Consider the following 48,716-nt stretch of genomic DNA (forward strand, 5'->3'; position numbering starts at 1 on the left):
GCAACCCGTGGTCCATCAGCTCCAGGAAGAAATTCCCCGCGCCGAAAATGTCCTTGTAATCCGACGCCGCCTGGACCGCCGCCTCCCGCTGGCCCAGCCGCAACCGCGTCTGCACCTCGCCCGACGGACAACCCGTCGTCGCGATGATCCCCGACGCGTTCTCCGCGATCAGCTCCCGATCCATCCGCGGCTTCCGGTAATACCCCTGGATCGACGCCAGCGACGACAGCTTGAACAAATTCCGCAACCCGGTCGCGTTCCCCGCCAGCATCGTCATGTGCGTATACGCACCCGCACCCGACACATCCCCGCCCTCGCCCAGCTCGTCCGCACCCCGCTGGTTCGACTGCCCCCAGAACACCGGCTTCTTGTGAAACCGCGACTCCGGCGCCACATACGCCTCAATGCCGATGATCGGCTTGATCCCGTGCTTCTTCGACGTCTGAAAAAACTCGTCCCCGCCGTACATGTTCCCGTGATCAGTCATCCCCACCGCGGGCATGCCCAACCGGGCCGCCTCCGCGAAAAGGGGACCGATCTTCGCCGCACCGTCCAGCATCGAATACTCGGTGTGGACGTGCAGGTGGACGAAAGAATCGTTCGACACCAGCGAAAACCTCCCCTAGGCAGACGGCTTCCCGGCTCCGGTCGACGCGGCGGGCCCGGGCTGCCCACCCTAGTCCGCCGCGAGTTCGGAGAGCGCCCCGGCATCCTCCCTCCGAACCGCCGGGCGCGGGCCCCGACGCGCCGGGCGGCGCGCCGGACGCGTTCCCGGTGGTGATCACCGGTGCGCTCTCCCGTACCCGGACACAGTCGCACCCGGCACCGACAAAACCGGACCCGCCGGGAGCCGGTCCGCCGAATGTCACTCGGGAGCGTGAACCAAGCCACAACCGCCGAGAAAGGGGCCGGTGCACCGCTTGACAGCGGCCGGGCCGGAACCGACGATCCGACGCGTGAACCTGTCTGACAGCCGGGCAGCCGGACCGCTCCCCCGGCGCGTCAGCGCGATGGAGGCCGTGCTCGGCTACCTGCGCGAGGCGATCGAACGCGGGGAGTACGCGGTCGGCGACCAGCTGCCGTCGGAAGCCGCGCTGGGCAGGCAGTTCGAGGTCAGCCGCTCGGTCGTGCGCGAGGCGCTGCGCGGGCTGCAGGCGCTCGGGCTGACTGTGTCGCGCACCGGCCGCGGCACGTTCGTCACCGCGAGCGGGCCGCCGGAGAACCCTACGTTCGGCGATTACTCGGCCCGCGACCTGGTCGAGGTGCGCCGCCACGTCGAGGTCCCGGTGGCCGGATACGCCGCGCGCCGCCGAGACGCGGACCAGCTCGCGCGCCTCGCCGATCTCGTCGACCGGATGGACGCCGAGACCTCGGACACCGCGTGGGTGGCGCTCGACTCACAGTTTCACGTCACGATCGCACGGGCATCAGGCAATCCGGTGTTCGCGAAGGTGATCGAAGAGATCCGCGACGCGCTGGCCCGCCAGTCGGCGTTCCTGAACCAGCTCGGCGGACGGCGGACGCAGTCGAACGTCGAGCACCGGCGCATCGTCACTGCGATCGCCGAAGGCGAAGAAGATGCGGCCGCGGCCGCGATGACCGAGCATCTCGATCACGTCGAGAAGACCCTGACCACGATCGTCCGGCCGACCCGCGCCGGCGAAGCAGAAACAGGTACCACCGCGTGACTGAAGAAACCCTGCCCGCGACTTCCGAGGCGGACACCGCCGACGCGGGCGACGCCGGATACCGCAAGGCGCTGAAATCCCGGCACATCAACATGATCGCCATCGGCGGCGCGATCGGCACCGGCCTGTTCCTCGGCGCGGGCGGACGGCTCGCACAGGCCGGTCCGGCGCTCGCGATCGTGTACGCGGTCTGCGGGCTCTTCGCGTTCTTCGTGGTGCGCTCGCTGGGCGAGCTGATCCTGCACCGCCCGTCGTCCGGCGCGTTCGTGTCCTATGCGCGCGAGTTCATGGGCGAGAAGGGCGCGTACATCGCGGGCTGGATGCACTTCCTCAACTGGTCGACCACCGGCATCGCGGACATCACCGCCATCGCCCTGTACGCGCATTTCTGGTCGTTCTTCACGCCGATCCCGCAGTGGGTGCTGGCGCTGATCGCGCTGGCGGTCGTGCTGTCGCTGAACCTCGTCTCGGTGAAGCTCTTCGGCGAGATGGAATTCTGGTTCTCGATCGTCAAGGTCGCCGCGCTCGTGCTGTTCCTGCTCGTCGGCATCTTCCTGCTGGTGACGCAGCACCCGATCGACGGCCACGCGCCCGGCCCGCAGCTGATCGCCGACCACGGCGGCGTTTTCCCGGCGGGCATCGTGCCGATGATCCTGATCGTGCAGGGCGTCGTGTTCGCCTACGCGTCGTGCGAGCTGGTCGGCGTCGCGGCGGGCGAGACGGAGAACCCGAAGGCGGTCGTGCCCAAGGCGATCAACTCGATCATGTGGCGGATCGCGGTGTTCTACGTCGGTTCGGTCGTGCTGCTGGCGATGCTGCTGCCGTGGAACGCCTACTCGGCCGATCAAAGCCCGTTCGTCACGGTGCTGGCGAAGCTGGGCGTGCCCTATGCGGACAGCATCATGAACCTGGTCGTCCTGACCGCCGCGCTGTCGAGCCTCAACTCGGGTCTGTACTCGACCGGGCGAATCCTGCGCTCGATGTCGCTGGCCGGGTCCGCGCCGAAGTTCACCGGCGTGATGAACCGCAACCAGGTGCCTTACGGCGGGATCCTGCTCACGTCTTCGGTGTGCGTGATCGGCGTCGGGCTGAACTACGTGGTGCCGAAGGACGCGTTCGAAATCGTGCTGAACTTCGCCGCCGTCGGCATCCTCGGCACCTGGGCGATCATCGTGCTCAGCCACCTGCTGTTCGTGCGAAAAGCCAAGCGCGGCGAGGTCACCCGTCCCCGCTTCCGGCTGCCGTTCTCGCCCTACACCGAGATCGCGACGCTCGTGTTCCTCGCCGCGGTCGTCGTGCTGATGGGCTTCGACAAGACCGGCCGGATCACCCTGATGGCGCTGCCGGTGATCGTCGTCGCGCTCGTGGTCGGCTGGTTCGTCGTGCGCAAGCGGATCGACATGAGCGCGTTCGACAAGGCAGAAGCGTCGTGATCCCCCAGGAACGCGACCCGCGGCACGTCCCTTTGGTCCACCTTCTGCGCGACGGCATGGTCGAAGGCGTACACCACGGTTCGGTCGTCGTGCTCGCTCCCGACGGTTCGACCCTGTTCGAGGCAGGCGACCCCGACGTCGCGATGTACCCGCGCTCAACCGCGAAGCCGTTGCAAGCCGCCGCCATGGCCCGGCTCGGACTGCGCCTGGATCCGCGCGGGTTCGCGATCGCCGCAGCCAGCCACTCCGGCGAACCGCGACACCTCGAAGCGGCCGCCGCCGTCCTGACCAGCTACGGCTTCGCTGAAGCTGATCTGGGCAACCCGGCTGACCTGCCGTACGACCCAGTCGAGCGAGACGCGTGGATCGCAGAGGGCCGGAAGCCGTCACGCCTGGCACACAACTGCTCCGGCAAGCACGCGGCGATGCTGGCCGTCTGCGGGGAGCAGCGCTGGGACGTCGAGGGTTACCTCGATCCGGCGCATCCGCTGCAGCGCACGATCCGGGAAACCGTCGAGGATCTGACCGGGGAGACCGTGCCGCGAGTCGCCACGGACGGCTGCGGTGCGCCACTGTTCGCGCTCTCGCTGCGGGGGTTGGCGCGGGCTGCTTCGCGGATCGCGACCGCACCCGACGGTTCGCCGGAGTCCTTGGTGGCCAACGGAATCCGGCAGCATCCGGATCTAGTGGCGGGAAGCCGACGCGACGTCACCCGGCTCATGCAAACCGTGCCCGGGCTCATCGCGAAGGACGGTTTCGAGGCCGTGCAGCTCGCCGCGCTTCCCGACGGAACCGCGGTAGCACTGAAGATCGCGGACGGCGGCGACCGTGCCAGGCCTGCGGTGCTCGCGGCCGCACTGGCACGAGCGGGCGTCGACGCAGAGGTGCTTGCTCCCTTCAGCGATCCCGCCCTTCGAGTGACGGACGCGCTGGCCGCCTAGTTCCACGCCCCTCTTCAGCAGGAGCGAACCCCTAACAACTCGCGTACGTTCGATTACGTGCTGAACCGAATCGTCGACCGGCTGCTCGGGCTTCCCGCCGCCGAAGGCCCGGCGCCGACCGCCGCCAAAGGCCTCCGCGTCCCCATGCACGACGGCGCGCACCTCCTGGCCGACCGCTATGCCCCGCCCGGCCTGACGACCGGCCCAGTAGTCCTGATCCGCACCCCCTACGGCCGCACCGGCCCCCTCGCCAAGCTGTTCGGCGAAACGTTCGCGAGGCACGGCCTCCAAACAGTCCTCCAAAGCACCCGAGGCACCTTCGGCTCAGAAGGCCAGTTCCGCCCGTTCCACCACGAACGCGAAGACGGGATCGCCACCGCCGAATGGCTGCGCGAGCAACCCTGGTGCGACGGACGGATCGCCATGGCGGGCGCCAGCTACCTCGGCCACACCCAGTGGGCGATCGGCCCGTACCTGGACCCGCCGCTGGAAGCCATGTGCCTGGGAATCACCGCCTCGGAATTCGTCAGCACGTTCTACCCGGGCGGGGTCCTGGCGGCGGACAACATGGTGTCCTGGTCGGCCATGATCGGCAAACAGGAGGAACGGTTCGCCGCGCTGCCGAACCCGCTGCAGACGCGGCGCACGCGCAACGCGATGGCGTATCTGCCGATCGCGGGCGCGGACGTGGTGGCGATCGGCAAGCCGGTGCAGTTCCTGCAGGACGTCACCGAGCACGCGGACCCGGACGACGACTTCTGGGCGATGTCGGACCACAGCGCGGAAGTCGCGAAGCTCGAGGTGCCGGTCAGCATGGTCACCGGCTGGTACGACCTGTTCGTCCGCGCGCAACTGCGGGACTTCCGCACGCTGCAGGACGCCGGGCGGTCGCCGCGGATCACCGTCGGGCCGTGGTCGCACGGCGAGCCGGCGAGCTTCCGCGTGCTGATCCAGGACCAGCTCGGCTTCCTGCGCGCGCACCTCGCCGACGACCGCACGCAGCTGCAGCGCTCCCCCGTGCGGATCTTCCTGCAGCAGGCGTCCGCCTGGCTCGATTTCGACCACTGGCCGCCCGCTTCCGAGCCCACGCACGCCCATCTGCGCCCGGTCGGCGGCCTCGGCGAGACGGTGCCCGGCGAGGCCTTGCCCACGCCGTTCACCTACGACCCGGCGGACCCGACCCCGGCCGTCGGCGGGCCGCTGCTGATGGGAAAGACCAAGCAGCGCGACAATTCCGCGACCGAGGCGCGCGACGACGTGCTGGTGTTCACCGGCGAGCCACTGGTGCACGACGTCGACGTGATCGGCGACGTGTCCGCCACCGTGTTCGTGCGGACCGAACTGGCCGACGCCGACGTGTATGTGCGGCTGTGCGACGTCGACCCCGGCGGCATCTCGCGCAACGTCACCGACGGCATCCTGCGGCTGCGTCCCGGCTCGCCGGAAGCCGATGCCGACGGCGTGGTGCGGGCCGAGGTGGAACTCGACCCGACCGCGTACCGCTTCCGCCGCGGGCACCGGTTGCGCGTGCAGGTCGCGGGCGGCGCGTTCCCCCGCTTCGCGCGCAATCACGGTACGGGAGAACGGGTTTCGTCCGCGGTGCGCAGCGCGCCGAACCGGTTCGAGGTGTTCCACGACGAGACCCGGCCGTCCCGGGTGACGCTGCCGGTCTTTACCCGGTGACCGTTACTGAATGACCGCGCGCTGATGCGTCGTCAGCCTGCCGTCGTCGTGCAGCACGTGCAGCAGCAGCGACGGCGGGCTGTCGAAGTCCAGCGGCCCGCCCTCGTCCCAGCCGCGCCCCGCGCCGGGTTCCACCGGCAGCAGTGATCCGGACACCACGCCCGGCGCGACGCGCACCGGAACGCCCGCGAACTCGGTCGCCGCGCCGGTGTGCACGTGTCCGCAGAGCAGCGCCGCGACGCCGGGATGCCGCTTCAGCACGGCGGCGAGCCGGTCTTCGCCGGTCTGGCGGATCGCGTCCACCAGCGGTACTCCGACATCGAGCGGCGGGTGGTGGAAGGCGACGAACGACGGGCCGTCGTGAGCGGCGAGCGTGTCGTCCAGCCAGGCCAGCGTCTCGTCGGCGAGGTACCCGGCGCCCTTGCCCGGGATCGTCGAATCGCACGACACGAGCAGCACTTCGGCCACCTTGGTCGCGGAGTTCACCGGTGCGTCGCTGGCCGGTTCTCCCAGCAGCGCCTCGCGAAACTGCGCGCGGACGTCGTGGTTGCCGGGGCAGGACACCACCGGCACCGGAAGGTTGAGCAATTCGGCCGCGCGACGGTACTCCTCGGGCCGGCCGTGATCGGCGAGGTCGCCGGTGACGAAGACGGCGTCGACCGGCTCTTCGAGGTTTCGCAGGTACCGGGTCACCGCGACGGCTCGTGCGTCGGCGCGATCGCCGCCGTCGAGGTGGATGTCGGAGAGATGCGCGAAAACCCGCACCGGATCAGCTCCCTTTCAAGTACGCCAACGCTTTCACCCAGTTCCGGACGAGCAGCGCGGACGCGCCGGGCAGGTCGTCCGCCCGCAGTGCCGCCGCGATCTCGCGGTGCTCGGCCACGCTCTCCGCCGCTCGGTCCCGACCGCCGAAGTATGCCGTCTCGTAGCGTTTGAGCAACGGCTTTGTCTGCTCTATCAAGCGCAGCAGATGCGGGTTGTCGCAGCGGGACGTGAGCAGCGCGTGCCAGCGGTCGTCGGCCGCGGGCAGGTCGCAGGAATCGGCTATCTCGTCGGAAATCCGGTCGAGCGCGTCCGGGAGCGAGGCGAGTTCGAGCGGCGACGTCCAGCGCAGCGCGAGTGCTTCCAGCTCGGCGACCAGCGGGTACAGCCGGCGGGCTTCCTGCGGGTCGAACGGCGCGACGAGGAATCCGCGGCCCGGCGCGGCGACGAGGAGGCCGCGGTCGGCGAGGCCGATCAGCGCCTCGCGCAACGGCGTCCGGGACACGCCGAGCTCGTTCGCCAGGCGGACTTCGTTGATCCGGGTGTCTGCGGGAAACCGTCCGTCGAGGACGCGCGCGGTGATCTCCTCGATAAGTTCACCGCGCATAAGTCTCTTGACCATGCGATGAAGTATTGCACACAGATCGGCCGTACTGTATTCAGTTCATATGGCCCGCTCTTTCGATGTCGACCGCGCAAGGTACGAAACGCCCGGCTGCGTCGGAGTCGCGCACTTCAACAACGCCGGCTCCGCGCTCCCGCCCGCCCGCGTCACCGACACCGTGATCGACTACCTGCGCACCGAATCCCTGCTCGGCGGCTACGAAGCGGCCGAAGAGGCCAAAGACCGCCTCGACGGCGTGTACACCTCGGTCGCGCGGCTGCTCAACTCCGCTCCCGAAGACATCGCGCTCAGCGACAACGCGACCCGCTCGTGGCAAGCGATCTTCTACGCGCTGCCGTTCGGACCGGGCGACCGGATCCTCACCGCGAGCGCCGAATACGCCAGCAACGCCATCGCCTACCTGCAGATCGCCCGCCGCACCGGAGCGACCGTGGAGGTCGTGAACAACGACGAAACCGGCCAGCTCGACGTCGACGACCTGCGCCGCCGCATCGACTCCGACGTGAAGCTCATCGCGGTGACCCACGTGCCGACTCAGGGCGGCTTGGTGAACCCTGCCGAGGAAATCGGCGCCGTCGCGCGCGAGGCAGGCATCCCGTTCCTGCTCGACGCCTGCCAGTCAGCCGGCCAGCTGGACCTCGACGTCGAACGAATCGGCTGCGACGCACTGACCACCACCGGCCGCAAATATCTGCGCGGCCCGCGCGGCACCGGCTTCCTGTACGTGCACCCGCGCCTGCGCGACCGCCTCGAGCCGGCGATGCTCGACCTGCACTCGGCCAAGTGGACCTCCCCTGCCGAATACGTGGTCGACCCGACCGCGAAGCGCTTCGAAGTGTGGGAACGCGATTTCGCCGCCGTGCTCGGCCTCGGCGCGGCCGTGGACTACGCGCTGGAATGGGGCCTGCCCGCGATCGAAGAGCGGGTCACCGCTTTGGCCGCGACCCTGCGCACCCGCCTGGCCGAACTGGACCGAGTCACCGTGCACGACGCCGGCGCGCGCAAGTGCGGCCTCGTGACGTTCAGCGTCGACGGGCTGCCTTCCGACGAGATCAAGGACCGCCTGAACGCGGCGAAGATCAACACGAGCGTCGCGCACCCGTCGTCGGCGCAGTACGACTTCGCCGCCCGCCGCCTGCCGGACCTGGTGCGCGCGTCGGTGCACTACTACAACACCGAGGAGGAAATCGACCGGCTGACGAGTGAGGTCGCCGCGCTCGCGCGCTAGGCGGAGATCACCCGTTTGGCGCAGTATCCAGCACCGCCGAAGCCGCCTCCTGTCTCGCGTACACCCGCGGAGTGCGCTGCGGCCGGGCCTGTCGAGGGGGCAGGCCCGACGGGGCCGGGGGAGGAAAAGGGAAGGCCTCCTGGGCCGGGATTGATGGGGGAACCCGGCCCAGGGGGTCTTCTCTTGTCTCCAGGCGGGACGCGAGTCAGGCTGCAGGGAAAGCAATACGGGTGTTCGCCGCGAACCGCCGCTTCAGGCCATCACCTGGCTTCTCCACCGGGCGGGCACCGCCCTAACTTGAAGAGGTTTCGAAGCACAGGAAACCTCGGCCGCGGTACGCCAGGAGATCGCCACGCGCTCTCCGCTGCAGACGGCGCAGCAGCGGACAGGCGACCGGCACGAGACCTGGAAGCACCCTGCCGAAGTTGCGACGTTCGTTACCGCGAGGTCACCGTCCTGAAGACCAGGCAGCTTCGCCGCCGGACTCCTGGAGCGCGGCGGCGAACAACTTACGTATAGCGAGCTGTGCCGACTGCCCGTCAGAGGCCCTTCGGAGCCGCCTCAAGATGACAAACGAGCAAACCGCCCACCGGAGCTACTCGCCATCTCGCTTCAGGATCTACTTGGACGATCCATGAAAGAAGCCGCACGCACCTACCTCGACGACTCGCGAACAGTCAAGTACACGCCTAATCCGGCACGTCGTTTGCTTGGAAGGATGAGGGGATCGCCTCTTGGTCCTGAAGATGATCGATGACCTGATCGACAAGTGCAGCTTGCGCCACCGTCTTCAGCACATTCAGGCGCGCCAACACGGAGTCACCCGCCTCCGGCCTGCGAATAATGAGCGCTCCCGCGCCCCAGTCACTCTCCGGTTGCTTCTTCACGCGACTTCCTGACGCACTGTTAATAGTTGTCATATTTTACCACCCCTACCGCCAGACAGGCAACTCGAAACTTTCCACCACTAACGGGTTAGACTTAAATAATATTTAATCTCATGATAGGTCTTCTGCATTAGATATATCGCCAAGACTGCGCTCAACAAGGCAATCGGCGTCCAAATGTAGCTCAGATGCAGGCTCGCATGCCCATCGAGCAGAGTCAAATGAAACTGGCCGTCCTTGCCGCCACTATTAACCCAAACGTATGCAAGAGCCGAACATAGGGATAGCATCATTATCGAAACCATGCCGAAGTACGTGCTCAACGAAGAGCCCGCGACACTCATCGGATTAACAGTCCCGCCCAGCATTATTGCGACGAAGGCAGGTGCGGCAAGCAAGAATGCCGTGACGTCAGTACTTCCATGCTGACCCGTTTGAAGCCCGACATGTGTCAGCAATATAAAAATCTGAATAAACGCCGAGACCATCGACAGGATTGTCGACACACCGAGCGCTCCTGGCGGTATCTCCCGGAAATCAACGCGCGTTTTAAAATCTTGATTCCGACTCGGCTGCGCATCGCCTTGAGTGCGCACATACAGGTGCGCCGTTGGTCGACCAGACTGGTGATACATGCGCACGTACTGCTGCTCTTTTCCGATAATAAAGTCGTCCTGACAAAGCCATTTATCAGTTCCTTCGACACCGATGTGGTGATCAAAAATATACTGACCTTCGGGAGCTGGGCACTGAAAGTGATAACTATCGGACTGCAATACGCGCGTCAAGCTGACATCGATCGAGTGGGGACGAAGGCCAAAACGGGCACGCAAGCGCCTGTATGGGCTGTCCAGGAAGTTCTGCCCGGGTATATCGTGCTCATAAGTCAGAAACAGCGCCTGACTGCCAGGCAACTCGGGGGCGGCCGCGATAACATAATACTCGGCAAACGTCTCGCAGAACGCTCTAATGCTCAACTTCCAACTGGATGGTATATCTTGACTCAGAAGCTCAATACAGTCAACCTGTTCAGCGATATGCGCCCGCGCTTGTCCGGTAAGCTTTTCACCGTGACAGATAACATGTTGAATCAAGTTCCACATTATGTTTTGATCGCGTGGCTGCATTGAGAACAAGTCCGCCGAACCACTGGCCCGCCTGCTTTCCAAAACTGCCATGGCAAACATGGATTTGAGTGTCGCAGCAAGCAGGCCTCTAGACTCTCGTTGAGATAGAGTTGGAACCATAACACCGCTAGAATCGGTAACATTCAAATTGTCAAACAGGTTTCCGCGCTTAGTGATGACAAGCGGAACCAAAAGAGCACCCGAACTCGATCGACTTTCGACTGAGGGTGATGAACCGTCGTCAGCCATGAGACGGTCAACCCGGAACGTCAAGGTGGTGCGCATGTGCACCGATCGCTCTTGATACTGAGCAAATTCGTTCACCCGCTGCAAAAAGACCGGCAAGCCGAGCAGAAGCTTGACAAAGTAAGCAAGAGAAGACTTGTCGTATCGACGATATACGTCCATTTCATCCTGCTCGATCTGCCTCAGAGTTGGCGACCTGGGCCTTGCCGGGCCGAGAGCCGCACCCTTGTCCGGCCTAACCACAAACCGAGAGAATATGTGAACCAACAACCAGACAGCACCGAGTACCACAAGACCACTCTTGATCAAAGATGATTGAGGAAAGTCAACAACTCCGACCGCAAGAAATAGAAAAACCAAAACGGAGAGAACAGCGCAAATGATCCACGGGCTACCCTTGCGCCAGACTTTGGCAGTCGAACCTGTGCCCATTGCCCCTCCATGCAAGGATCCAATCGCGGACGACGTTTCGACATAGATGGTCGATCGATGGCTTCCAACTGTTACGACCTGTTACAGCACGGTTGTACGCATACATAGTTTCACTCTTTTGGCCGTACACGATTGGCATGGGATCTGACTTCTGGCCAATCGGTGATCATCATCAGGCCGAACGGTGTTCTCAGCTCACCCGGCTAAGGCAAGGCTTGAACGGTGCCTTCGCTCAGTACCAGTCACCGGATGCCAGGGCCTGCTCTCCAGCCGCCGCGACCGGTTGCTGACGCGGCGCAGCGGCTGCCTACAGCTGGCTGAACACTCAGACTGCCCTGCACCGACTGCCGAGACAGACGACACAGCTGGGGTCGGCGAGGTGAGCGACAGTGCTGGTCGTCAACCCGGGTTCGGGCTCGCCGCTGGGCATTCTGCGGCAGCTTGGCATGGTTGTGCTGCCGAAGGCGCTGCTGGCGAAGCCGAAGGAGCCTGCGAAGTCGACGCCTTCAGCTCCACGCGTGACACGTCATGCAGATAGCCGGTGAAGCCCGGCCCGGCGAACACCGCGGTCACGGCGTCGAGTTAGGCACGAGACGACGCCGACAAGTGTCGCAGAGGAGGAAAGCACGCTCCACGCGCTTTAGACTCCCGGACTACGGCTTGGGACGCCAGAGGCAATCTGGACGGCGAAACGACGAACCCCATCCAGTGAAGACTTCACCGGATGGGGTCAGGCCGATCGTGGTGGGCGCAGCAGGGTTCGAACCTGCGACCGCTCGGGTGTAAACCGAGTGCTCTTCCGCTGAGCTATGCGCCCGCACTCCGGAGCGGGAGAACCCGCCCCGGCGAGCGAAACAAGAAACAGGAAATCAGGCAGTCAGTTCCTCGACGGCCTTCTTCCACCCAGCCTGGTCGCGCGCCTCGCCGGGCGCGTTGACCTCGGCGAAGCGGACCACGCCTTCGGTGTCGATCAGGAAGGTGCCGCGCACGGCGAGCCCCGCCTGGTCGTTGAAGACGCCGTACTTCTGCGCCACCTCGCCGTGCGGCCAGAAGTCCGACAGCAGCGGGAACTGGTAGCCCTCGACCTCGGCCCACGCCTTGAGCGAGAACGGCGTGTCGACGGAGACGCCCAGCACCTGGACGCCCTTGCCGTCGTAGTCGCCGAACTCGTCGCGCAGCTGGCACAGCTCGCCGGTGCAGATCCCGCTGAAGGCGAACGGGTAGAACACCAGCAGGACCGGCTTGTCGCCCTTGAACTGCGACAGCGTGACCGGCTGCTTGTTGTAGTCGTTGAGCGTGAAGTCAGGGGCCTGCGAACCGACCTCGACGGCCATACCGGCGATTCCTCTCCAGAGCGAACACGAGCGTGCCGCCCACCCTATCGCGGCGTCAGCGCTGCTTGGCCTTCGAGGACTTCGGCGACACCAGCCGGGTGCCCAGCCAGCCGGGGCCCACGCTGATGTTCGCCGTCTGGGCGAGCCCGACCTGGGGCACCGCCTCGGCGATGTCGCTGGGCTCGACGTGCCCGGGCTGCCCGGTCTTCGGGGTCAGCACCCAGATCACGCCGTCCTCCTCCAGCGGGCCGCGCGCGTCTACCAGCGCGTCCCCGAGGTCTCCGTCGTTGTCGCGCCACCACAGCAGCACGACGTCGATGACCTCCTGGGCGTCCTCGTCGAGGAGCTCACCGCCGATCGTTTCCTCGATCGCCGCGCGAACGTCGTCGTCGACGTCCTCGTCCCAGCCGATCTCCTGGACCACCATGTCCGGCTTGATGCCAAGGCTTTCGGCGACGCCGGCACTGCCTGCGTCTCCCGCGGCGACCACTGCTTCCACTCCTCCAACTACGACGGAGCGCGGCAGTAGGTCCGCCGCACTCGGATACACGGTTGTCGAACAGCGAACACTGACGCGGCGCTGCGCGCAACCGTCCACACCGGATCTTTGGCAAGTCGTGTCTGCAGCGTAGGGGCTTACCACCCGCTCGCCCGACTCCGGGTGGCACTCAGTACCCCACCACTGCGAAGCTCTCCCCGGGAGCCTCCTTTAGGGTGGAGGAGAGAAAACGCGCGCGCGATACACCGTGCGCGGGGAGTGGCGACACTCGGGCGGCCGATGTTACCGGGCAGTACAGGTGACGGGAACCCCAACCGGGACGACCATGGACGTCGGCGAACACTCCCGCCCACCAGCTACAACGGCTACAACCAGCTACAAGGAGACCCCTTGGCCCCGCAGAACGACGGCGCCTCCGGCAAGGAGACCCCGGCTCGCGTACGCGTCATCCGTGACGGACTCGCGGCGCACCTTCCCGACATCGACCCGGAAGAGACCAGCGAATGGCTGGACTCCTTCGACGAGGCGCTGGCCCGAGGGGGCCAGCAGCGGGCCAGGTACCTGATGCTGCGCATCCTCGAGCGCGCCCGGGAGCGCAACGTCGGCGTCCCGGCGCTCACGTCGACCGACTACGTGAACACGATCCCCACCGAGAACGAACCGTGGTTCCCCGGTGACGAGGAGATCGAGCGCCGCTACCGCCGCTACATCCGCTGGAACGCGGCGATCATGGTGCACCGCGCGCAGCGGCCGGGCGTCGGCGTCGGCGGCCACATCTCCACCTACGCCTCGTCGGCGGCGCTGTACGAGGTCGGCTTCAACCACTTCTTCCGCGGCAAGGACCACTCCGGCGGCGGCGACCAGGTCTTCTTCCAGGGCCACGCCTCCCCCGGCATGTACGCCCGCGCGTTCCTCGAGGGCCGCCTTTCCGAGCAGCAGCTCGACGGGTTCCGCCAGGAGTTCAGCCACGCGGGCGAGGGCGGCGGCCTCCCGTCGTACCCGCACCCGCGGCTGATGCCGGAGTTCTGGGAGAACCCGACGGTGTCGATGGGCCTCGGCCCGATGAACGCGATCTACCAGGCGCGGTTCAACCGCTACCTGCGCGACCGCGGCCTCAAGGACACCTCCGACCAGCACGTCTGGGCGTTCCTCGGCGACGGCGAGATGGACGAGGCCGAATCGCGCGGCCTGATCCACGTGGCCGCGGGCGAGGGCCTGGACAACCTGACCTTCGTGATCAACTGCAACCTGCAGCGGCTCGACGGGCCGGTGCGCGGCAACGGCAAGATCATCCAGGAGCTGGAGTCCTACTTCCGCGGCGCGGGCTGGAACGTGATCAAGGTCATCTGGGGCCGCGAGTGGGACTCGCTGCTCTCGGCCGACCGCGACGGCGCGCTGGTCAACCTGATGAACGTCACGCCGGACGGCGACTACCAGACGTACAAGGCCAACGACGGCGCCTTCGTCCGCGAGCACTTCTTCGGCCGCGACCCGCGGACGAAGGAACTGGTCAAGGACCTCTCCGACGCCGACGTCTGGAACCTCAAGCGCGGCGGGCACGACTACCGCAAGGTGTACGCGGCGTACAAGGCGGCCATGGAGCACCACGGCCAGCCGACGGTGATCCTGGCCCACACCATCAAGGGCTACGGCCTCGGCCCGTCGTTCGAGGGCCGCAACGCCACGCACCAGATGAAGAAGCTCACCCTCGACGACCTGAAGCTGTTCCGGGACGCGCAGCGGATCCCGATCAGCGACGAGGAGCTCGAGAAGAACCCGAAGCTGCCGCCGTACTTCCACCCCGGCCCGGATTCGCCGGAGATCGAGTACATGCGCGGCCGCCGCAAGGCGCTGGGCGGGTACCTGCCGGAACGCCGCCCGAAGACCGCCAAGGCGCTCGTGCTGCCCGGCGACAAGGTCTACGAGGGCGTCCGCAAGGGCTCGGGCAAGCAGGAGGTCGCCACCACGATGGCGATCGTCCGGCTCATCCGCGAGCTGGCGAAGGACTCGGAGATCGGCAAGCGGATCGTCCCGATCATCCCGGACGAGGCGCGCACGTTCGGCCTCGACTCGATGTTCCCGACCGCCAAGATCTACAACCCGCACGGCCAGACCTACACCTCGGTCGACGCGAGCCTGATGCTGGCGTACAAGGAGTCCGAGAAGGGCCAGCTGCTGCACGAGGGCATCAACGAGGCGGGTTCCACCGCGTCGTTCACCGCCGTCGGCACGTCCTACGCGACGCACGGCGAGCCGATGATCCCGATCTACATCTTCTACTCGATGTTCGGGTTCCAGCGCACCGGCGACGGCCTGTACGCGGCGGCGGACCAGATGGCCCGCGGCTTCGTGCTGGGCGCCACCGCGGGCCGCACCACGCTGACCGGCGAGGGCCTGCAGCACGCGGACGGGCACTCGCTGCTGCTGGCGGCGACGAACCCGGCCGTGGTGGCGTACGACCCGGCGTACTCGTTCGAGATCGCCCACATCGTCAAGGACGGCCTGCGCCGGATGTACGGCGAGACCGGCCCGGACGGCAACGGCGAGAACATCTTCTACTACATCACCATCTACAACGAGCCCTACCAGCAGCCGGCCGAGCCGGAGAACCTGGACGTCGAGGGCGTCCTCAAGGGCCTCTACCGGTACTCCGACGCCCCTGCGGGCGACGGGCCGGAGGTCCAGGTGCTCGTCTCCGGCGTCACGATGCCGGACGCGCTGAAGGCGCAGAAGATGCTGGCCGAGGAGTGGGGCGTGCGGGCCGCGGTGTGGTCGGCGACGTCGTGGGGCGAGCTGCGCCGCGAAGCGGTCGAGATCGACCACGAGAACCTGCTGCACCCGGACGCGACGCCGCGGGTTCCGTACGTCACGCAGAAGCTGGGCGAGGTTTCCGGCCCGGTCGTGGCGGTGTCGGACTGGATGCGCGCGGTGCCGGACATGATCCGCCCGTGGGTGCCCGCCGACATGCTCACGCTCGGCACCGACGGGTTCGGTTTCTCCGACACCCGCCCGGCCGCGCGGCGCAAGTTCCTGGTGGACGCCGAGTCGATCACCGTCGGCGCGCTGTCCGCGCTCGCCAAGCGCGGCGAGTTCGACCAGGCGAAGGTCGCCGAGGCGGCGCGCCGCTACCGGCTCGACGACGTGGCGGCCGCCGGGCCGCAGACGTCCGACTCCGGCAGCGCGTGACCGTTGCCTGAACGCCAGGGGCCCCTCCGGGACAGTGTCCGGGAGGGGCCTCTGCCTTAAGGTAGACATCGGATGTATCCGGATGCCTGACGAAAGGTGGTCGAGCGTGACCCAGCGTCGCCTGCCCCGGCCCAGCGAGCTCAAAGAGATCCTGCGGCCGAAGCCGATCGTGCTGAACCCGACCGATCGGCGCCTCGCCGGCGCGCACACGATCGCCGATCTGCGGATGCTCGCGCGCAAACGCACCCCGCGCGCGGCGTTCGACTACACCGACGGCGCGGCCGAGCTCGAGGACAGTCTCCGCCGCGCCCGGCAGGCCTACCGCCGCGTGGAATTCCGGCCCAACGTGCTGCGCGGAGTGTCCGATGTGGACACCAGCAGGGAGATCCTCGGGAAGCGCTCGGCGCTGCCGTTCGCGTTCGCGCCCACCGGGTTCACGCGGATGATGCAGACCGAGGGCGAGCGCGCGGTGGCCCGCGTGGCGCAGCGCAACGACATGCCGATGGCGCTCTCGACGATGGGCACCACGTCGATCGAGGACCTCGCGGCGGCCGCCCCGGACGCGCGCAAGTGGTTCCAGCTGTATGTGTGGCGCGACCACGGCGCGGGCGAAGATCTGATGAATCGCGCGTGGGAGAGCGGGTACGACACGCTCCTGCTGACCGTCGACACCCCGGTGGCCGGCCAGCGGCTGCGCGACGTCCGCAACGGGCTCACCATCCCGCCCGCGATCACGCTGAAGACGTTCGTGGACGGCGCGACGCACCCGGCGTGGTGGTTCAACATGCTGACCACCGAGCCGCTGAACTTCGCGTCGCTCAACCGCTTCGGCGGCACCGTCGCGGAACTGCTGGACAAGCTGTTCGACCCGACGCTGAACTTCGACGACCTCGACTGGGTGCGCCAGACCTGGCCGGGGAAGCTGGTGATCAAGGGCGTGCAGAACGTCGACGACGCCCGCGACGTGGTGAAACACGGCGCGGACGCGGTGCTGCTGTCCAACCACGGCGGCCGCCAGCTCGACCGTGCGCCGACGCCGATCGAGCTGCTGCCCGCGACGCTGGACGAGATCCAGGACAGCGCCGAGGTCTGGGTCGACACCGGCATCCTGTCCGGCGGCGACATCGTGGCCGCGCTCGCCCGCGGCGCGAACGCGGTGCTGATCGGCCGCGCGTTCCTGTACGGCCTGATGGCGGGCGGCGAGCGCGGCGTGCAGCGCTGCGTGGACATCCTGCGCACGGAGATGATCCGCACGATGCAGCTGCTCGGGGTCCGGCGGGTGGACGACCTGCGCCCCACCCACGCGACGCTCCGCTGAGCCTCAAGTCCGTGAAGGGCTCCTTGAGGGAATCTGATTCCCTCAAGGAGCCCTTCACGGACCTTCAACGCGGATTGGTGCAGTAGGCGTAATCCGGTATCCAGTGACCGACATCACGTCTCCTGCCTTCGGATCATCCGAGGGAGAAGACCATGTCCGTCACGCTGAACCGCCGCGCGCTGGCGATGCTGCGCGCGATCGCCGCCGGCCGAGCCGAACTCACCCGCAGCTGCGAACCGGACCTGAGGGTCGACGGCCTGCCCTGCTGCGACCAGACGACCGCGCACGACCTCGTCCGGGAAGGCCTGGTCCGCCCGGTTTCCGCGCTAGGCGGCGCGGTCGGGCAATGGACGGCGGCCGAACTGACCCCGGACGGGCAGCTCGCGCTCGGCGCTTGAGGTCAGCGCGCCGCGGCGACGGTCTTGTCGCCGACGACCGCGGTGCGCGCCGAGCGGTTCCACGTGACCCAGCCGTGGACCACCAGCGCGGCGAAGACGATGTAGATCGCGGCCGAGAAGTACAGGCCGGAGCGGATCTGCAGCGGCACGCCGATCGCGTCGACCACCAGCCACACGCCCCAGAACTCCACGAGCCCGACGCCCTGCGCGGCGAACGCGACGAGCGTCCCGACGAAAATCGCAGCATCCGGCCACGGCGCCCACGAAGCGTTGAGTGCCTGCAGCGTCAGCGCCATCGCGACCGTGCCCAGCCCGAACGCGCCGAGCATCACGGCCCGCTCGGTCCAGCGGCCCTTGCGCACGACAACGCCGTACACCGGGTCGGTCCGGCGGTTCCAGGCCCACCAGCCGTAAAGCGAGATGAGCAGGATCGCGACCTGCCGCCCGGCGAGGCCGCCGAGATGCGCGGAGGCGTAAACGGAGAACAGCAGGACGGTCGCGCCGACCTGCACTGGCCAGGTCCACAGCGTCCGCCGCTGCGCGAGGAACACGACCGCGAGCGCGAACACCTGCCCGGCCAGCTCCGCGATCGAGATCCACTGGCCGAACACAGTCACGCCGTGGTGCAACAGGAAGTCCACGTCCGCACCCCTTCCGATCTACGCCTCCCAACATGCAACACGGAGCCTCCATTCCCGCGCCGATGTGAGACTGCGGACAGTCCCGCTGAGTGGACGCCGGAGCCGGGCATGGCGGAGGCCCGGCGCCGGGGTGGCACCGGGCCTCTATCGCCCTAGCAAGCCCCGCGAAGGCGGGGCAGAACGCCAGGGGCCGCGCTGCCGAAGCAACGCGGCCCCTGGCCACCGATCCGCGGATCGGTGAAGGCCGTCAGCGAAGCTGCTGACCGGGCTCGAATCCGGTCAGCAGCACGGCCCGACGCCGGTGAATGCCTGCGGGAAGCACCGGCCTCAACCTCCCTGCTGGTACCGGCTCAGCGGTCCACGCGCCCGAAACCTGCGGGCGGGGTCGGCGGCTCCGGCGGGCGGCCGCCGTCCGCCGGCATCTGCCGGGTCTGCTCGCTCGGCTGCGGAAGGCTGCCCGACTGGGACTGCGGGTAGCCCTGCGTCCGGGCCTGCCCGGCCTGCGCGTGCTGCCCGCTCACCTGGCCCGGCTCCCGCGAGCCGTTGCCCGAGCCCGAGCCGACCTGGCCCTGCAGGTTGGCCAGCCAGCCGCCCCACCGCTCCTGGGCGGGCTTGATCAGGCCGCCGCCGAAGCCGACGACGATCACGCCGCCCGCGGTCGCCAGCACCGCGATGAGCACCGGGCCGGTCACCGACGTCGCGATGTTCACCTGGCCCAGCGCCGCGATGATGCCGAACGCCATCACGAGCCAGTACGCGACCGTGCTGAGCAGCCGTCCGGCCGACCTGCCCGAAAGCGCCCCGGAGACGACGTCCCGCACGACCTTCGCGATCGCCGCGGCCACGATGATCAGCACCACCGCGACCAGGATCCTCGGCAGGAACGCGATGATGTCGTTCAGCAGCTGGCTCACCGGGTTCGACTGCCCGAACACCCCGAACGCGAGCTGCAGCGCGATCAGCAGAATGAAGTAGTAGACGAGTTTCACGAGCACCGTGGTGGCGTCGAGATTCGCGCCCTTCACCATTCCGGTCAGCCCGGTCTTCTCCACCAGCCGCGTGAAACCGAGTTTTCCGAGAACGAGCCCGAGGGCTTTGGACACGGCTTTCGCGATCAGCCAGCCGATCAAGAGGATGATCAGAAAACCCACGAGTTTCGGGACGAACGTGGCCACTAGATTCCAGGCCTGTCCGAGTCCGTCCTTGAGTTGTTCACCCACGCTGGCTCCCTTCGCCGCGGTTCGACGTGGATTCCGGCACCGTCCTGTCGCACCGGGTCGCAGGACAGGTACCCACTGCACCCGAGTGCTGTGCACCACGATCGAGTGAGACGACTGGCGCGGGAAGATCAATCACCGCCATACTTGTCCTACCGGTGGGGACCGGGGAGACGAGGCCGCTCGGCGCAGCGAAAACCGCAAGCGCCGGGCGGCCTCGAACATTTCCCGCTCTTTATTGCCGCGCGACGGCGCTTCCGAGACGAATGGGGTTCGGGTTCTCTCCCGCGTTCATCTGGCCTTCATCTTCGGGCGATTGGCGGGCGGCCGACGGATTTGCGTCCCGGCCTGGGCGCGGTCGCGGAGATGCCCGGACGGGAATCCCGGCGAGGCGCGGTCTGTGCGGTACGAATTCGCGTAGCCGGGCAGCCGCCGACCGCGAATTGCGCGGATCTTCCGGCATCCCGTCGGATAACGGCGAAGCGGCAATAGCGCGTGCCGCTGAGGCTCGAGATGCGGCGCGAAGGGCATTAACCCCAGGCGCGGCGACCGGGGGTGGCGGCAATGCGGGCGGCGCAATCACGAAGGCGGCGTTCACGCATCTCACCCGTTGCCGCTAACCCACGTGGGTGAGGCGCTCCGCTTCCCAGGTCCCTCACCCGGCCGGAGCGTCCACCGAGAGTAGAAGCTCCCGGGACGGAAACGGCGGGCCGCGGCGTCTGCCTCGGCCCGCCGTAACGGACTCCTCTGTCAGGCGGCGCTCAGCGCGTCCCGCAGCTTCACCTTCGCGCCGGTGCGCATCACCGCGTTGCGGTAGATCCGCGCGGCCAGCCAGATCAGCGCCGGGATGAGCGCGACCACCAGGCCCACCGACAGCACCGCCTCCCACACCGGCACGCCGCCCATCGCCAGGCGCATCGGCATCAGCGTCGGCGCGAACACCGGGATCACCGACAGCACCTCGGCCAGCGGGCTGGCCGGATTCGACGGCAGGATCGAAATCCCCACCACGTACCCGGCGATCACGAACATCAGCGCGGGCATCGTCGCGCCGCCCACGTCCTCCTGCCGCGACACCAGCGCGCCCAGCGCGGCGAACACGATCGAATACATGAAGAACCCGAGCAGATACCAGACGATCAGCCAGACCACGGTGCCGACCGCCGCATTCACCGAGATCGTCAGCACCCCGAACCCGAGCCCGGCCGCCACGCCGACGACGCCGATCGCCAGCATCTGGATCAGCCCGACGACACCGATGCCGAGCACCTTCCCGGCCATCAGCTGCCACGGTTTGATCGTCGACAGCAGCAGCTCGACCACCCGTGACGTCTTCTCCTCGACGACGCCCTGAGCCACGCTCTGCCCGTTGAGCATCAGCGAGAGGTAGATCAGGATGCCCGCGATGATGCCGAGCACCAGCTGCTGCCCGTTGTAGTCATACGGCTTCTCGAGCGGCGGCAGCTCGTCGATCGTCGCCTCGGCGGTCGCCTGGCGCACCTTCGCCGGATCGCCGCCAAGGGACGTGATCTGCTGGTTGAGCGCCAGCTGCCCCTCCAGCACGGTGAACGTGTTCTTCAGCTTCGCGTCCAAGGTCTTCTTCACCTGGACGTGCACCCGGTCCGCGCCCTGCACCAGCAGTGCGTCGATGGAACCGTCCTGCAGCTTCGCCTGGCCCGCCTTCTCGTCCGGCACCTGCTGCGTCGCGACGGTCTGGCCGATCGACTTCGCCGTCGCGGTCAGCGGCTCGGCCAGCTGCGAGGCGGCCGGCACGTAGCCGACCGTCGCGTCGGCGCTCCCGCCGCCGTTGAACAGCTTGAAGACCAGCGCCAGCCCGACGATGAGGATCATCATCACCAGCGTCGTGACGCGGTAGGCCTTGGAGCCGACCCGGGTGCTGATCTCCCGCCCGGCCACCAGGCCGACCGCGGACATCGGGCTCATCTGGACATCGGACCCGGTCATGCCGCGGCCTCCTGGTGCTCGGACACGACGGAACGGAACAACTCGGTCAGCGACGGCAGTTTCCGGGCGAATTCCCGCACCGGACCGGTGGCCAGCGCGGCGCGCAGCACGGCCTGGTCGTCCGCGCCGTCGGCCAGCTCCAGCTCGGTCACCGCTCCCCGGCGGCCGATCACGGTCACGCCGGACAGCCCGGCCGCCCAGTTCTCAGGAGCCTCAGGGGCGTCGACGAGCAGCCGCGTCGTCCCGCCGGAGCGCAGTTCCGCCACCGTGCCGGACGCTTCCATCCGTCCACTCCGGACAATCCCGATCCGGTCGCACAGCCGCTCCACCAAATCCAGCTGGTGGCTGGAAAACACGACCGGGACGCCCTCGGCCGCCTTTTCCTTCAGCACGTCGCTCATCACGTCGACGGCCACCGGGTCGAGCCCGGAGAACGGTTCGTCCAGCACGAGAATCCGCGGTTCGTGCACCAGCGCGGCGGCGAGCTGCACGCGCTGCTGGTTGCCGAGGCTGAGCTTCTGCACCTCGTCGTCGCGGCGCGCGGCCACGCCGAGGCGTTCGGTCCACCGCTCGCTCGACGCCTTCGCCGCGGCGGCGGGCATTCCGTGCAGCCGGGCCAGATACGTGAGCTGTTCGCCGACCTTCATTTTCGGGTACAGCCCGCGTTCCTCGGGCATATAGCCGATCTGCCGGCGCGTTTCGTGCGTGATCGGCTCGCCCGCGTAGCGCACCTGGCCCGCGTCGGCGCTCAGCACGCCGAGCGCGATGCGCATCGTGGTCGTTTTGCCCGCCCCGTTGCTGCCGACGAATCCGAAAAGCTCCCCCGGCCGCACGTCGAACGTCATTTTCTCGAGCGCCACCACGGCGCCGTACCGTTTGGAGATCCCGTCGATCTCCAGTCCGGGCTCTGGCATGGCCCGTCCCCCTGTTCTCTTTTCGCCCGGGTGATCCCCTACCACCCCACCGGGGATCCTAGGCACTTCGGCCGAGCGCCGCCCACCACCTGAGGTCGCCGCCGCATCCGCCTAAAGTTGCAGGCCGCGCGCGGCACGTAGGATCGGATCCGACATGGCCGACACCACAGGACGCCCCGCGCGCAAACACCACGGGCTGTCCGCCAAAACCCTGCGCAGCCTGGAGCACGCCTCCGGGCGGCTGGCGAGCGCGAGCGTCGCGGAAATGGAACGCAGGCTGGTCTGGTTCGCGCGGCTGCCCGCCGACCAGCGCGCCAGCGTGCTGCTGATCACCCAGACGGGGGCCAGCGGATTCGTCGCGTGGCTGCGCGATTCGAAGGAAGCGCTGAAGCTCACCACCGAAGCGTTCCGCGACGCGCCGACCGAAGTGTCGCGCTGGATCAGCCTCCGCCAGGCCGTCGCGATGGTGCGGCTCGCGATCGAGGTATTCGAAGAACAGCTCCCGGAATTCGCCGCTTCGGAAGCCGAACGCGCGGCGTTGATCGAAGGAATTCTGCGCTACGGCAGGGAAATCGCTTTCGCCGCAGCCAACTCCTATGCCGCGGCGGCGGAAGCGCGCGGTGCGTGGGACGCCCGGCTCGAAGCGCTGGTGGTCGACGGAATCGTCCGCGGCGACGCCGAGGAATCCGTCCTTTCGCGGGCCGCAGCGCTCGGCTGGGATCCGGCTGCTGCGGCGACGGTCTTGGTGGGGAACCCTCCCTCGGACGACCCTCCGACGGTGGTTTTCGACGTCCGCGCCCGCGCCGCACGCGTCGGCCGGGCGGTGTTGCTGTCGGTGCAGGGCTCGCGGCTGGTGATCGTGATCGGCGGCCCCACCGAGGGCGGGCCGAAGGAACGCGAGATCCTCGCCCGGATGTCGACGGTGTTCGCCGACGGCCCCGTCGTGGCAGGCCCGACCGTCCCGACGCTGGCCGAGGCCCACCACAGCGCGGCCGAGGCGTTGTCCGGGCTGCGCGCGGTGGTCGGCTGGCCCGGCGCGCCCCGCCCGGTGCGGTCTGACGATTTGCTCCCCGAACGCGCTTTGTCCGGCGACCCCGGCGCGGAGCGGTTGCTGGTCGATTCGGTGGCCCGGCCGCTGGAGGAGGCCGGGGCGGCGCTGCAGCGCACCGTCGAGACCTATCTGGACACTGGCGGAGTCCTGGAACGCTGCGCGCAAACACTGTTCGTGCACCCGAACACGGTCCGGTACCGGCTGCGCAAAGCCGCCGAGCTCACCGGCCGCAACCCGACCGACGCCCGCGACGCGCTCGTGCTGCGGGTCGCGCTCACAGTCGGCAGGCTCGCCCGCGCTCGCGGGCTTTGGTGATCGCCCCAATGCCACATTCGGTGCATCCTGCGCACCCAAAGTGGCATTCGGTGCATCCTGCGCACCCAAAGTGGCGTTCGGTGCATCTCACGCACCCAATGCCACATTGGGGCCATCCCACGCGTGCCCCAATGCCGCACAGGGGGCCAACCCACGCGCGCAGTCAACGTCAGGTCGCGCAGGGGAACCCCGGTGCGCCCCCAATGCCACATTCGGTGCATCCTGCGCACCCAATGTGGCATTCGGTGCATCTCACGCACCCAATGTGGCATTGGGGGCGTCCTGGCTCGGCCCGCCCGCGCTCGACGGAAGCGCCGGGTACCTCCGGCCCGCGCGCGGCACCGCGCTCGGCTTAAGCCCGGCGCTCATCCGGCCCCTCACGACGCCCGCGTCCGGCGGAAGCGCCGCGTCGTCCGCCCGCCCGCGGCGCCCCTCCCGCCGGGGCGTGGCAGGTGACAGACTTCACGGCAAGCGCTGGTTGAATCCCACAAGGCGGATGGGTTAAGGGCCGGGTTCTCCGGCGGGTCTTTGGAGGTTTCCTCCAATTCCGCCGCGCGGACTTGGTGACCGCCCGCATCTGAAGCACCGACCCGTCCCGTGGTCTCATAGACAGCGTGACAGTTGCAGTCCTCTCCCCCGGCCAGGGTTCCCAAGCCCCCGGCATGCTCGCCCCGTGGCTCGAGCTCGACGGCGCACGCGCGCGCGTCGAAGAGTGGTCCGCCCGGTCCGGGCTCGACCTGATCCGGCTCGGCACCGAGGCCGGAGCCGAGGAGATCCAGGACACCGCTGTCGCGCAGCCGCTGATCGTCGCGCTGTCCCTGCTGTCCTTCGAGCACCTGCCGGTCGCCGGCGACGCGCCGGTCGCCGGCCACTCCGTCGGCGAGCTCGCCGCGGCCGCGATCGCCGGCGTGCTCACCCCCGCCGACGCGGTCGCGCTCGCCGCGGTCCGCGGCGCGGAGATGGCCAAGGCGTGCGCGCTCGAACCGACGTCGATGGCCGCGGTGATGCTCGGCGACCCCGAGGAAGTCGCCGCGTGGCTGGAAAGCCAGGGCCTCGCCGCCGCGAACCGCAACGGGGCCGGGCAGATCGTCGCGTCCGGGTCCGCCGCCGCGATCGAGAAGATCATCGCCGAGCCGATGGAGGGCACGAAGATCCGCGCCCTCAAGGTCGCCGGCGCCTTCCACACGCCCTACATGGCTCCCGCGGAAGACGCCTTGCGCGAGCACGCCGCCGGTCTCTCCCCGGCCGACCCGACGCGCCCGCTGCTGTCCAATGCCGACGGCCAGGTCGTCACGAGCGGCGCGGAGTACCTGCGCAGGCTCGTCGCCCAGGTGACCCGCCCGGTCCGCTGGGACCTCACCATGGACGGGCTCGTCTCGCTCGGCGTGGACCGCACCGTCGAACTGGCGCCCGCGGGCACCCTGACCGGACTGGTCAAGCGGCAGCTCAAGGGCGTCGTCACCACTACCACCGCGCTGAAGTCGCCCGCCGAACTGGCGGCGCTGCGCGAGGAGGACGCCCAGTGACCGCCCGCCCCACCCTGCGCCTGTCCCAGGGCGCGCCTGCCGCCCGCATCCTCGGCTTCGGCAGCTACCAGCCGGACCGGATCGTCACGAACGACGACCTGTCGCAGGTCATGGACACCAGCGACCAGTGGATCCGCGACCGCGTCGGCATCATCGAGCGGCGGTTCGGCGAGAAGGACGACGTCCTGGTCGACTACGCCGTCGCCGCCGGGGCCGACGCCCTCTCCGACGCCGGCCTCGATCCGTCCGAAGTGGACACGGTCATCGTGCCCAACTGCACCATGCCCTCGCAGATCCCGAACGCGGCCGCACAGGTCGCCGCGCGGATCGGCGTGCAGAGCCCCGGCGCGTTCGACCTCAACGCCGCGTGCGCCGGATTCTGCTACGGCCTCGGCGTCGCCTCCGACCTCGTGCGCGCGGGCTCGGCGAAGAAGGTCCTCGTGATCGGCGCGGAGAAGCTCACCGACGTCGTGGACCCGACCGACCGCGCGAACGCGATCATCTTCGCCGACGGCGCGGGAGCCGCGGTGGTCGGCGGGTCCGACGAACCGGGCATCGGCCCGGTGGTGTGGGGCAGCGCGGGCGACCTCGTCGACCTGATCTACATGCGCGACCACCAGTGGATCTACCAGGAGGGCCAGTCGGTCTTCCGCTGGGCGACCACGCAGATCGCGCCGATCGCGCTGCGCGCGCTGGAGGCCGCCGGGCTGCAACCGTCCGATGTGGACGTGCTGGCCCCGCACCAGGCGAACCTCCGGATCGTCGAGTCGATCGCCAAGAAGCTGCGCGCCAAGGGGGCGCGCGAGGACATCGTGGTGGCCGACGACATCAAGTACTCGGGCAACACCTCGTCCGCCTCGATCCCGATGGCGCTGGACCACATGCGCAAGGCCGGAACGGCGAAAAGCGGCGACGTGGTGCTGGCGGTCGGCTTCGGAGCCGGGCTTTCCTATGCCGCGCAGGCGTTCGTCCTGCCCTGAGCGATACTTCCCCCGCGGGCGCCGTGCCCGCGAGCGGACCCGCAGAAGAACCGAGAAGGGAACAACACCGATGGCTGACAACACTGAGATTCTCGCCGGCCTCGCCGAGATCGTCGAAGAGGTCGCCGGCGTGGCTCAGGACGACGTCACCGCCGAGAAGTCGTTCGTGGACGACCTGGACATCGACTCGCTGTCGATGGTCGAGATCGCCGTGCAGGCCGAGGACAAGTTCGGCGTCAAGATCCCGGACGACGAGCTGGCCAACCTGAAGACCGTCGGCGACGCGGTGAACTACGTGTCCGCCAACTCGAAGTAAGTCCTCTTCGTACCCGGGCCCCGGTCCGGAGCCGACCCTTGGGGAGACTCCCATGAGCAACATCGACGTCGTGATCACCGGCATGGGCGCGACGACGCCGCTGGGCGGGGACGTCGCGTCCACCTGGGACGGTCTGCTGGCCGGCCGCAGCGGGATCAGCACGATCGCGGCGGACTGGGCGGAGGAGCTGGACCTGCCGGTCCGGATCGCGGCGCAGCTCGCCGTCGAGCCGACCGACATCCTGCCCCGCGTGCAGGCCCGGCGGCTCGACCGGTGCGAGCAGGTGGCGATCATCGCCGCCCGCCAGGCCTGGGCCGACGCCGGGTTCGCCGAGCAGACCGACGAGCACACCGATGTCGAACCGGAGCGCCTCGGCGTTTCGATCGGCACCGGGGTCGGCGGGCCGGTGACCCTGCTGACCCAGAACGATTTGTTGCACCAGCAGGGTCTTCGCAAGGTGTCGCCGCTGACGGTGCCGATGCTGATGCCGAACGGCCCGGCCGCGCACGTGGGCATCGACCTGAAGGCCCGCGCCGGGGTGCATTCGCCCGCGTCGGCGTGCGCGTCCGGGGCCGAGGGCATCGCCAACGGCTACGAGATGATCCGGTCCGGACGGGCCGACGTGGTGGTCGCGGGCGGTTCCGAGGCCTGCATCCACCCGATCACCGTCGCCGGGTTCGCCCAGGCGCGCACGGTGTCGACGCGCAACGACGACCCGGCCGCGGCGTCGCGTCCGTTCGACGTGAGCCGCGACGGCTTCGTGCTCGGCGAGGGCTCCGGCGTCGTCGTGCTCGAGCGGGCCGACCGCGCGAAGGCCCGCGGCGCGCGGATCTACGCGAAGCTGGCCGGCTACGGGCTGACGTCGGACGCCTACCACATCACCGGCAACCACCCGGAGGGCATCGGCCAGATCGCGGCGATGCGCGCGGCGATGGCGATGGCCGGACTGTCCCCTTCGGACATCGGCCACGTGAACGCGCACGCGACGTCCACTGTGGTCGGAGACATCGGCGAGGCGGCGGCGATCCGGTCGGCGGTCGGCGAGCACCCGGTGGTCACCGCGCCGAAGGGCGCGCTCGGCCACCTCGTCGGCGGGGCCGGCGCGGTCGAGGGCATCGCGACGATTCTCGCGCTGTACGAGGGCATCGTCCCCGCGACGCTGAACCTCACCGAGCAGGACCCGAAGGTGCAGCTGGACGTCGTGTCCGGGGAGAACCGCAAGGTCGAACTCGCCGCGGCGCTGTCCAACTCGTTCGGTTTCGGCGGGCACAACACCGCGCTGCTGTTCACGCCGGCGAACTGAGTTCCTCTTCACGGTGAAGGGCCCCCGCGGAAATCTCCGCGGGGGCCCTTCACCGTTTTCGCGCGGTCAGCACTTGTCGTGTTCGGTGGCGGTGCCGTCGACGGTGTCGATCCGGTACGAGCCGTGCTCGAACTTCATCGGCAGCACCAGCCGCCAGTTGATGCACTTCTCCTGGAAATCGACCGGGGCCTCGTTCAGCGACTGGGTGCTCGTGAACCCGACCAGCGCCCGCAGCGTACCCTGCGCGCCCGGTTCGATGCGGTACAGCAGGATGTTGACGTCCTTCGTGGACTGGAAGTTGCGGTGCCAGTCCACTTCCGGCGTCTTGGTGCGGCGCGCGTCGCTGACCGTCTCCGTCCAGGCGTCGTAGTCCTTTTTGTTGAGCGCGTTGAAATAGGCCTGCAGCACGGTGCGGACGGCGTCGTCCTGCGGGTGGTTCTGCGCGTCCGGGGTGACCCCGACCTGGACCGAGCCGGACTTGTCGGACGGACCGCCGCTGCTCGTGACGGGCGGCGCCATGGCCTCGCCGTCGGTCGGGTGCGGGGACTCGGGGCGGCGGTAGAGCTCGCGGGCGAGCAGACCCCCGGCGACGGTGATGGACAGCACCACCACGAGCACGGGGATCAACCACCGCTGACGGGAGGGCGGGGCCGAAGGAACGCTCACCCGGGTGAGGGTACCGCTTTCGTTCACCCGACCTGGTGCAGCCAGGTGACCGGGGCGCCGTCGCCCGCGTGCCGGTACGGCTCGAGCGCCTCGTCCCAGGCCGCGGCGAGGAGTTCGTCCAGTTTGTGCGCGAGGGTTTCGCCGCCGCGGGTCATGCTGACGAGCGCGCGCAGCTGGTCCTCGCCCACGACGATGTCGCCGTTGGCGCTGGTGCGGCCGTGCCAGAGCCCGAGACCGGGCGCGAAGCAGAACCGCTCGCCGTCGACGCCCGCGCTGGGCTCCTCGGTGATTTCGAAGCGCACCATCGGCCACGCCTTGAGGGCGCCGGCGAGTTTGCCCGCGGTTCCCGCGGGCGCGCTCCAGCTGCATTCGGCCCGGAGCTGTCCCGGACTGGCCGGCTGGGCCGTCCACTTCAGCTCGACCCGGGCACCAAGGGTGCCCGAAATAGCCCACTCGACGTGCGGACATACCGCAGACGGCGACGAGTGGACGTACACCACGCCTCGGGTGCTGCCACGGGTGCTCACTGCTGACCTCCGCTTGTTCGACGAGGGACGTCTTCCCCTACGACCTCTCGAACCCTGCGCAGGTTGCGTAGCCTCCACGGCAGTTCCCGACCTGTGTAGCACATTCTGCACCCCAACCGTGCCGTTTGGCCACATGAACACCACAAGTCGCAGCGGACGACCCATTGTGGTGAGCCACGCCGACGCGAGGGCGCGGAGCGCGGTTCCGGCGGCCCGGCACGCTAGCGTGGTGCACCGGAAACGCTGCGGATTCGACAGGAGAGTTTCGGTGCGATTGGTCCGTCTCGGGCAGCAGCCCTCGCGCGTCGCGGAAGACGTGCGGGCCGCACTGGCCTCCCTCGGCCGGGGGAGCACGGTGATCGGCGGCGTCGCGCTCGTCGGGGCCCGCCCGACCGGAGACCGTCCGGTGGAGGCGGTCGTGGTGCTTCCCGCGGGCGTGCTCGTGGTGATCGGCGTGGACCTGCCCGATCCGGCGCTGCGTCTCGAAGCCCCGCTGAGCGGACCGTGGAAGGCGGACGGCTGGCCCCTGGTCCACGGCGACGACGTCAACCCCGCCACCGAAGCGCTCGACCTGTCCCAGGAATGCGAACGCCGCGTCGCGGAACTCGGCGGGGGCCCGGTGGGCACGATCGTGGCGGTCGGCCCGTACGTCGAGACGGTCGACCAGCCGCCGGGCGACCTCGCGGGTCCGGTCCGGGTCCTGCACCCGACGCCGACGACCATGCTGGCCGCGACGGTCTCCCTGGCCACGGCGCGGCATCCGCGCTCGGTGGACCAGGCCAGGGCGTTGATCTCGGCGCTGGCGCCGGACGCGCCGGAGCTCTCGGACGAGGTTTTGCGCGGGGAGGGGTTCGTTCGGTTCGCGGACGATGTTCCGGTTCCTCCTGGGCCCCGGTCGCCTGGGGTTGGCGGTCCGGCTGGTGCGGGGGCTGGCGGTGCCGGGGTGCCGAACGTGTCCTCGCCTGGCGCTGCCGCGCCGAATTCCGTTGCTTCACCGGGCACAAGCCCTGCTCCTGCAAGTGCTGGGGCACAGGCTGGATCGAGCACGGCGAACCGGACCTCCGGCGGAACCGCGGTTGCCGGTCTCGGTGCCGTTGCGGCAGGAGCGGCGATGTCTGGCGCGGCCGGAACCATCGCCGAGCCCGAGGCGGCTGGATCCGGCGTTCCCAGCGCACCGGGTTCGGCCAACGCCGCCAGCTCCGGCGGCGCGCAAACCCGCACCGTTCAACCTGCCGCCGATCCCGCCGCTGGCGTCGGCGCGATCCGAGCCGACGCTGCCGGACCGGGCGGAGCGGGTTCCGGTGTCATCGCTCCCGACGCGACCCCGCCCGGCACCACCGAATCCGGTGCGGCCGGATCGCGCACCGCCGGTACCACCGTCGCTGGGTCCGATGCCACGGCCGGAAAATCCGCCGCGGCTTCCGCTCCCGCGACCAGTCCGGAGCCGCAAGGCCCGGCAGGCGCGGGGAATCCCCAGGGGCTTCCCGTCTTCCCCGGTGCCGCTTCGGGATCCGCTGACTCCGTGCCGTCGAAGGGTGCTGCTTCCCCCGGCACTCCTTCCGCCGCACCGAAATCCGCCGCTCCCCCGGTGCTGCGGCCGAAGATCATCGCGGTGCGGCCGCCTCGGCCGGAGATCCCGTCGATCGAACTGGCGGCGCTTTCCGAGGCGCCGACCGAATCGACTGACCCGCCCGAGGCTCCGACCGAGAAGATGCCGTCTCCGGCGAAGCCGCAGGGCGCTGGACGTCCGCGCGGGGCCGTTCCCCCGGTCGTGCCGGGGAGTCCGCCGCAAGGCGCGCCTCAACCTGTGCGACCGGCTCCAGCCGTCGGAGCAGCAGGGACAGCAAGTCCCGCAACCGGAGCCGGGGCCGGAGCTGGGGTTCCCACCGCAACGGGCGCGGCCGCGGGAGCCGGGCCTAACACCCCGCCGGGGCCGGGAAAACCGGGATCCCGCACCGTCAAGTGGGTGCCGATCGCAGCGATCGTCTTGCTGATCGTCCTGGTGGTGTCGGCGATCGTCGTGGCGACCAGCGGCGGCGAGGACACCGCCGCCGCACCGCCTGCCAGCAGTGCTCCGCCCAGCAGCGTGCCGAGTCCGGCGCCGAGCAGCGCCAAGCCGAGCGCCCCTCCGGCGCCGACACTCACCTTCGAGCCCCGGGCGAACAGCGCCGACCAGAAGTGCGCCTCGCACGCTTTCGGGGACGTCCAGGCGAGCCTTCAGCAGACCAGCTGCTCCGGGGTCCGCCGCGCGAGCTACACGGCGCTCGTCGACGGGCGGCCGGCCGCGGTCACCGTCGCGGTGGTCGAGTTCCCCGATGCCGGACAGGCCAACCACCTCAAGCAGATCGCCGACAACCCGGGCGGCGGCGGAATCCTGGACGTCGCCACGGAGACCGGCAAGTGGCCGTCGGGCGCGCCGCAGTTCGACGGCGCTGCCTACGCCAGCAAGGTCGACGGGAACGGCGTGCGGATCGTGCAAGCGGTCTGGCAACCGGGATCGTCCACTGCGGACGATCCCGGACTGGCCCGTGCCGCGAAAGGCGCGCTCGACTTGCAGCTGCCGTCCTAAGCAACTGGCTCAGCGACAAACCCTCAGCCAGCCAGGTCCACCGCCCCGCGGCACTCGGCTCACGAGTGCCGTCTAGCGCGGCGAAGCGCCTTCCCGCGAACCAGCCCTCACTGCCACCCGTTCTCCAACAGGTCGAACGCCACATCCACCATCCGCCGCGGGTCGTCCGACCGATCGGCCAGCGCGGCCGTCTCCAAGGCGAAATGGGCGAGCACCGCGCACCGCGGATCGCCCTCCGGCGCACCGGTTTCCGCAGCGATCACCCGGCTCAGCGTGTGCTCGTGGCCCATCCACATCTTGTGCCAGTAATCAGCCAGCGCGGGCGTCTCGCGCACCAGTCGCAGCAACGGTTCGGCCTCCGCGCGGATGCCGGAGGTCGCCCGGACGTGGACGTGCGCGCGAAGCGCCGCCAGCACCGACGTGCCCTCCGGACGGTCCCGCACCGCCGAGACCAGCGCCTCGTCGATCTCCGGTTCCCGGTCGAAGACGAGGGCTTCCTTGGTCGGGAAGTGCTTCATCAGCGTGGTGGTGGACACGTCGGCGGCGTCGGCGATCTCGCGCACGGTCACCTGGTCGTAGCCGCGCTCCAGGAACATCCGCAGGGCAGCGTCGGCCAGCGCCTGGCGGGTCGCCGCCTTCTTGCGTTCACGGCGGCCGGGAACGGAAGCACTGGTCATGCCCCGACGCTACCCGAAGCGGCACAACCGCTTAAGCGGCACGACACCGCGCTCAGAGCCCGTAAGCCTCCAGCAGCCGCAGCCACACCTCGCTGATCGTCGGGAACGCGGGGACCGCGTGCCACAGCCGGTCCAGCGGCACCTCGCCGACGACGGCGATCGTCGCCGAGTGCAGCAGTTCCGCCACGTCCTGGCCGACGAACGTGACACCCAGCACGACACCGCGTTCGGTGTCCACGACCATTCGCGCTTTGCCCTGGTACCCATCGGCGTGCAGCGAAGAACCGGCGACCGCGATGTCGATGTCCACGACCCGGTCCGCGGATCCGTCGCGCGCCTCGGTGAGGCCGACTGACGTCACTTCCGGGTCGGTGAACACCACTTGCGGCACCGCGTGATGGTCGGCGGTCGCGCTGTAGCGGCTCCACGGTTCGGTCGAGATCTCCTCGCCCCGGGCACGGGCCGCGACCGAGTCGCCGACGACGCGGGCGGCGTATTTTCCCTGGTGGGTCAGCAAAGCACGCCCGGTGACGTCGCCCGCTCCGTACAGCCAGCCACCCTCCACTGCGGACACCCGGCCGCTTTCGTCGACCTGGAGCGGACCGTCGGCGGGCAAGCCGAGCACGTCCAGGCCGATGGTGCTGGTCGCGGGCGCACGGCCGGTGGCGACCAGCAGTTCGTCGACCACGATCTCGTCGCCGCCGGCGAGTTTCAGCCGCGTTCCACCGTCCACAACGGACACTTCGGCCAGGCCGGAGTTCGGGTGCACGCGGACGCCCGCCTCGCGCAAACCGTCCAGGACCAGGTCTCCGGCGAACTCCGGCAGCCGCGGCAGCGGGCGGTCGCCGGTGATCACGAGGTCGACCCGCGAGCCGAGCCGAGCCCACGCCTGCGCCATCTCGACGCCGACCACGCCGCCGCCGAGCACGCCGAGCCGTCCGGGCACCTCGGTCGCCGACGTCGCTTCCCGCGAACCCCACGGCGCAATGGTGTCCAGGCCTGGAATCCGCGGCGTGCGCGGAACGCTGCCGGTGCACACGATCACCGCGTGCCGGGCGGAGAAAACGCGGCCGTCGTCGAGCGTGACTTCGCGCTCACCGGTGATCCGGCCGTAGCCTCGCACGGGTTCGATGCCCGCGCCGCGCGCCCATTCGACCTGGCCGGAGTCGTCGCCCTTGCCGGTGAACCAGTCGCGGCGCGCGAGCACCTTCTCCGGATCCAGCGCGTCGCCGATCGGCACGCCGGGCATCCGCTTGGCCGCGGCGAGCAGGTTTCCCGGGCGCAGCAACGCCTTGCTCGGGATGCACGCCCAGTACGAACACTCCCCGCCGAACCGTTCGTGTTCGAGGAGCGCCACCTTCAGCCCGCCCATGGCGGCCCGTTCCGCCGCCACTTCCCCGACCGGACCCGCCCCGATGACCACGACGTCGAAAGTCTCTGCTGCCATGCGCACAGCGCACACCACCGCGCAGGTTCGCGCAAGCCTGCCGGTATTCTTGTGAGAGAGCTGCAAGAAACCGGCGGCACCGCGGAAACCCGGGTCGTCGCCGTGCCGGTTGCACGCACGACCACGATCGAGCACGGGAGGCTCCCATGGCGAGGAACACCGCTGTCCGCACTCTGGACGACCTGACCGGCGGACGCGCGGCGGAAACCGTCGCGTTCGCGCTGGACGGCATCGAATACGACATCGACCTCGGCACCCGCAACGCGACCGCGCTGCGGCGATTGCTGGAGAAGTACGCGAAGGCCGGCCGCCGGACTGGCGGACGGAAGCTTCGGCCGCGGCTGATCGCCGGGGCCAAGAAGGCCGAGGCGAAGCCGGTGGCGGAGAAGCCCGCCGCGGCGGCCAAGAGCGGGAAAGCCTTTGCTGGCAAGAAGACTGCCGGGAAGGCAGCTTCCGCCACCGCGGCGCGGACCGCGAAGACCACGGCGAAGACTGCCCGAACGGGTGGCGCGACCGGCACGGTGAGCCGGACCGCGAAGGCTCCGGCCAAGTCCGCGGCAGCCAAGCCCGCGAAGGCCGCCGCGACCAAGACCACGGCCAAGTCGACGAAGGCCGCCGCGGTCAAGACGCCCGCTGCCAAGACGGCAAAGGCCGCCGCAGTCAAGACGCCCGCTGCCAAGACGGCGAAGACCGCGACGATCAAGACAGCCGCGCCCGCGAAGGCAGCCCCGGCGAAAACCGCCTCGCCAGCCAAGTCCGCGACGGCTAAGACAACCGCACCCGCGAAGACGGCCCCGGCGAAAACCGCCGCTCCGGCACCGGCCAAGGCAGCTGGCAAGCCGCGCCGCCGCGCGGCCGGCGAAGTGCCGCCGGTGCTGTTCTCCTCCTCCGGCAACTGATCCGGTCCGTGAAGGGCTCCTTGAGGGAATCAGATTCCTTCAAGGAGCCCTTCACGGCATCTCGGCCCGGAGCGCTCGGATGTGGCTGTCCGGCAAGGCAATTACGAACGCTGACGTCCTTCGGCGTGCCAGTCCGGGAATTCGTAGCGGCTCCACAGCAATGACTGCTGCCGCTGCAACTCCCCCGGGGTCGGTTCGCGGGGCGGGAGCGGGCCGAGCAGTCCCGCCGCGGCCGCGCGGACGGTGTCTTCCACTTCCGTCAGCGGCAGCCGCACGCCGTGGTCGGCCAGGGACGCGACCTTGCTCCGGTGCGAATCCAGCGGCTTCGGGTCCGGCGGCGGACCGGTGAGGTACGCGCCGACGCGGGCGGCGTCCGTGTCGACCAGCAGCGTCGAATGCGCCAGCAGCACGTCTTTGGTCCGGAAGACCGCGAAGCCGCACAGTTTCGCGTCGCCGACGAAGATGCCGCGGTCGCCGATTCTGGCCGGGAGACCGAGTTTCTCCACTGCGGCGGACATCACCAGGCCGAGCATTTCCAGCGGACGAGGCGCGGGGCCGGGAAGCACGAGCGTCACGTTGAGATTGCCCGGGTCGTGGAACACCGTGCCGCCGCCGCTGGCTCGCCGCAGCACGGGGACGCCGTCACGAGCGCATTCGTCGACGCGGACCTCGCGGGCGATCCGCTGACCGCGGCCGACCACGACGCACACCGGGTTCCGCCACAGCCACACCACCGGCCCCGTCGGACCCTCGCGCAGCAGTGCCTCGTCGAACGCCAGGTTTTCGGCTGGGTCGGTGAATTCGGCTCGGACTTCCGACCCGCTCGGCATAGCGTTCCTCCACGATCAGCTGGACTTCGGGATCGTAGAGCAGGCTCAGGACGCGGCCGGGCCGAGCAGGTCCCAGCGGTTGCCCGCGATGTCGCGGAACACGACGACCTGGCCGTACGGCTCGGTCCGCGGTTCGCCGAGGAACTCGACCCCGGCGTCGCGCATCTGCTGATAGCTCGCCGCGAAGTCGTCCGCGCGCAGGAAAAACCCGACCCGGCCGGCGTGCTGGTCGCCGACCGCGCGGGACTGCCGCTCGCCGTCCGCCTGAGCCAGGAGGATGCCGGTTTCGCCGCCGGGCGGGCGGACGACCACCCATCGCTTCGGGCGGCCGTCGTTGGTGAGCGACGGCGAATCCTCGGCCAGGTCGAAGCCCAGCGCGCGGGTGAAGAAGTCGATCGCCTCGTCGTAGTCGTCGACGATGATCGCGGTCAGCTGCAGGAAGGCCATACCGCTAAGGCTGCCAGTGCGGCACGCCGAGCAGGATCATCCGGAGCCGTTTTTCCGCCGCGACCAACGTGCGCTCGTCGGCGGCGGTGTCGCCGGGACGGATTTCCAGCAGCTCGGCGACCGTGCCGAGCATCGCGGTGACAATGAGGTCGGCCAGCAGGTGCAGGTCCTCGGTGGGCCAGGTGCGCAGGGGGTCGAAGCGCGCCAGGTCCAGTGCGAGGTCGCTGGAGAACATCCGCATCTCGACCGCGATCGCCCTGGACACCGCGCCGGGACCGGCGTAGCGCTCGCGCGTGACGAACCGGAAGTGGTCCTCGTGCTCGCGGACGTGCCGGTGCAGCGTGTGCACCGAAGCCCGGATCATGCCGCCGTAGCCGCGCTGCTCGGTGCGCGCGCCGCGAAGCATGCCGCGCAGCGTGCGCGTGGTCTCCTCGACCAGCGCGACGCCCAGCTCCTCCATCGACGAGAAATGCCGGTAGAACGCCGTCGGCACGATGCCCGCGCCCTTCGCGACCTCGCGCAGCGAAAGGCTGGCGAAACTCCGGTCGGCGAGCAGGTCGAGCGCCGCGTCGAGCAGCGCCTGACGGGTGCGCTGTTTGCGCTCCTGCCGGCTCACCGGGCCGGCCGGCTCCTCGGCTGCGGACACGTCGAGCAGCGTACTGGCGATCGCCGCATGGCCCACGTCACATCACCTCGCTTCCGCGTTGACAGGCCCCGGGGCCTTGCCCCCACACTAGTCAGTGTACGACTGTGCACTCAACTTCTGGAGGGGTGATGACCGCACTGCTCCCGCGCCGCGTGCGCGGACTCGTCTCGCTCGCCGAGGCGCTGCTCACCCCGCACGGCGCGGACCGGTACCTCGAACTGGTCGACCCGATGCTGGTGCGGCGCGAGATCCGCGGCCGCGTCACCGCCGTGCGGCATCAGACGCCGGACACCGTCACCTTCACGGTGCGGCCGAGCCGGGCGTGGCAGGGCTTCCGCGCCGGGCAGTACGTGCGGATGCAGGTGGAGATCGACGGCGTCCGCCGAACCCGCTGCTACTCGCCATGCGGCGCACAGGGCGGCGATGACCTGGAGTTCACTGTGAAGGCCGACCCGAACGGGCTGGTTTCGCGGCATCTGCAGGACACCGCCGTCGGCGCGGTAGTGGGACTTTCGCCCGCGGACGGCGAGTTCACCCTGCCGTCGCCGCGTCCGGACCGGATCGTGCTGATGAGCGGCGGCAGCGGGATCACGCCGGTGCTCGCGATGGCCCGCACGCTCGTCGCCGAGGGCCACCCGGGCGAAATCGTGTTCCTGCACTACTCGAACACCGCCGCGGACGCCCTCTACCGCACCGAACTGGCCGAACTGGCCGCCCGGCACCCAGCGTTCCGCGTGGTCAACGCCCACACCCACGCCCGTCGCGGCGGCGACCTGCACGGCCTGTTCTCCGTCGCGCACCTGGAGAAGGCCGCGCCGTGGTTCCGCGAGGCCGAAACGTTCCTCTGCGGCCCGGCCCCGTTGATGGCCGCCGCACGTGAACTCTTCGAGAACGAGGGGTTGAGTGCACAACTGCACACCGAAGAGTTCACGGCGGCACCGTTGGCCTTCGCCGCGGAGGCCGCCGAGGGCCGGGTGCGCTTCGCCCGCAGCGGCCGGGAGTGCGACAACTCCGGCAAGCCGCTGCTCGAACAGGCCGAGGACGCGGGCCTGACGCCGGAACACGGGTGCCGGATGGGCATCTGCTTCTCCTGCACGCAGCTCAAAACCGCCGGACGCGTCCGCAACGCGCGCACCGGCGAGGTTTCCGGCGAGGAGAACGAAGAAATCCAGCTCTGCGTCAGCGTCCCCGTCGGGGACGTCGAAATCGACGCCTGACCACCGGAGGAAGCATCATGACCGGTCTGCAGGACCGCCTGAGCACCGCACAGGTCGAGGAATTCGGCCGCGAACTCGACGCACTGCGCCAGCGGATCGTCGACGATCTCGGCGAGGAAGACGTCGAGTACATCCGCAAGATCATCAAAACCCAGCGCGCGCTGGAAGTGACCGGCCGCGGCCTGCTGTTCGCCGGCTTCCTGCCGCCCGCGTGGCTGGCGGGCGTCGCGGCGCTGTCCGCGGCGAAGATCCTGGACAACATGGAGATCGGCCACAACGTGATGCACGGCCAGTACGACTGGACGCGCATCCCGGAGCTGAGCTCGCAGCGCTTCGAATGGGACACCGTCGCGCCGTCGGAGAACTGGCGGCATTCGCACAACTACATCCACCACACGTACACCAACATCGTCGACAAGGACCGCGACGTCGGTTACGGAATCCTGCGGATGGACCCGGCGCAGAAGTGGCATCCGTACTACCTGGGCAACCCGGTGTACGCGACGCTGCTCGCGCTGCTGTTCCAGTGGGGCGTCATGCTGCACGACCTCGAGGTGGACCGGGTCGTGAAGGGTGAGCGCACCTGGGCGGAGAACGTCCCGGTGCTGCGCCGGATCGTCCGCAAGGCCTCGCGCCAGGTCGGCAAGGACTACGTCCTGTTCCCGCTGCTCACCGGCCCGCTCGCGCCGCTGACGCTGCTGGGCAACGCGAGCGCCAACCTGGTCCGCAACCTGTGGGCGTTCTCGATCATCTTCTGCGGCCACTTCCCCGCGGACGTCGAAAGCTTCACCGAAGAAGAGACCGAGAACGAAACGCGCGGCCAGTGGTACCTGCGCCAGATCCTGGGCTCCGCGAACATCACCGGCAGCCCGCTGTTCCACATCCTCTCGGGAAACCTGTCGCACCAGATCGAACACCACCTGTTCCCGGACCTGCCCGCGCGCCGCTACCCGCAAATCGCCGGAGAAGTGCGCGAAATCTGCGAACGCTACGGCCTGCCCTACAACACCGGCCCCCTGCACAAGCAGCTCTGGTCGGTAGCCAAGAAAATCGCGCGGCTGGCCCTTCCCGGAAAACCGGGCCCGGCCGCTACCGTGGACCCCGAACGGCAACTCCGAGCAGCCTGAGGAAGCCCATGGTCGGCCCATTCGAAAGTGGCAAGGACACCGTGCAGGAGCTGACGGAGTCCGCAGCCAACCACATCGGCAACATCGCCACCATCATTACTGGCGCAGTCCGCGACATAGCCCGCGAAACGGGCGATTGGTTCACGGACGTGATCGAAATGCGCGAAGCAGCTCAACGGGCCAAGGAAGACGAAGCCCGCCTGGACAAGGCCCCCGAGGCAGACTGACTCCGCGGTCCTGGCCCCCGGAAGATTACGTGAGGGGAACCCTGAGGGAATCAGATTCCCTCAGGGTTCCCCTCACGTCCTTCCGCGGTCCACGGCCGCGATCGCGATGCACCCAATGTGGCATTGGGTGCGTCGCATGCACCCAATGTGGCGTTCGGTGCATCCCACGCACCCAACGCCACATTGGGGCGCAAGCCCCACCCCCACCCACCAACCGCCGCCGCTGCACCCAACGATCGAGGCACCCAGCCCCTCCCCCAACCCCGATACGAAGCCTTCTCTGCGGTTCGGGGGTGCTTGTCAAGGCATCTTTCCCGCCTTGACAAGCACCCCCGGACCGTCAGCACAATCAACCTTCGGGGTGCCCCACGCAACCAACGGGCGCAATGTCGCCGCCAGGCGACGAGGTAGGGCTACCCCCCGCCCCACCACACAGGCCATCCCGCTACCACCCACCCCCAAAACCCGGCAAACTCAACCACGTGACCACCCGCCCGCACCGCCGCAGCCACGACCTCCGCGGCCCCGCGCTCCAGGTCACCCGGTGAACCCCGCCCTCCGCAGCCTCTGGCCCGCCACCCCGCGCCAAGCCCTCCGCGAAACCGCCTGGCTGGCCATCACCGGCCCCCTCCCCCTGCTCTCGACAGTCCTCCTCCTAGCCGGAACAGCCGTCGGCATAGCCCTGACCCCAGTCCTCGCCGGACTCCTCATCCTCACCGGCGTCCTCCGCGGCGCAAGACTCTTCGGCGGCCTCCACCGCCGCCTGGCCGCAAAACTCCTGAACCTCCCCCTTCCGCCCCCGCCAAGAACCGACCTGGCCCCAGGCCTCTGGAACTGGCTGACCGCCCGCCTGGGCGACCGAACAGCCTGGCGATCAGTCGCCTACCTCCTGGTCCGCCTCCCCTTCGGTCTCCTGGCCATGATCGGCTCCGGCGCGCTCGGCTTCTTCGGCTTGGCATCCTTCACCTATCCGCTCACCTGGCTCCTCGAGACCAGACCCGGCCACGGCCTGCCGGTCTTCAACATCGGGAGCTTCAGCTGGCCGGGCTCCCTCGGCTGGTGCCTCCTCGGCATCGCCGTCCTGACCGTCTGGCCCGCCGTAGTGCACCTCCTCACCGGAGTAGACCGCCTTCTCCTCCGCACCCTGGCAGGCGACCCCGGCCTCCGCGAACGAGTCCGCTTCCTCGAAGAAACCCGAGCCACTGCCCTCGACGAAGCAGCGGAGCAACTCCGTCGCATCGAACGAGACCTCCACGACGGCGCCCAAGCCCAGCTAGTCGCCATGGCGATGAAACTGGGCCTGGCAAAAGAAGAACTAGCCACCGAGACAGTCGACCTCGACCAAATCCGCACCCTGGTCGACACCGCCCACAGCAACGCCAAACAAGCCCTCGTCGAACTCCGTGACCTGGCCCGCGGCATCCACCCCGCAGCGCTGGACAAAGGTCTGAGCCTCGCACTGTCCACATTGGCCAGCTCGGCCGACTTCTCCGCGACAGTCTCGGTAGAACTAAGCCGCCGCCCACCCCCGTCGCTGGAAACAATCGTCTACTTCGCCGCCGCCGAACTCATGACCAACGCGTCAAAACACGGCGCCGGACGATGCACAGTCCTGGTCGAAGACCGCGAAGACGTACTACAGCTGACCGTCGTCGACCACGGCCCCGGCGGCGCCGCGATCATCCCCGGCGGCGGACTGTCCGGAATCGCCGAACGGCTCCGCCCTGCAGACGGCGAACTGACCGTCTCGAGCCCGAACGGCGGCCCGACCGTAGTCACCGCGACACTCCCGCTGCCCCGCTAAACTCGGCGAAATGAGGGGGAAACAGTGCGTATCGTGATCGCGGAGGACTCTGCAATCCTGCGCCAGGGCCTAGTCGAACTCCTGAGCCTGCGCGGCCACGAGGTAGCGGCGGCGGTGAAGAACGCCGACGACCTCCGGACCGCCGTCCGCGAGCACCGGCCCGATGTGTCCATTGTGGACATCAGAATGCCGCCAACCCACACCGACGAGGGCCTGCGCGCGGCAATTGACCTGCGCGCCGAACGGCCCGGCTGCGCGATCCTCGTCTTCTCGCAGTACGTCGAAACCAACTACGCCAAGCAACTCCTCGCCGGAGAAGCAGGCGCGGTCGGCTACCTGCTGAAGGACCGCGTCGCCGAGGTGTCGGACTTCCTCACCGCGCTGGAACGCGTCGCCGCCGGAGAGACGGTCCTCGATCCGGAGGTCGTCCGCCAGCTGTTCGCGACCACCGGCCAGGCCGGGCCGCTGGCCGAGCTGACGCCGCGCGAACGCGAGATCCTCGGGCTGATGGCGCAAGGCCGGTCGAACTCCGCGATCGCGGCCGAGGCGTTCCTGTCGGCGGGCTCGGTCGAGAAGTACGTGACGAGCATCTTCGGCAAGCTGGGCCTGCCGCCGTCGGACGGGCACAACCGGCGCGTCCTCGCCGTGCTCCGCTATCTCGATTCCTGACGCCTACCCTGACGGTATGTACTCCACCGAGATCGAGGTGCACACCGGCGACACCGCCGTCGTGCACAACCTGACCCGGGAGGCCGAGAGGTTCCTGCGCGACGCCGACGCCACCGACGGCCTGCTGCACGTGTGGGTGCCGCACGCGACGGCCGGGCTCGCGGTGCTGGAAACCGGCGCGGGCAGCGACGACGACCTCCTCGCCGCGCTCGACGACCTGCTCCCCCGCGACGACCGCTGGCACCACCAGCACGGCACCGGCGGACACGGCCGCGACCACGTGCTCCCCGCGTTCCTCCCGCCGTACGCGACCGTGCCGGTGCTCGGCGGCGTGCTGCTGCTCGGCACCTGGCAGTCGGTGTGCCTGGTGGACACCAACGTCGACAACCCCGTCCGCCGGGTCCGCTTCAGCTACCTCACCGGCTGATCCCGCCGTAGCATCGCGGACGTGACAGCCATTCGCGCGCACCGGCTGGTGCTCTGGGACATCGACCACACGCTCGTCGACTACACCGGGCTCGGGGTCGGCTGGTACGGCTCGGCGCTCGCCGCGGCGACCGGGGCGCAGTTCCGCACGCACCCGGATTTCGGCGGCCGGACCGAACGCGCGATCACCGCCGACGTTTTGACCTCGCACGGGATCGAACCGGACGAGGAAACCATCCAGCGGATGTGGCGGGAACTGATCGCGGCCGTCGAACGCGCCCGGGAAACTCTGCCCGGGGAAGGCCGGGCGCTCGACGGCGCGGCGGCCGTGCTCGCCGATCTCGCCAAGACCGACGGCGTCGTGCAGAGTCTCGTCACCGGAAACCTGCCGGAGATCTCGCTGCACAAGCTCGCCGCGCTCGGTCTCGACGAGCATCTCGATCTGGAGATCGGCGGCTACGGTTCGCTTTCGCCGCACCGTGCTGATCTGGTCCCGCACGCCGTCAAAGCCGCGGAAGCGAAGCACGGCAAGGAATTTCCCGCGGAATCCGTAGTGATCCTCGGGGACACTCCGAACGACATCGACGCGGCGCTCGATTACGGCGCGGTGGCGATCGGCGTTGCCACTGGCCGGTTTTCCGCCGGACAATTGGCCGAAGCGGGCGCACACCAGGTGTTGCCGGACCTCGCCGATCTGTCCGCAGTCCGCGCCGCGGTGCTCGGACTGCCCTGAGGCGAGCGACCGGGATCACTCGTTCGGGCGACTCTGGTGTCAACCCCTGTTCCGGGTCGGACGAGCCGCTCATTAGCCGAACGCCAACCCGTTTTCCCTGGTCAGCGCGTTGACCCTCGCCGAAGGTCAGTCTTGGGACCAGGGTCGGGTCCCCCTGGGGTAGCAGTCCCTTAGGGGGAGAAGTAGGTCCGACGGGCGATGACCGCTTAAGATCGCCGCGCCAAACTTTCCCCATGACGATCGCACAGGGGGGAACCGGCCTCGCGGCCGGAGAGGCACGCGGACGGCTAGCGGTGCTGTGGAACCGGATCCCGTTCACGACGACCGTCGTGCTCGCGATCCTGATCGTGGGGGTCGCGACCGGCTCGCTCTGGCACGCCGCCGAGCACCAGCACGCTTTCCACTACTACGCCTACGGCCTCCCGTCGCTCGAGCACGGCCGCTGGTGGACGCTGTTCACCGGGCCGTTCTACGCCCTGCGCCCGTGGTTCTACCTGCCGATGGCGGGAAGTTTCGCGCTGATGGCCGGGTTCGCCGAATGGCACCTGGGCACCCGGCGCGCGATGGCGGTGACCATCGGCGGGCAGCTGGTGTCGACCGTCGTCGCGGTGCAATTCCTCGAACTCTCCCGCAATTCCGGCTGGGCCTGGGCCGACCGGATCTCCGGCACGCTCGACGTCGGCTTCTCCGGCGGCGCGCTCGCCGCGATCGCCATCACCAGCGCGACCCTGCGCACGCCGTGGCGGCTTCGGCTGCGAGCCGGGCTTTGCGTGTACGCCGGAGTGGCGATCGTTTATGTCGGCACGCTCGCCGACCTCGTGCACTTCTTCGCGCTCGTTCTCGCGCTCCCGCTGGGCCGACGGCTCGCCGGACCCGCCGCACGCAACGCCAACAAGCCCTCGCTGCGCGAATGGCGGCTGCTCGCGTCCGCCGGTTTGGTGCTGCTGGTCGTCGCCGAAGTGGTGATGTGGCTGGTCCCCGGCGACGGACCGTTCGGCTCGTCGGACTCGATCTCGTTGTCCGGCAACGAACTTCTCCCGCTGTGCATCGTCGCGGTGCCGATTCTCAACGGGTTGCGCCGCGGTTCGCGGTTCGCCTGGCGGTGCGCGATCGCGCTGTGCGTGCTCGCCGCGTCGCAGATGGCGGTACTGGCCGGGCTCGTCGCGATCACGCAACTGATCCGCGAGGACTACGACCTCAGCAGCCCGCCGCTGTTCATTGTGGACAATCTCTTGTGGACAGTCGAGCTGGTGTTGCTGATCTCGGCCCGGCGTGCGTTCCGGGTGCCCTCGCGGCGCAGGCGGCGCAAGATCTTCCGCGGCGGACCGGACCCGGCCTTCGCGCGGCTTCTGCTGGGCCGCAACGGCGGCAGCACCATCTCGTGGATGACGACCTGGCCGCAGAACACCTACTTCGTCGCCTCCGACGGCACCTCGTACCTGGCGTACCAGCGGCACGCCGGCGTCGCGGTGGCGCTCGGCGACCCGGTCGCGCCGGACGGGACGAGCGACCGCACGCTGCGGGAATTCTCCGCGATGTGCGAGAACACCGGGCTCGTGCCCTGCGTCTTCTCGGCGACCGCGGGGACCGTCGCGCAGACCGCGAAACTGGGCTGGCAGCACGTCCAGGTCGCCGAGGACACGTTGGTGGACTTGGAAAACCTCGAATTCCGCGGCAAGGCCTGGCAGGACGTGCGGACCGCGCTGAACCGCGCGAAGAAGGACGGGATCGAGTTCCGGCTGGTGCGGCTGGCCGAACAGCCGTGGTCGATCCGGGAACAGGTGCGGGCGCTGTCCGAGGAATGGATCTGCGACAAGGGCCTTCCGGAGATGGGCTTCACTCTCGGCGGCGTGGACCAGGCGATGGACCCGGCGACGCGGGTCGGTCTCGCGGTCGACGCGGACGGCACGGTGCACGGCGTGACATCGTGGCTGCCGGTGCACACCGGCGACGGCGAGGTCGGCGGCTGGACCCTCGACGTGATGCGCCGCCGCGCGGGCGGATTCCGGCCGGTGATGGAGTTCCTTATCGCCTCGACCTGCCTGGCGTTCCGCGAGGAGGGCGCGAAGTTCGTGTCGCTCTCGGGCGCGCCGCTGGTCCGCAGCAACGACAGCACGCCGCGGCAGATGGTCGACCGGATGCTGGACGCGCTGGGCTCGATGATGGAGCCGTACTACGGATTCCGTTCCCTGCACGCGTTCAAGGCGAAGTTCCAGCCGCGGCACGAGCCGTTGTACCTCGCTTACCGCGACGAGGCCGACCTGCCGCGGATCGGGATCGCGCTGGGCCGCGCGTATCTGCCGAACGCCGGGCTGATGGACTTCGCGAAGCTGGCGCTGCGACGTCAGCGGGTGGTCGGCGGCGGTGTGGTCGTGGACCGGTCCGCGGCCGGGACGGCACGGTAACTGTGCAGAATCCGGACGAGGTCGTCCCGGGACGCGGAACCCGGGCGGCCTTGTTCGGAGTACGCGACCAGCACGGCCGACCTGTCGCCGGCACCGAGCGCGAGCGCCCCGACCAACACACTCCGTGGCTGACACGGCGCGTTGCTCGGGGCCACTTCGGCGACCACGAGCGTGCCTTCGCGGCTTTCGTTCTCGATCTTGACTTCGGCCTTCTCCGGCGCACCAGGCGTCACCTTCGCGGCCGGAGCGCCTTCGCCGGTGTACGCGCTGATGCCCAGGTCGGTGACGGCCTTGCGGGCGGCTTCGGCGGCGTCGCTGGTCTTCTCGGTGGTGAAGCCCGCGCCGCCGACCTGGCCGACCGGGTCTTCCTTGCAGCTGTGCTGGCCGAGGAACGCGCTGGTGGAGAGGTTGATTCCGGGCGATCCGGCGACCGGGTCCCAGCCGTGCAGCGTGGTCGGCGCCGGTTCCCAGGACGGCGGCACGTCGTACGCGTAGCTGCCGTCTTTGCCCGCCATTGACTGCCATCCCGCGACCACCGGCGGCACGACGACCTTGGGGTCCGGCTGGTAGGTGCGCGGAGTGCGGGGCGTGTCGTCCGTACTGGCGGAGTGGTGATTCTTGGTGGTGAAGACGTTGTAGCCGAATATCCCGATCATGATGAGGATCGGGACGGCTTTCACCAGCCGGAGGTTGGTTTTGCGGGGTGTGGATCGCCGGAGCTGTGCCGGGGTGAGGGTTTGCCGCAGGGGGTCCGCGCCCTCTTCAGACGGCGGAGTGCCCTGCGGCTGCGGGGCTGGTTCGGACGGTTTCGGCGCCGTTTTCTCGTACCCGGCGCTCGGGAACTTAGGCGCGTCAGACGGCTGGTACCCGCCGAAGCCGCTCAGCGCGGCGTTGTCCTGGTACCCGCCGTCGTCGCGGCGTTTGCGTCCGAACCAGCCCACGGGCTTCAGCCGCGGACGAGCTTCGCGAGGTGGTCGACGACCGAGTCGACGGCGATCTCCTCGCGTTCGCCGGTGCGCCGGTCCTTGACCTCGACCAGGCCGTTCGCGAGGCCGCGGCCGACGACGAGGATCGTCGGGACGCCGACCAGTTCCGCGTCGGCGAACTTCACGCCCGGGGTGGCCTTGCGGTCGTCGAGGATGATTTCGAGACCGGCGGCGTCGAGTTCGGCGGCGATCTTCTCCGCGCCCTCGCGCACCGTCTCGTCCTTGCCCGCGATGACCACGTGGACGTCGAACGGCGAGACCTCGCGCGGCCACACCAGGCCCTGCTCGTCGTGGTTCTGCTCGGCGAGCACGCCGACCAGGCGCGAGACGCCGACGCCGTAGGAGCCCATGGTGATCCGGACCGGCTTGGAGTCCGGGCCGAGCGCGTCGACCTCGAAGGCGTCGGTGTACTTGCGGCCGAGCTGGAAGATGTGCCCGATCTCGATGCCGCGCGCCGCGACGAGCGTGCCCTGTCCGTCCGGCGACGCGTCGCCCTCGCGGACCTCGGCGGCCTCGATGGTGCCGTCCGGCGTGAAGTCGCGGCCGACGACCAGGTCGAGCACGTGGTGGTCGCGCTTGTCGGCGCCGGTCAGCCAGGCGGTGCCTTCGACCACGCGCGGGTCGACGAGGTAGCGGACGCCGTTCTCCTGCAACCCCTTCGGGCCGATGTACCCCTTGACGAGGAACGGGTTCTTCGCGAAGTCGGCTTCCTCGAGCAGCTCCACCTCGGCGGGCTCGAGCGCCGCTTCGAGACGCTTGAAGTCCACCTCGCGGTCGCCCGGGACGCCGATGCCGAGCAGCTCCCACTCCTTCGCGCCCGGCTGGCGCGTCTTGACCAGGACGTTCTTCAGCGTGTCCGCCGCGGTGAACTCGCGGCCGAGCCCGGCGGCGTTGAAGAACGCGACGAGGGTCTCGATGGTCGGCGTGTCCGGGGTGTGGTGGACCTGCGCCTCGGGCAGCCCCTCGAGCGGCCGGGCGGCGGGCGCGGGCGTGACCACGGCCTCGACGTTCGCCGCGTAGCCGGATTCGGTGCTGCGGACGAAGGTGTCCTCGCCGTTCTCCGCGACCGCGAGGAACTCCTCGGACGCCGAGCCGCCCATCGCGCCGGACGTGGCGGCCACGATGACGTACTCGAGGCCGAGGCGGTCGAACAGCTTGATGTAGGCGTCGCGGTGCTTCTGGTACGAGCTCTCCAGACCTTCGTCGTCGAGGTCGAAGGAGTAGGAGTCCTTCATGACGAACTCGCGGCCGCGCAGGATGCCCGCGCGGGGGCGCGCTTCGTCGCGGTACTTGGTCTGGATTTGGTACAGCGTGACCGGGAAGTCCTTGTAGGAGCTGTACTCCCCCTTCACGGTGAGCGCGAACAGCTCCTCGTGGGTCGGGCCGAGGAGGTAGTCGGCTCCCTTGCGGTCCTTGAGGCGGAAGAGGTTGTCGCCGTACTCGGTCCAGCGGTTGGTGGCCTCGTACGGTTCGCGGGGCAGCAGCGCGGGGAACTGGATCTCCTGCGCGCCGATCGCGTTCATCTCCTGGCGCACGGTCTCCTCGACCCGGCGCAGCACCCGCAGGCCGAGCGGCAGCCACGAGTAACCACCCGGGGCGACCCGGCGGACGTAGCCGGCGCGCACCAGCAGCCGGTGGCTGGGCACTTCGGCGTCCGCCGGATCCTCGCGCAGCGTGCGGAGGAACAACGACGACATCCTGGTGATCACTGGGAACTCCCTGCGCTGAGCGGGTCTTAGATGTTTCGCACAGAGTAGTCAACCCCCCGGCCTCGACGCATGCGGGTTATCGGCGGGCACGGTTTTTGTCGGTGGTCGCGGTTAGCGTGCGGGCATGGGTTTGGAGATGGGCATGATCACCGTCGACTGCGCCGAGCCGCAGCGCCTGGCGGAGTTCTGGACAGCGGCGCTCGGCGTTTCGGTGGCGGCGGACTACGGCGAGTTCGTGATGCTGGAGGGCCCCGCGTCGGGCGGGCCTCGGCTGGGGTTGCAGCGGGTGCCGGAGCCCCGGAGCGGGAAGAACCGCGTGCACGTGGACTTCGGCGCGGACGACCGAGAGGCCGAGGTCCGGCGGCTGGTCGGGCTGGGCGCGGTGGAGCTGGGGCGGCATCAGGTGCCCGGGCTGGAGTGGACGGTGCTGGAGGATCCGGAGGGGAATGTGTTTTGCGTGTCCGCGAAGGGGGCTCATTGAGGATTGGGTGAGCGCGGCTGAGGCAAGCGCGGGCGGCCGCGGGTGGAGCGGGTGCCGCTACCGGCCAGCCCGGCCGTCTGCGGACGCAGCTGACCGGGGTAGGCGGGGCGGTCGTGGGCTAGCGCACCGGTGCGCGGTCACGGGCAGATTTCGGCCGTGTCATGACAACCGTGTAAGCCGCGGATGGACCAAGATCGGGTCGCTGACGG

The 48,716-nt window shown here is 69.0% G+C and carries 45 protein-coding genes and 1 tRNA gene; 25 read left to right on the top strand and 21 right to left on the bottom strand.

All coding sequences use genetic code 11. The features are described from left to right. Window positions 1–607, bottom strand: a 607-nt coding sequence (locus ACFORO_RS33180; RefSeq protein ID WP_377896704.1) for a PHP domain-containing protein, incomplete at its 3' end; no start/stop codon positions are given. A gap of 403 nt (window positions 608–1,010) precedes the next feature. Between ACFORO_RS33180 and ACFORO_RS33185 the strand changes: the two genes are divergently transcribed. The 4 genes from ACFORO_RS33185 to ACFORO_RS33200 are packed head-to-tail and all read left to right on the top strand — an operon-like array spanning window position 1,011 to window position 5,745. Beyond that, the gene (locus tag ACFORO_RS33185) at window positions 1,011–1,688 is read left to right on the top strand and encodes a FadR/GntR family transcriptional regulator (RefSeq protein WP_377874185.1); all 678 of its coding nucleotides are present in this window, start codon (window positions 1,011–1,013) and stop codon (window positions 1,686–1,688) included. Then, window positions 1,685–3,121 (top strand): amino acid permease, encoded by a 1,437-nt coding sequence (locus ACFORO_RS33190; RefSeq protein ID WP_377874166.1) that lies wholly within the window; start codon window positions 1,685–1,687, stop codon window positions 3,119–3,121. Before ACFORO_RS33185 ends, ACFORO_RS33190 begins: the two co-directional genes overlap by 4 nt. Then, the gene (locus ACFORO_RS33195; protein WP_377874167.1) at window positions 3,118–4,062 is read left to right on the top strand and encodes an asparaginase; all 945 of its coding nucleotides are present in this window, start codon (window positions 3,118–3,120) and stop codon (window positions 4,060–4,062) included. The genes ACFORO_RS33190 and ACFORO_RS33195 overlap by 4 nt, the downstream gene beginning before the upstream one ends. Window positions 4,063–4,119: 57 nt before the next feature. Continuing rightward, complete coding sequence (locus tag ACFORO_RS33200) at window positions 4,120–5,745, top strand: CocE/NonD family hydrolase (RefSeq protein ID WP_377874168.1); 1,626 nt, start codon at window positions 4,120–4,122, stop codon at window positions 5,743–5,745. A gap of 3 nt (window positions 5,746–5,748) precedes the next feature. On the opposite strand, the gene ACFORO_RS33205 is transcribed toward ACFORO_RS33200, so the two are convergent. Further along, window positions 5,749–6,510: a metallophosphoesterase gene (locus ACFORO_RS33205; RefSeq protein ID WP_377874169.1), complete on the bottom strand. Its 762-nt coding sequence runs from the start codon at window positions 6,508–6,510 to the stop codon at window positions 5,749–5,751. A 4-nt stretch (window positions 6,511–6,514) separates the two neighbouring features. Next, complete coding sequence (locus tag ACFORO_RS33210; protein ID WP_354750163.1) at window positions 6,515–7,129, bottom strand: GntR family transcriptional regulator; 615 nt, start codon at window positions 7,127–7,129, stop codon at window positions 6,515–6,517. Between the two features lie 46 nt (window positions 7,130–7,175). Between ACFORO_RS33210 and ACFORO_RS33215 the strand changes: the two genes are divergently transcribed. Then, the gene (locus tag ACFORO_RS33215; protein ID WP_377874170.1) at window positions 7,176–8,360 is read left to right on the top strand and encodes an aminotransferase class V-fold PLP-dependent enzyme; all 1,185 of its coding nucleotides are present in this window, start codon (window positions 7,176–7,178) and stop codon (window positions 8,358–8,360) included. A 689-nt stretch (window positions 8,361–9,049) separates the two neighbouring features. Here ACFORO_RS33215 and ACFORO_RS33220 read toward each other — a convergent pair. Then, the gene (locus ACFORO_RS33220) at window positions 9,050–9,247 is read right to left on the bottom strand and encodes a hypothetical protein (protein WP_377874171.1); all 198 of its coding nucleotides are present in this window, start codon (window positions 9,245–9,247) and stop codon (window positions 9,050–9,052) included. A gap of 80 nt (window positions 9,248–9,327) precedes the next feature. Next, window positions 9,328–11,052, bottom strand: a complete 1,725-nt coding sequence (locus ACFORO_RS33225) for a hypothetical protein (protein WP_377874172.1) — start codon at window positions 11,050–11,052, stop codon at window positions 9,328–9,330. Between the two features lie 389 nt (window positions 11,053–11,441). On the opposite strand from ACFORO_RS33225, the gene ACFORO_RS33230 reads away from it, so the two are divergent. Then, window positions 11,442–11,597, top strand: coding sequence for a hypothetical protein (locus ACFORO_RS33230; RefSeq protein ID WP_377874173.1), 156 nt, complete (start codon window positions 11,442–11,444; stop codon window positions 11,595–11,597). A gap of 197 nt (window positions 11,598–11,794) precedes the next feature. Here ACFORO_RS33230 and ACFORO_RS33235 read toward each other — a convergent pair. The 3 genes from ACFORO_RS33235 to ACFORO_RS33245 form a co-directional block, all read right to left on the bottom strand. Next, window positions 11,795–11,869 (bottom strand) — tRNA-Val (locus ACFORO_RS33235). A 52-nt stretch (window positions 11,870–11,921) separates the two neighbouring features. Next, window positions 11,922–12,386: a peroxiredoxin gene (locus ACFORO_RS33240; RefSeq protein WP_020657595.1), complete on the bottom strand. Its 465-nt coding sequence runs from the start codon at window positions 12,384–12,386 to the stop codon at window positions 11,922–11,924. A gap of 55 nt (window positions 12,387–12,441) precedes the next feature. Next, window positions 12,442–12,876 carry a DUF3052 domain-containing protein gene (locus ACFORO_RS33245; RefSeq protein WP_067591158.1) on the bottom strand — a complete coding sequence of 145 codons (435 nt, stop codon included), beginning with the start codon at window positions 12,874–12,876 and terminating at the stop codon, window positions 12,442–12,444. 399 nt (window positions 12,877–13,275) lie between these two features. Here ACFORO_RS33245 and aceE point away from each other — a divergent pair, with 399 nt between their 5' ends. From aceE to ACFORO_RS33260, 3 genes are all read left to right on the top strand, one after another. Continuing rightward, window positions 13,276–16,071 carry a pyruvate dehydrogenase (acetyl-transferring), homodimeric type gene (gene aceE, locus ACFORO_RS33250; RefSeq protein ID WP_377874174.1) on the top strand — a complete coding sequence of 932 codons (2,796 nt, stop codon included), beginning with the start codon at window positions 13,276–13,278 and terminating at the stop codon, window positions 16,069–16,071. A gap of 106 nt (window positions 16,072–16,177) precedes the next feature. Next, window positions 16,178–17,389 carry an alpha-hydroxy acid oxidase gene (locus ACFORO_RS33255; RefSeq protein ID WP_377874175.1) on the top strand — a complete coding sequence of 404 codons (1,212 nt, stop codon included), beginning with the start codon at window positions 16,178–16,180 and terminating at the stop codon, window positions 17,387–17,389. Between the two features lie 152 nt (window positions 17,390–17,541). Further along, on the top strand, window positions 17,542–17,787 hold the full coding sequence (locus tag ACFORO_RS33260; protein ID WP_344272426.1) for a hypothetical protein: 246 nt from the start codon (window positions 17,542–17,544) through the stop codon (window positions 17,785–17,787). A 2-nt stretch (window positions 17,788–17,789) separates the two neighbouring features. On the opposite strand, the gene ACFORO_RS33265 is transcribed toward ACFORO_RS33260, so the two are convergent. From ACFORO_RS33265 to ACFORO_RS33280, 4 genes are all read right to left on the bottom strand, one after another. Continuing rightward, window positions 17,790–18,428: a nicotinamide mononucleotide transporter family protein gene (locus ACFORO_RS33265; protein ID WP_354750123.1), complete on the bottom strand. Its 639-nt coding sequence runs from the start codon at window positions 18,426–18,428 to the stop codon at window positions 17,790–17,792. Window positions 18,429–18,778: 350 nt separating this feature from the next. Next, the gene (locus tag ACFORO_RS33270; protein ID WP_377896706.1) at window positions 18,779–19,648 is read right to left on the bottom strand and encodes a mechanosensitive ion channel family protein; all 870 of its coding nucleotides are present in this window, start codon (window positions 19,646–19,648) and stop codon (window positions 18,779–18,781) included. A 747-nt stretch (window positions 19,649–20,395) separates the two neighbouring features. After that, window positions 20,396–21,610: an ABC transporter permease gene (locus ACFORO_RS33275; protein ID WP_354750834.1), complete on the bottom strand. Its 1,215-nt coding sequence runs from the start codon at window positions 21,608–21,610 to the stop codon at window positions 20,396–20,398. Beyond that, window positions 21,607–22,524 carry an ABC transporter ATP-binding protein gene (locus ACFORO_RS33280; protein WP_354750835.1) on the bottom strand — a complete coding sequence of 306 codons (918 nt, stop codon included), beginning with the start codon at window positions 22,522–22,524 and terminating at the stop codon, window positions 21,607–21,609. Before ACFORO_RS33280 ends, ACFORO_RS33275 begins: the two co-directional genes overlap by 4 nt. A gap of 154 nt (window positions 22,525–22,678) precedes the next feature. Between ACFORO_RS33280 and ACFORO_RS33285 the strand changes: the two genes are divergently transcribed. From ACFORO_RS33285 to ACFORO_RS33305, 5 genes are all read left to right on the top strand, one after another. Next, window positions 22,679–23,890, top strand: coding sequence for a PucR family transcriptional regulator (locus tag ACFORO_RS33285; RefSeq protein WP_344272412.1), 1,212 nt, complete (start codon window positions 22,679–22,681; stop codon window positions 23,888–23,890). Between the two features lie 614 nt (window positions 23,891–24,504). Further along, a complete protein-coding gene (locus tag ACFORO_RS33290) occupies window positions 24,505–25,416 on the top strand; it encodes an ACP S-malonyltransferase (RefSeq protein ID WP_354750836.1) in 912 nt (303 codons plus the stop codon). Beyond that, entirely contained in the window at window positions 25,413–26,396 is a 984-nt protein-coding gene (locus tag ACFORO_RS33295) for a beta-ketoacyl-ACP synthase III (RefSeq protein WP_354750837.1), read from the top strand. Before ACFORO_RS33290 ends, ACFORO_RS33295 begins: the two co-directional genes overlap by 4 nt. Window positions 26,397–26,466: 70 nt before the next feature. Continuing rightward, window positions 26,467–26,712: an acyl carrier protein gene (locus ACFORO_RS33300; RefSeq protein ID WP_037820481.1), complete on the top strand. Its 246-nt coding sequence runs from the start codon at window positions 26,467–26,469 to the stop codon at window positions 26,710–26,712. A gap of 52 nt (window positions 26,713–26,764) precedes the next feature. Continuing rightward, a complete protein-coding gene (locus tag ACFORO_RS33305; RefSeq protein ID WP_354750838.1) occupies window positions 26,765–28,015 on the top strand; it encodes a beta-ketoacyl-[acyl-carrier-protein] synthase family protein in 1,251 nt (416 codons plus the stop codon). A gap of 66 nt (window positions 28,016–28,081) precedes the next feature. Here the strand turns inward: ACFORO_RS33305 and ACFORO_RS33310 are convergent, their stop codons facing one another. Then, the gene (locus tag ACFORO_RS33310; protein WP_354750839.1) at window positions 28,082–28,681 is read right to left on the bottom strand and encodes a hypothetical protein; all 600 of its coding nucleotides are present in this window, start codon (window positions 28,679–28,681) and stop codon (window positions 28,082–28,084) included. A 23-nt stretch (window positions 28,682–28,704) separates the two neighbouring features. Beyond that, entirely contained in the window at window positions 28,705–29,208 is a 504-nt protein-coding gene (locus ACFORO_RS33315; RefSeq protein ID WP_093576929.1) for a DUF3145 domain-containing protein, read from the bottom strand. 268 nt (window positions 29,209–29,476) lie between these two features. Between ACFORO_RS33315 and ACFORO_RS33320 the strand changes: the two genes are divergently transcribed. Beyond that, window positions 29,477–31,777, top strand: a complete 2,301-nt coding sequence (locus tag ACFORO_RS33320) for a hypothetical protein (protein ID WP_377874177.1) — start codon at window positions 29,477–29,479, stop codon at window positions 31,775–31,777. A 107-nt stretch (window positions 31,778–31,884) separates the two neighbouring features. On the opposite strand, the gene ACFORO_RS33325 is transcribed toward ACFORO_RS33320, so the two are convergent. After that, on the bottom strand, window positions 31,885–32,454 hold the full coding sequence (locus tag ACFORO_RS33325) for a TetR/AcrR family transcriptional regulator (RefSeq protein WP_377874178.1): 570 nt from the start codon (window positions 32,452–32,454) through the stop codon (window positions 31,885–31,887). Between the two features lie 52 nt (window positions 32,455–32,506). Beyond that, on the bottom strand, window positions 32,507–33,901 hold the full coding sequence (locus ACFORO_RS33330) for a dihydrolipoyl dehydrogenase family protein (RefSeq protein ID WP_354750842.1): 1,395 nt from the start codon (window positions 33,899–33,901) through the stop codon (window positions 32,507–32,509). Between the two features lie 146 nt (window positions 33,902–34,047). Between ACFORO_RS33330 and ACFORO_RS33335 the strand changes: the two genes are divergently transcribed. Beyond that, complete coding sequence (locus tag ACFORO_RS33335; RefSeq protein WP_377874179.1) at window positions 34,048–34,800, top strand: Lsr2 dimerization domain-containing protein; 753 nt, start codon at window positions 34,048–34,050, stop codon at window positions 34,798–34,800. A gap of 101 nt (window positions 34,801–34,901) precedes the next feature. On the opposite strand, the gene ACFORO_RS33340 is transcribed toward ACFORO_RS33335, so the two are convergent. From ACFORO_RS33340 to ACFORO_RS33350, 3 genes are read right to left on the bottom strand one after another with little or no spacing between them, the layout of a single operon-like run. Then, window positions 34,902–35,630: a lipoate--protein ligase family protein gene (locus tag ACFORO_RS33340; protein ID WP_377874180.1), complete on the bottom strand. Its 729-nt coding sequence runs from the start codon at window positions 35,628–35,630 to the stop codon at window positions 34,902–34,904. Window positions 35,631–35,675: 45 nt separating this feature from the next. Beyond that, entirely contained in the window at window positions 35,676–36,077 is a 402-nt protein-coding gene (locus ACFORO_RS33345; protein ID WP_377874181.1) for a VOC family protein, read from the bottom strand. Between the two features lie 4 nt (window positions 36,078–36,081). Then, window positions 36,082–36,759: a TetR family transcriptional regulator gene (locus ACFORO_RS33350; RefSeq protein ID WP_377874182.1), complete on the bottom strand. Its 678-nt coding sequence runs from the start codon at window positions 36,757–36,759 to the stop codon at window positions 36,082–36,084. A gap of 92 nt (window positions 36,760–36,851) precedes the next feature. On the opposite strand from ACFORO_RS33350, the gene ACFORO_RS33355 reads away from it, so the two are divergent. The 8 genes from ACFORO_RS33355 (at window position 36,852) to ACFORO_RS33390 (ending at window position 45,331) form a co-directional block, all read left to right on the top strand. Then, complete coding sequence (locus ACFORO_RS33355; RefSeq protein ID WP_377874183.1) at window positions 36,852–37,940, top strand: ferredoxin reductase; 1,089 nt, start codon at window positions 36,852–36,854, stop codon at window positions 37,938–37,940. A gap of 17 nt (window positions 37,941–37,957) precedes the next feature. Next, window positions 37,958–39,067: a fatty acid desaturase family protein gene (locus tag ACFORO_RS33360; RefSeq protein WP_354750848.1), complete on the top strand. Its 1,110-nt coding sequence runs from the start codon at window positions 37,958–37,960 to the stop codon at window positions 39,065–39,067. Window positions 39,068–39,075: 8 nt separating this feature from the next. Then, complete coding sequence (locus tag ACFORO_RS33365) at window positions 39,076–39,294, top strand: hypothetical protein (protein ID WP_377874184.1); 219 nt, start codon at window positions 39,076–39,078, stop codon at window positions 39,292–39,294. A gap of 544 nt (window positions 39,295–39,838) precedes the next feature. Beyond that, the gene (locus ACFORO_RS33370) at window positions 39,839–41,098 is read left to right on the top strand and encodes a sensor histidine kinase (protein WP_377873056.1); all 1,260 of its coding nucleotides are present in this window, start codon (window positions 39,839–39,841) and stop codon (window positions 41,096–41,098) included. Window positions 41,099–41,122: 24 nt separating this feature from the next. Beyond that, complete coding sequence (locus ACFORO_RS33375) at window positions 41,123–41,767, top strand: response regulator transcription factor (RefSeq protein ID WP_377873055.1); 645 nt, start codon at window positions 41,123–41,125, stop codon at window positions 41,765–41,767. Window positions 41,768–41,783: 16 nt separating this feature from the next. Beyond that, on the top strand, window positions 41,784–42,194 hold the full coding sequence (locus ACFORO_RS33380; RefSeq protein WP_377873054.1) for a YjbQ family protein: 411 nt from the start codon (window positions 41,784–41,786) through the stop codon (window positions 42,192–42,194). Between the two features lie 30 nt (window positions 42,195–42,224). Beyond that, on the top strand, window positions 42,225–42,926 hold the full coding sequence (locus ACFORO_RS33385; protein WP_377873057.1) for a haloacid dehalogenase-like hydrolase: 702 nt from the start codon (window positions 42,225–42,227) through the stop codon (window positions 42,924–42,926). A 233-nt stretch (window positions 42,927–43,159) separates the two neighbouring features. Continuing rightward, on the top strand, window positions 43,160–45,331 hold the full coding sequence (locus tag ACFORO_RS33390; RefSeq protein ID WP_377873053.1) for a bifunctional lysylphosphatidylglycerol flippase/synthetase MprF: 2,172 nt from the start codon (window positions 43,160–43,162) through the stop codon (window positions 45,329–45,331). Here the strand turns inward: ACFORO_RS33390 and ACFORO_RS33395 are convergent. Continuing rightward, window positions 45,271–46,272: a hypothetical protein gene (locus ACFORO_RS33395; protein ID WP_377873052.1), complete on the bottom strand. Its 1,002-nt coding sequence runs from the start codon at window positions 46,270–46,272 to the stop codon at window positions 45,271–45,273. The two genes, ACFORO_RS33390 and ACFORO_RS33395, sit on opposite strands and share 61 nt — an antisense overlap. Window positions 46,273–46,277: 5 nt before the next feature. After that, window positions 46,278–48,026: a proline--tRNA ligase gene (locus ACFORO_RS33400; RefSeq protein WP_377873051.1), complete on the bottom strand. Its 1,749-nt coding sequence runs from the start codon at window positions 48,024–48,026 to the stop codon at window positions 46,278–46,280. Window positions 48,027–48,150: 124 nt separating this feature from the next. On the opposite strand from ACFORO_RS33400, the gene ACFORO_RS33405 reads away from it, so the two are divergent. Continuing rightward, on the top strand, window positions 48,151–48,507 hold the full coding sequence (locus ACFORO_RS33405; protein WP_377873050.1) for a VOC family protein: 357 nt from the start codon (window positions 48,151–48,153) through the stop codon (window positions 48,505–48,507). Window positions 48,508–48,716: the final 209 nt, after the last annotated feature.

The sequence above is a fragment of the Amycolatopsis halotolerans genome (assembly GCF_042647905.1).
In the GTDB taxonomy this organism is placed as follows: domain Bacteria; phylum Actinomycetota; class Actinomycetes; order Mycobacteriales; family Pseudonocardiaceae; genus Amycolatopsis; species Amycolatopsis halotolerans.

Coding starts and splice junctions, on each gene's coding strand:
- ACFORO_RS33210 (WP_354750163.1), bottom strand. CDS start 7,129: ATGGTCAAGAGACTTATGCGCGGTGAACTTATCGAGGAGATCACCGCG.
- ACFORO_RS33360 (WP_354750848.1), top strand. CDS start 37,958: ATGACCGGTCTGCAGGACCGCCTGAGCACCGCACAGGTCGAGGAATTC.
- ACFORO_RS33330 (WP_354750842.1), bottom strand. CDS start 33,901: ATGGCAGCAGAGACTTTCGACGTCGTGGTCATCGGGGCGGGTCCGGTC.
- ACFORO_RS33365 (WP_377874184.1), top strand. CDS start 39,076: ATGGTCGGCCCATTCGAAAGTGGCAAGGACACCGTGCAGGAGCTGACG.
- ACFORO_RS33280 (WP_354750835.1), bottom strand. CDS start 22,524: ATGCCAGAGCCCGGACTGGAGATCGACGGGATCTCCAAACGGTACGGC.
- ACFORO_RS33390 (WP_377873053.1), top strand. CDS start 43,160: ATGACGATCGCACAGGGGGGAACCGGCCTCGCGGCCGGAGAGGCACGC.
- ACFORO_RS33355 (WP_377874183.1), top strand. CDS start 36,852: ATGACCGCACTGCTCCCGCGCCGCGTGCGCGGACTCGTCTCGCTCGCC.
- ACFORO_RS33215 (WP_377874170.1), top strand. CDS start 7,176: ATGGCCCGCTCTTTCGATGTCGACCGCGCAAGGTACGAAACGCCCGGC.
- ACFORO_RS33405 (WP_377873050.1), top strand. CDS start 48,151: ATGGGTTTGGAGATGGGCATGATCACCGTCGACTGCGCCGAGCCGCAG.
- ACFORO_RS33325 (WP_377874178.1), bottom strand. CDS start 32,454: ATGACCAGTGCTTCCGTTCCCGGCCGCCGTGAACGCAAGAAGGCGGCG.
- ACFORO_RS33305 (WP_354750838.1), top strand. CDS start 26,765: ATGAGCAACATCGACGTCGTGATCACCGGCATGGGCGCGACGACGCCG.
- ACFORO_RS33275 (WP_354750834.1), bottom strand. CDS start 21,610: ATGACCGGGTCCGATGTCCAGATGAGCCCGATGTCCGCGGTCGGCCTG.
- ACFORO_RS33240 (WP_020657595.1), bottom strand. CDS start 12,386: ATGGCCGTCGAGGTCGGTTCGCAGGCCCCTGACTTCACGCTCAACGAC.
- ACFORO_RS33225 (WP_377874172.1), bottom strand. CDS start 11,052: ATGGGCACAGGTTCGACTGCCAAAGTCTGGCGCAAGGGTAGCCCGTGG.
- ACFORO_RS33345 (WP_377874181.1), bottom strand. CDS start 36,077: ATGGCCTTCCTGCAGCTGACCGCGATCATCGTCGACGACTACGACGAG.
- ACFORO_RS33380 (WP_377873054.1), top strand. CDS start 41,784: ATGTACTCCACCGAGATCGAGGTGCACACCGGCGACACCGCCGTCGTG.
- ACFORO_RS33300 (WP_037820481.1), top strand. CDS start 26,467: ATGGCTGACAACACTGAGATTCTCGCCGGCCTCGCCGAGATCGTCGAA.
- ACFORO_RS33340 (WP_377874180.1), bottom strand. CDS start 35,630: ATGCCGAGCGGGTCGGAAGTCCGAGCCGAATTCACCGACCCAGCCGAA.
- ACFORO_RS33285 (WP_344272412.1), top strand. CDS start 22,679: ATGGCCGACACCACAGGACGCCCCGCGCGCAAACACCACGGGCTGTCC.
- ACFORO_RS33185 (WP_377874185.1), top strand. CDS start 1,011: ATGGAGGCCGTGCTCGGCTACCTGCGCGAGGCGATCGAACGCGGGGAG.
- ACFORO_RS33260 (WP_344272426.1), top strand. CDS start 17,542: ATGTCCGTCACGCTGAACCGCCGCGCGCTGGCGATGCTGCGCGCGATC.
- ACFORO_RS33335 (WP_377874179.1), top strand. CDS start 34,048: ATGGCGAGGAACACCGCTGTCCGCACTCTGGACGACCTGACCGGCGGA.